At 61.1% G+C, this 47,828-nt stretch carries 35 protein-coding genes; 13 read left to right on the top strand and 22 right to left on the bottom strand.

Going from position 1 to position 47,828, the window contains the following annotated elements; translation table 11 throughout:
* Positions 1-363 precede the first annotated feature (363 nt).
* Positions 364-4,323, top strand: coding sequence for a PAS domain-containing protein (locus RMO51_RS18390; RefSeq protein ID WP_310397124.1), 3,960 nt, complete (start codon positions 364-366; stop codon positions 4,321-4,323).
* A gap of 447 nt (positions 4,324-4,770) precedes the next feature.
* On the opposite strand, the gene RMO51_RS18385 is transcribed toward RMO51_RS18390, so the two are convergent.
* The 18 genes from RMO51_RS18385 to RMO51_RS18300 form a co-directional block, all read right to left on the bottom strand.
* Positions 4,771-8,643 (bottom strand): HAMP domain-containing sensor histidine kinase, encoded by a 3,873-nt coding sequence (locus RMO51_RS18385; protein ID WP_310397121.1) that lies wholly within the window; start codon positions 8,641-8,643, stop codon positions 4,771-4,773.
* A gap of 273 nt (positions 8,644-8,916) precedes the next feature.
* Positions 8,917-9,279, bottom strand: a complete 363-nt coding sequence (locus RMO51_RS18380; protein ID WP_310397119.1) for a DUF983 domain-containing protein — start codon at positions 9,277-9,279, stop codon at positions 8,917-8,919.
* A 32-nt stretch (positions 9,280-9,311) separates the two neighbouring features.
* Positions 9,312-9,569, bottom strand: coding sequence for a hypothetical protein (locus RMO51_RS18375; protein WP_310397118.1), 258 nt, complete (start codon positions 9,567-9,569; stop codon positions 9,312-9,314).
* A gap of 52 nt (positions 9,570-9,621) precedes the next feature.
* A complete protein-coding gene (locus tag RMO51_RS18370) occupies positions 9,622-10,191 on the bottom strand; it encodes a DUF420 domain-containing protein (protein WP_310397116.1) in 570 nt (189 codons plus the stop codon).
* Positions 10,175-10,849: a hypothetical protein gene (locus tag RMO51_RS18365; RefSeq protein WP_310397113.1), complete on the bottom strand. Its 675-nt coding sequence runs from the start codon at positions 10,847-10,849 to the stop codon at positions 10,175-10,177. Before RMO51_RS18365 ends, RMO51_RS18370 begins: the two co-directional genes overlap by 17 nt.
* Positions 10,850-10,852: 3 nt before the next feature.
* Positions 10,853-11,194: a cytochrome C oxidase subunit IV family protein gene (locus RMO51_RS18360; protein WP_310397111.1), complete on the bottom strand. Its 342-nt coding sequence runs from the start codon at positions 11,192-11,194 to the stop codon at positions 10,853-10,855.
* 96 nt (positions 11,195-11,290) lie between these two features.
* Positions 11,291-12,064 (bottom strand): cytochrome c oxidase subunit 3, encoded by a 774-nt coding sequence (locus RMO51_RS18355; protein ID WP_310397109.1) that lies wholly within the window; start codon positions 12,062-12,064, stop codon positions 11,291-11,293.
* Positions 12,065-12,085: 21 nt separating this feature from the next.
* Complete coding sequence (locus tag RMO51_RS18350) at positions 12,086-12,580, bottom strand: cytochrome c oxidase subunit 3 (protein WP_310397107.1); 495 nt, start codon at positions 12,578-12,580, stop codon at positions 12,086-12,088.
* 186 nt (positions 12,581-12,766) lie between these two features.
* Entirely contained in the window at positions 12,767-13,618 is an 852-nt protein-coding gene (cyoE, locus tag RMO51_RS18345) for a heme o synthase (RefSeq protein ID WP_310397105.1), read from the bottom strand.
* A gap of 66 nt (positions 13,619-13,684) precedes the next feature.
* Positions 13,685-14,827 (bottom strand): COX15/CtaA family protein, encoded by a 1,143-nt coding sequence (locus tag RMO51_RS18340; RefSeq protein WP_310397103.1) that lies wholly within the window; start codon positions 14,825-14,827, stop codon positions 13,685-13,687.
* 124 nt (positions 14,828-14,951) lie between these two features.
* The gene (locus RMO51_RS18335; protein ID WP_310397101.1) at positions 14,952-16,826 is read right to left on the bottom strand and encodes a cbb3-type cytochrome c oxidase subunit I; all 1,875 of its coding nucleotides are present in this window, start codon (positions 16,824-16,826) and stop codon (positions 14,952-14,954) included.
* A 32-nt stretch (positions 16,827-16,858) separates the two neighbouring features.
* Positions 16,859-17,866 (bottom strand): cytochrome c oxidase subunit II, encoded by a 1,008-nt coding sequence (locus RMO51_RS18330; protein ID WP_310397099.1) that lies wholly within the window; start codon positions 17,864-17,866, stop codon positions 16,859-16,861.
* Between the two features lie 150 nt (positions 17,867-18,016).
* Entirely contained in the window at positions 18,017-19,351 is a 1,335-nt protein-coding gene (locus RMO51_RS18325; RefSeq protein WP_310397097.1) for a quinol:cytochrome C oxidoreductase, read from the bottom strand.
* 6 nt (positions 19,352-19,357) lie between these two features.
* On the bottom strand, positions 19,358-20,110 hold the full coding sequence (locus tag RMO51_RS18320) for a cytochrome c (protein ID WP_310397095.1): 753 nt from the start codon (positions 20,108-20,110) through the stop codon (positions 19,358-19,360).
* Positions 20,110-20,637 (bottom strand): DUF3341 domain-containing protein, encoded by a 528-nt coding sequence (locus RMO51_RS18315; protein WP_310397093.1) that lies wholly within the window; start codon positions 20,635-20,637, stop codon positions 20,110-20,112. Before RMO51_RS18315 ends, RMO51_RS18320 begins: the two co-directional genes overlap by 1 nt.
* Positions 20,630-22,087 carry an NrfD/PsrC family molybdoenzyme membrane anchor subunit gene (gene nrfD / locus RMO51_RS18310; protein ID WP_310397091.1) on the bottom strand — a complete coding sequence of 486 codons (1,458 nt, stop codon included), beginning with the start codon at positions 22,085-22,087 and terminating at the stop codon, positions 20,630-20,632. Before nrfD ends, RMO51_RS18315 begins: the two co-directional genes overlap by 8 nt.
* Before the next feature lie 11 nt (positions 22,088-22,098).
* A complete protein-coding gene (locus RMO51_RS18305; RefSeq protein WP_310397088.1) occupies positions 22,099-25,134 on the bottom strand; it encodes a TAT-variant-translocated molybdopterin oxidoreductase in 3,036 nt (1,011 codons plus the stop codon).
* A 146-nt stretch (positions 25,135-25,280) separates the two neighbouring features.
* Entirely contained in the window at positions 25,281-26,627 is a 1,347-nt protein-coding gene (locus tag RMO51_RS18300; protein ID WP_310397086.1) for a cytochrome c3 family protein, read from the bottom strand.
* Between the two features lie 481 nt (positions 26,628-27,108).
* Between RMO51_RS18300 and rpsF the strand changes: the two genes are divergently transcribed.
* The 6 genes from rpsF (at position 27,109) to priA (ending at position 35,956) form a co-directional block, all read left to right on the top strand.
* Positions 27,109-27,486 (top strand): 30S ribosomal protein S6, encoded by a 378-nt coding sequence (rpsF, locus tag RMO51_RS18295; protein ID WP_310397084.1) that lies wholly within the window; start codon positions 27,109-27,111, stop codon positions 27,484-27,486.
* Positions 27,487-27,540: 54 nt separating this feature from the next.
* Positions 27,541-27,774: a 30S ribosomal protein S18 gene (rpsR, locus tag RMO51_RS18290; RefSeq protein WP_035561439.1), complete on the top strand. Its 234-nt coding sequence runs from the start codon at positions 27,541-27,543 to the stop codon at positions 27,772-27,774.
* A 97-nt stretch (positions 27,775-27,871) separates the two neighbouring features.
* The gene (gene rplI, locus RMO51_RS18285) at positions 27,872-28,315 is read left to right on the top strand and encodes a 50S ribosomal protein L9 (protein WP_310397082.1); all 444 of its coding nucleotides are present in this window, start codon (positions 27,872-27,874) and stop codon (positions 28,313-28,315) included.
* Between the two features lie 99 nt (positions 28,316-28,414).
* The gene (locus RMO51_RS18280; RefSeq protein WP_310397080.1) at positions 28,415-31,042 is read left to right on the top strand and encodes a GSCFA domain-containing protein; all 2,628 of its coding nucleotides are present in this window, start codon (positions 28,415-28,417) and stop codon (positions 31,040-31,042) included.
* A 72-nt stretch (positions 31,043-31,114) separates the two neighbouring features.
* The gene (locus tag RMO51_RS18275; RefSeq protein ID WP_310397078.1) at positions 31,115-33,211 is read left to right on the top strand and encodes a thioredoxin domain-containing protein; all 2,097 of its coding nucleotides are present in this window, start codon (positions 31,115-31,117) and stop codon (positions 33,209-33,211) included.
* 201 nt (positions 33,212-33,412) lie between these two features.
* Positions 33,413-35,956, top strand: a complete 2,544-nt coding sequence (gene priA, locus RMO51_RS18270; RefSeq protein WP_310397075.1) for a primosomal protein N' — start codon at positions 33,413-33,415, stop codon at positions 35,954-35,956.
* A gap of 86 nt (positions 35,957-36,042) precedes the next feature.
* Here the strand turns inward: priA and RMO51_RS18265 are convergent, their stop codons facing one another.
* The gene (locus RMO51_RS18265; protein WP_310397072.1) at positions 36,043-36,672 is read right to left on the bottom strand and encodes a hypothetical protein; all 630 of its coding nucleotides are present in this window, start codon (positions 36,670-36,672) and stop codon (positions 36,043-36,045) included.
* 349 nt (positions 36,673-37,021) lie between these two features.
* Here RMO51_RS18265 and RMO51_RS18260 point away from each other — a divergent pair, with 349 nt between their 5' ends.
* The 3 genes from RMO51_RS18260 (at position 37,022) to RMO51_RS18250 (ending at position 39,632) form a co-directional block, all read left to right on the top strand.
* The gene (locus tag RMO51_RS18260; RefSeq protein ID WP_310397070.1) at positions 37,022-37,822 is read left to right on the top strand and encodes a class I SAM-dependent methyltransferase; all 801 of its coding nucleotides are present in this window, start codon (positions 37,022-37,024) and stop codon (positions 37,820-37,822) included.
* A 118-nt stretch (positions 37,823-37,940) separates the two neighbouring features.
* Complete coding sequence (locus RMO51_RS18255) at positions 37,941-39,233, top strand: S-adenosylmethionine:tRNA ribosyltransferase-isomerase (RefSeq protein WP_310397068.1); 1,293 nt, start codon at positions 37,941-37,943, stop codon at positions 39,231-39,233.
* A gap of 90 nt (positions 39,234-39,323) precedes the next feature.
* Positions 39,324-39,632 carry a hypothetical protein gene (locus RMO51_RS18250; RefSeq protein ID WP_310397066.1) on the top strand — a complete coding sequence of 103 codons (309 nt, stop codon included), beginning with the start codon at positions 39,324-39,326 and terminating at the stop codon, positions 39,630-39,632.
* Positions 39,633-39,790: 158 nt separating this feature from the next.
* Here RMO51_RS18250 and RMO51_RS18245 read toward each other — a convergent pair whose 3' ends face one another.
* Positions 39,791-40,021: a hypothetical protein gene (locus RMO51_RS18245; protein WP_310397065.1), complete on the bottom strand. Its 231-nt coding sequence runs from the start codon at positions 40,019-40,021 to the stop codon at positions 39,791-39,793.
* A gap of 145 nt (positions 40,022-40,166) precedes the next feature.
* On the opposite strand from RMO51_RS18245, the gene RMO51_RS18240 reads away from it, so the two are divergent.
* Both RMO51_RS18240 and RMO51_RS18235 read left to right on the top strand, forming a co-directional pair.
* The gene (locus tag RMO51_RS18240; RefSeq protein ID WP_310397062.1) at positions 40,167-40,631 is read left to right on the top strand and encodes a hypothetical protein; all 465 of its coding nucleotides are present in this window, start codon (positions 40,167-40,169) and stop codon (positions 40,629-40,631) included.
* Positions 40,632-40,726: 95 nt separating this feature from the next.
* Positions 40,727-41,638 (top strand): prohibitin family protein, encoded by a 912-nt coding sequence (locus tag RMO51_RS18235; protein ID WP_310397061.1) that lies wholly within the window; start codon positions 40,727-40,729, stop codon positions 41,636-41,638.
* A 91-nt stretch (positions 41,639-41,729) separates the two neighbouring features.
* On the opposite strand, the gene RMO51_RS18230 is transcribed toward RMO51_RS18235, so the two are convergent.
* Positions 41,730-43,055, bottom strand: coding sequence for a RagB/SusD family nutrient uptake outer membrane protein (locus RMO51_RS18230; protein WP_310397058.1), 1,326 nt, complete (start codon positions 43,053-43,055; stop codon positions 41,730-41,732).
* 54 nt (positions 43,056-43,109) lie between these two features.
* Positions 43,110-46,205: a TonB-dependent receptor gene (locus RMO51_RS18225; RefSeq protein WP_310397055.1), complete on the bottom strand. Its 3,096-nt coding sequence runs from the start codon at positions 46,203-46,205 to the stop codon at positions 43,110-43,112.
* 252 nt (positions 46,206-46,457) lie between these two features.
* Between RMO51_RS18225 and RMO51_RS18220 the strand changes: the two genes are divergently transcribed.
* Positions 46,458-47,627, top strand: a complete 1,170-nt coding sequence (locus RMO51_RS18220) for an HRDC domain-containing protein (RefSeq protein ID WP_310397053.1) — start codon at positions 46,458-46,460, stop codon at positions 47,625-47,627.
* Positions 47,628-47,828 lie beyond the last annotated feature (201 nt).

Raw genomic sequence — 47,828 nt, 5'->3', positions numbered from 1 at the left:
CGCATCGCTACCGCTTCATATGAGCCATTCAATAAAGCGGCAGCGATGCGTCGACTGCGCTCAGCAGGACATTCAATTTATTTTTTGGACAGGCTCGTAATAGTGATTCCTCAGTGGCCCAAGCTGCTGCCGACTTGAGATTAACTACCTGATTGGCAATAGTAATTTTTCAACCGCCTAAGTCCTTGTTTTAAAACTCATTCGATACCGGGGAATAACCGTATCTTAAGCAACTATCAGAGTAGCCCCGCGCCTACCGCGGGTCCGAGCGCGCCAACCATCCCGTTGGACGCTTCACCCGGGCCGGGCACTGGCGCCCCTCGCCACTTCAGGGCGTTCCTGTCGCTTTTTTGCGCTGATTTCATGCCCCCCGCCCCGTCCTCCCCCGACCTCGCACCACCCGACGAGCTGCTGCAAGCCGTGCTGGCCGTTTCGCTCACGGCCGTTCAGTTCTGGCACCCGCTCTACGCGGCGGAGGGCGCCGAACTGGTCGACTTTGCCCTCGACTACCTCAACCCCGCCGGCCAGCGGCTGCTCGGGCTGCCCGAGCGGCCGGGCGGCACCCTGCTGCGCACGCGCTACCCCCACACGGTGGCCACCGGCATCTTTGAATTTTACCGCGGCGTGTTCCTCAGCGGCGAGGCCGGGCGCTACGACGTCAACTACCAGGCCGACGGCCTCGATAATTATCACCAGTTGGCCGCCCAGCGCAGCGGCCCCCTGCTGGTGGTGAGCCTCACCGACACCGCCGACCACGGCCGCAGCACCGCGGAAGAGGCCCTGCGCGCGAGCCAGGCCCGCGAGCAGGCCGCCCGGGCGGAAGCGGAAGCCCAGCGCCAGCACCTGCACGAGGTGTTGATGCAACTCCCGGCACAGGTGGCCACCCACCGCGGGCCCGAGCACGCGTTCGAACTCGTCAACCCCAATTACCAGCACCTGTTTCCGACCCGTGTTATCCAGGGCCGGCCCGTGCGCGAAGCCCTTCCCGAACTGGCGGGCCAGCGTTTTTTTGAGCTGCTGGACCACGTGTACCAGACCGGCGAGCCGTTTTACGGCACGGAGATGGAAACCTGGGCGGACCTCACCCAAACGGAGCGGCTGGACCGGGGCTACGTCAACGTGTTTTTTCAAGCGCTGCACGACGCCCAGGGCCAGGTCAACGGCGTGCTGAGCTTTTCCTACGACGTGACGGAGCAGGTGGAAAGCCGCCGGCAGGTGCAGGCCCTGAACCAGCAACTGGCCACCGCCAACAAAATGCTGCTCGCCGCCAACGCGGAGCTGCGCGCCCAGAACACCGAGCAGCGGCACACCCAGCAGCGCTTGCAGCGGCTCAACCATACCCTGGACGCCCGGGTGGCCGAGCGCACCGCGGCCCTGCAGCGGGCCCAGGTCGAAGCCCAGCAGCAGCGCGCCGACCTGCAACGGGTGTTTGAGCAGGCCCCCGTGTCCATCGTCATCCTCCGGGGGCCCGGGTTCATGGTGGAGCTGGCCAACGACGCCACGGCCGCCCTGTGGGGCCGCCCGGCGGAGCAGGCGGTGGGCCGCCCGCTGTTTGAAGAGCTGCCCGACCTGGCGGGCCAGGGCCTGGAAGAAATTTTTGAAACCGTGCGGCGCACCGGGGAGCCGGCGTACCCGCAGGAGCTGCCGGTGGCCCGCGAACGCCCCGACGCGGCGGCCACCGGCTACTACAACCTTTCCTGCCAGCCCCTGCGCGATGCGCAAGGCCACACCACGGGCGTCATCGTCGTGGGCGTTGAGGTGACCGAGCAGGTGCTGGCCCGCCAGCACGTGCAGCAGCTCTACGAAGAGCTGACCGCCTTTGCCGAAGAGCAGCAGGCTACTAACGAGGAGCTGGAAATCCGGGTAGCCGAACGCACCCACGCGGTGCGGCAGGCCCAGGCCGAAACCGAGCGCCAGCGCCAGCGGCTGGAGCGGTTCTTCCAGCAGGCCCCGGCCGCCATCTGCGTGCTCGACGGCCCCGGCCTGGTCTTCGAGCTGGTGAACCCGGCCTACCAGCAGCTGTTTCCGAGCCGGGCGCTGCTGGGCCGGCCCCTGCTCGACGCATTGCCGGAAATTGTGGGCCCCGTCTACGAAACGTTTCGCACGGCCTACGCCACCGGCAACGCCCACGCGGAGCAGGCCCGGCTCGTGCCCTTTGCCCGGCCCGAAGACGGCGGGCTGGAAGACCGGTACTTTACTTTCCTGCAGCAGGCCCGCTTCAACGAGCAGTACCGCATCGACGGCCTGCTGGTCTGCGCCTTTGAAGTCACCGCCCAGGTGCTGGCCCAGCAGCGGGCCGCCGCCCTGCAGGCCGAAGTGCTGGCCGCCGCCCAACGCCTGGCCCAGGAGCGCGAAAATTTCCACCAGATATTCAAGAACACCCCGGCCGCCATCTGCATTCAGCGCGGCCCCGAGCACCGGTACGAGTACTACAACGCGGCCTACCAGCAGTTCTTCCCCAGCCGCGCCATGCTGGGCCACCCGGTGGCCGAGGCCCTGCCCGAAACCGTGGAGGCGGGCATCGTGGACTTGCTGGACAAGGTGTACCAAACGGGGGAAACCTACTTCGGGCACGAGCTACCGCTGCTGGTGGCCCAGCCCGACGGCCGCCCGCCCCGGCAGATGTACTTCACCTTCACCTACCAGGCCTACCGCGAAGACGACGTCATTGTCGGCATCTCCACCTTTGCCTACGACGTGACCGCCCAGGTGCTGGCCCGCCAGCAAGACGAGGCCCGGCAGCAGCAGCTGTACGAGCTGTTTGCGCAGGCCCCGGTGGCCATTGCGGTGCTCCGGGGCCCCCGGTACGTCATCGAGCTGGCCAACCCGGCCGTGTGCGCGCTGTGGGGGCGCAGCCAGGCGCAGGCACTGCACACGCCGTTGTTTGAGCTGCTGCCCGAAGTAGCGGGCCAGGGCTTCGAAGAACTGCTGGACGGCGTGCTGGCCACCGGCGAGCCCTACGTGGCCTACGAGCTGCCCTCGCTCATCGACCGCAACGGCCGCCAAGATACCGTGTACTGGAACTTCGTGTACCAGCCCCTGCGCGCCGCCGACGGCCAGATTACGGGCGTGACGGTGGTGGCAACCGAGGTGAGCGAGCTGCTGCGGGCCCGCCGGGAGCTGGCGAACCAGGAGCAGCTCCGCGCCGTGTTTGAGCAGGCCCCCGTGGCCGTGGGCGTGTTTTCCGGGCCCGAGTACTTCGTCGACGTGTGCAACCCGGGCCTGCAGGCCATTTGGGGGCGCACGGCGGCGCAGGCCCTGCACCGGCCCTTGTTCGAAGTGCTGCCCGAAGTCCGCGACCAAGGCTTCAAAGCGCTGCTGGACGAAGTAGGGCGCACGGGCGTGCCCCACGTGGCCCGCGAAATACCGGGCCAGCTGCTCGTGGATGGGCAGCAAGTCACGGTGCACCTCAACTTCGTCTACCACCCGCTGCGCGACGACAAGGGGCGCATCACGGCCATTGCCGCCGTGGCCACCGACGTGAGCGAGCAAGTGGCCACCCGCCAGCACGTGCAGGCCCTCAACCAGCAGCTGGCCGCCCTCAACGACAAGCTGTACGCCGCCAACGCGGCCCTGGGCGAAGCCAACGACGAGCTGGGCGACGCCAACGAGGCGCTGGGCGACACCAACCAGCAGCTCACCCGCACCAACGTCGACCTGGACACCTTCGTCTACACCGCCTCGCACGACCTCAAGGCCCCCATCAACAACATCGAGGGCCTGCTGCACACGCTGCTGGAGGAGCTGCCCCTGACCAGCCAGGTCGGCGACGTGGCCTACGTGATGGGCCTAATGCAGGGCGCGGTCGACCGGTTCAAGCAAACGCTCGGGCACCTGACCGACATTGCCCACCTGCAGCAGGAACTGGGCCAGCCCACGGCCCCGGTGCACCCGGCCGACGTCGTCCGCGACGTGCGCCTGGACCTGGCCCCCCTCATTGCGGAAACGGGCGCCGAGCTGGACGTGGACGTGGCCGATTGCCCGGTGCTGAACTTCTCGGAGAAAAACCTGCGCTCGGTGGTCTACAACCTGCTCAGCAACGCCCTCAAATACCGCCACCCCGACCGGCCCGCCCGCGTGCGCCTCCGCTGCCGCACCGAGGCCCTCTACTGGCTGCTGGAGGTGCAAGACAACGGCCTGGGCCTGGACATCACGCCCGAGCGGCCGCTGTTTGCCCTGTTTCAGCGCTACCATTCCCACGTGCCCGGCTCGGGTGTGGGCCTCTACATGGTGAAGAAAATGGTGGAGAACGCCGGCGGCAAAATTGAAGTCCAGAGCCAACTGGGCGTAGGCTCCACGTTCACCGTTTATTTTAAGAGCTGATGTTACGCGGGGCTTGCGCCGGCGCTCTGCGACGCGTAACAGCAGTAGGACCGCAGTTGAACCAGCCGCAAAGCGGCGACACGTTGGTAGAGTCGATTAGCAAGGCGGTCTGAGCCGCAAAGCGGCGGCACCTCGTTCATGCCGGGAGTACCGCCGCTTTGCGGCTCGCCTGTCTTGCAGCACTTTACTACCAACGTATCGCCGCTTGGCGGCTGGTTTGGCGAACTAACTGCGTAAGTCCTAATCAGTATTAAGAACTAGGGCGGTTCTGCGTACAGCGTTAAAAGTTGAGAGTTAGAAAGCTGGACGAACAGCACCTTAACTTTTAACCGCGGAGCTGTTCAGGAACGGGTTGGTGGCGTGCTGGCGCGGCCGACGAGACAGGCGCAAGGATGCCCCGCTACATCGTTCGGGTAGCCCGGAAAATTGATTTGGATAGCCCGACGCCTACCCCGCCAGCGGCAGCTCAATGAAGAACGCCGTCCCCTCCCCCACCGTCGTTTCGAACCAAATTCGGCCCCCGGCGCTCTCAATTCCGCGCTTGGCCACCGCCAGGCCAATGCCCGAGCCGCTGGCCTTGGTGGTAAAGTTGGGCACGAACACCTTGTCGCGCACGTCCTCGGGAATGCCCGCGCCGTTGTCGCGGATGGCCACCCGGACACTTCCGGCCCCGGCCGCTTCGAGGGCGACGGCGAGGTGCGGCTCACGGCCCTCGGGCACCGCCTGGCGGGCGTTTATGAGCAGGTTGTTGAAGGTGCGGACCAGCAGGTTTTCGTCGGCGTACACCACGTAGCGGCCGGTTTCGGCATCGGGGGGCAGGTGCAGCTCCAGGGCGCCGTCGGCATCGTCGGGCTGGTGCAGGGCGGCGCAGCGGCGCAAAATGGCCGCCACGTTCAGCCGCTCGGGCCGCATGGCCGGCAGGTTGGTGAACGTGCTGAAAGACGTGGCGATGTCGCTCAGCACGTCAATCTGGGTGATGAGCGTTTGGGCAATGCGGCCGATGAGCTCCTCGGCATTGGCCCGGCGCTCGGCAATGGCCTTTTGCAGAAACTGCAGGCTCAGCTTCATGGGCGTGAGCGGGTTCTTGATTTCGTGGGCCACCTGGCGGGCCATTTCGCGCCAGGCCGCCTCCTTTTCCTGCGCGGCCAGCTCCCGCTTGCTGGCCTCCAGCTTGGTGAGCATGGCGTTGTACTCGCGCACGAGCAGCCCAATCTCGTCGTCGGAGCTGCGGTAGTCCAGCAGCTCGTTCTCGCCGGTGAGCGTGGTTTGGGTCAGCTTCTCGGTGATGAGCTTGAGCGGGGCCGTCAGCTGCCGCGTGGCCACGAAAGCCAGCCCCAAAAACAGCAGAAACAGCAGCGTGAAAATGTTGAGAATGGTGGTAAACAGCTCCGTGAGCTTGGTATTCAGCTCCTTCTCCGAATCGAAAAACGGAATGCCCACGTAGCCCAGGATGGGGCCGGTGGGCAGCGCCGTCTCGTCGGGCCCCAGCGCATCGCTCGTTCCCGCCGCCCCGGCGCGGGCCGCAAACGGCTGGCTTGCCCCGCTCGGGTGGCTGCCGGCCACGGCGTGCCCGGCCAAATCGGCCACCACCGCCTCCCCCTCCCCGGCCCGCACCGGCAGGTACAAAGCATTGAACGACAGCGACCCCGCCCGCTCCGTGAGCAGGGCCCGCGGCCGGTTCTGCTCGCGCAGGGTCACCACGGCGTGCGGGTTGAGCAGGGGCCCCAGCAGGCCGGCATCGAAAATCAGCGGCTGGCTGCTGGCCAGGAGCTCGCCGTGGGCGTCGTAGAGGTTGAGGTCGGTTTCGGTGAGGGAGGCCACGGTTTTGGCCAGCGCGGCCAGCGTGGGGCGCGCCGTGCTGTCGGCCAGCAGGTGGCGTTGGCGGCGCAGGCTCTCCAGGGCCAGCTGGCCGCGCCGCTCGTAGGTGCGGGTCAGGTCGCGCTGGTACGAGGCAATGAGCTGGCTGGCCGTGGCCACGCTCACCACCAGCAGCGGCACCACAATGCCCACGTTGAGCAGCAGTTGCACGCGGGTGCTGAAGTTGAGCCGCGGCACCGCCCGGCCGCGTACCAGCAGCCCCGCCCCGCTCAGCAGCAGCCACACCACCGCCGAGAACAGAAACTGAAACGAGAAATTGGCCAGCCAGTCGCCAGCTGAGTACGTGGCCGTGGTCACCACCACGGTGCGGCCCAGCGAGCCGCGCACGGCAAACTGGTGGTAGCCGTCGTGGCTCAGGCCGCCGGCGTAGAGGCGCGGCGCGGCCAGCAGAGTCACGGGCAAGCGGTTGGCGTAGTCGAAATCGCCCTCGCTGTACACCAGCCGGCCGTGGTCGTAGCCGGCGTAGCTGAGCTCGGTGGCCAGGGCCGGCTGAAAAAACTTCTGGTCCACCAGCAGCTCGGGCAAGACGCTGTAAGTGGTGAGCTTTTTCAGCGTCAGCTCGACGCGTACCGCGCCCAGCGGCAGGACGAAGCCGTTGGCCCGGGTGCCGGGCACGACGATGTGCGCCACGTAGCGCCGCGAACTGAACGGGTTGCCCGAGTGCACCAGGTACACCCCGGCCTGGTCGGTGGGCGTGGCCAGGCGCTCGGTTTCGGCCCGCGAGGCCCGCAGGTTGGGCGTGCCCGGCACGGCGCCCAGCGCGTCGCCGGCTTCGTCGTAGAGGGTGATGGCGCTCTCGTACTTGTCAAAGTAGTCGCCCAGGTACTGCCGGGCAATGCGCTGCCGCACCGCTTCGGGCCGCCCAAACGCCGCGGACAAGGACCGCCGCACAAACGGGTCGGCGGCAATGGCCCGCATCTGCACCGCCAGCAAGTATTCCCCCTGCAAGTCGTTATCGACAAGTAAATTGCCCGCCAAGCGCTGCTTGTCCACCAGCAGCTGCTTCTCGAAGTGCGAATACAGCGCCAGCGCCCCGGTGGCCGAGGCCAGGGCCAGCAGCAGCACCACCAGCACCGACCCCTGGTAGCTGCCCGGCGTGGGCACGGCCCGCATGCCCACCGCCGGCACCAACGACGCAAACAGCAGCAGCACCCCCACCAGCAGCACCCACGGCAGCCCGAGCACCAGGCCCGCGCCCAGCACCGGCAGCGCGGCCAGCCCCGGCCCCAGCAGCAAGGCCCGGCGCGGCGCGTGCCGCAGCAGCGCCCCGGCCAGCTGCGTCAGCCCGAAGAAGCCCACCAACCACGCGGCCGTGTGCAGCAGCACCGTCCCCGCCAGCAGGACCCAGAACTCGGTTATTTGCAAGTTGCGGGTCACGTCCAGGCTCAGTTGGGCGCTGCCAAAAGCGGTGGTGTAGTAGGCAAACAGCAGCGCCAGCCAGCCGCCGAAGGCCCCCCCCACGCCGGCCGCCGCCAGCGCCTGCCCTGCGGGCGAGCGCGGCACCCGCACCCGCGCCGGCACGGCCCAGTGCCGCCACAGCGCCACCGCCCCGCCCGCCGCCAGCAGCGCTAACAACGCATTCAGCAGCAAGTCGCCCAACGACGGCGCCCACCACGAAGCCGCGTAGGCGCGCGGGTCGAACAGCGGCAGTTCGATGAATGAGTAGGGCAGCCCCAGGTACAGCAGCCCCGCGCGCAGCCCGGCCAGGGGCAGCACCAGCGCGGCCACCGCGGCGGCGGCCCGCCCGGCCCGCCACCAACGGCCCGCCAGCAGCAGCCAGCCCGCCGCGAACAGCAGGCTGCCCAGGCTCAGCAGCGCCAGCGGCACGTACTGCCCCGTGAGGGAATTGGGCCGCAGCCGCCGGATGGAAAACAAGTACCGCCCGTCGGCTCCTTCGAAACGAACCGGGCCGCGCGCGGTGCTGTCGGCCAACACCTGCAGCTCCATGCCCCAAAACAAGGCCTGCTCGCCCCCTTCGCGCAGGTAACGGTTGCTGATGCCGTAGTGCCGCTCCAGCGGGAGGTAGGTGAGGATTAAAAACCGACCGGCGGGCCGGCGCAGCAGCAGAAAGCGGCCTACCGGCGTTTCCACCAGCCGCTCGGGAGCGGCCGGATTAGCGGTTTCGGCTTCGGGCCGCACCGTGGCATCGGACCAGTAGCGCAGCGTGCCGTTTTCCAGTACGCAGGTGGGGTAAGTGGTTTGGGCCAGCAGGGCCCAAAAGCTGTAGCCACCGCGCGGCAACCGCGCCGCAATGGTGTCGGCCTCACGGCGGGCCTTGGTTTCGGCGTCCCGCACCAGCTGCCGCAAACGCCCCACGTCGGTGCGCTGCACCACCCCAGGCGTTTGGGCGTAGCGACTGGCCAAGTACCCGCCCGCGAAACACAGCGCCGCCGCCAGCAGCAGCAACCAGGGCAACCGCTGCCGCGCCGCAGGTTCAGCCACCGGTTTCGCCGGGTCTGGGGGGGTGTGCAGGAAGGAAAGAATCAAGCTTGAAAATTGACTGACGCCAGTTATTCGCCTAAAAGTAAGCCGGCCAGGCTTTCGCCGATGCACGTGTTGCCGGCCATGCGCAAGCCGGTGAAGCTTTGTTCGTGAATTTTCCCAGTGCTTGCGCTAGTGGCTCGGCCGGGGCGTACTTGCAAAATCCACGCCTAACAAAAAATGCCGCTCGGCGGCGGCATTTTGTTATCAAGACGAGCGGATTGAACGCCAGTCTTACCCTACTGCTTTTGCGTATCGCGGGTCAAAATGCGTACCGCCAAAAGCGTAGAGCATCACCGCCCGTGCGTACCGGAACATGAGCGGCGTGAATACCAGCACGGCCGCCGCCACGGCCGATACGTAAACCCACACCTCCGGGTCGTGCCCCAAAAAATACAGCAACACCCCCACCAAGGCCACAATGACCGTCGAAAACCCGTAGCTGATGTACATGGCTCCCCAGTAAAACCCCACCTCCGGCTCAAATGCCTGGCCGCACACGGGGCACGCCACCGGCATCTCGTCGAACTGACGCAGGTTTAGGGCCGAGTGGGAAAACAGTTTGCCCTCGTGGCAGCGCGGACAGCGCAACGCCACGAGGGCAAGCCACGACGACCGGGGGGCCGCCACTATTTCTTGGCCGCCGCCTTGGGGTGCGTGCGCCGGTACCAGAAGTAGCCCACCGCGCCCATCAGGATGTACGGCACGGTCATCATGTACACAATGCCTTTGTTGAGGCCGGCCACGTCGTAGTCGTCGCGCTCCTGCCGGGCGGCTTCCACTTGTGACTTACACATGACGCACTGCGCCCGCGCCGCCAACGGCGCCAGGCCCAGCAACACACCCAGCAAAAGGACCAAAGCGGAAGCAAAAAGAGTCTTTTTCATACTAGCTAAACACCATAATCCGGGTAAGGTTCTCGTTGAGCGACGCTTGAAGTCAAGTGTAGTACGGCGAAATCATAAAGTAAACGATGACGCCCGTTACCGACACGTAGAGCCAGACCGGAAACGTCCACCGCGCAATGGCTTTGTGCTTGGTATACTGGCCGGTAAGCGCAAAGTACAGGGTAAACAGCACCAGGCCCACCGTAACTATTGCCAAGCTGATGTGAGTCAGCAGTAGGAAAAAATACACGGCGCGGGCCACGCCCGCCCCACCAAATTTTGTGCTGTCGACCTGCGAATGGTAAGCCACGTACGAAAGCAAAAACAGCCCACCCAATGCGAACGCCGTGCCCATCATGGCGCGGTGGCGCAGCACCTGCTTTGTGCGAATGAAATAGTACCCAGCCACTAAACACGCAGCCGTTAGGGAATTGAGTACGGCGTTCACAGCCGGCAGAAACTTTACCTCTACGCCCGGAATGCGGAATAGCTGCGGGAAGGAAAACAAGACGGCCACCAGTAATGGCACGACCACCCCCAGCGTGCCGAGGATGATTTTGTAACGCGTGTAGTCGCCCGGGGCCAGCACTGGCGGGTGCAATTGTTCAATGGGGGTGTTCATAGTCGTAAAGCTGCACGGTGATTTCCGTGAGTAAGCGGTCAATTTCACGCCCGTCGGTGCCGTCGTAGATGCCCCGCACCCGGCGTTGGTTGTCAACCAATAACAACCGGCCGGCGGGTAAGTTGGCCGTGTACACGGCACCGGGCAGGCGTTTGGGGTCCGAAGTGAGGCGGAACTCACGCTCGGTGAGGTGCCTGAGCGTATCGACTGGGCCGGTGAGGAAGAACCATTTGCCGGCAATGGTGCCGTACTGCTCGGCCAGGCGCGTCAGCGAGGCGGCCTGCTTGGGGTCGGCATTCATTACGAACGTGACCAGGCGCACCCGCGGCTCGTGCCGGAATTTTTCCTGCACCCGCAGCAAGGCGCGGGCCACCCGGGGGCTGGCTTCGTCCTCGCCGTAGAACTGGGCGACGTAGAGTCCCTGGCCCAATTCCTGGCTACTTACTTCGCGGCCCGTGGAGGCAGGCAACCGGAATGGCGCGATTTGGTGGAAAACAGTATCGCGCCGCCACCCCCCGCCAACCTGCGCGGAGTCCACGCGGTCGGGCAGGTAGGTGGGCAGCGCGTAACGGTTGGTGCCGAAGCGAAACAGGAACAGAAAGGCCAGTACCGGCACCAATAGCAACAGCCCCAGCAACAAGGTTTGGCGGGGCCGCATTCCCTATTTAAACATGTTTTGCAGCACTTCGCCGACGTAGGAACCCTCGGTTACCAGGGCCACCAGCAGCCACACCAGCAGGGCAACGGGCACCATGATGGTCCAAATCAACCCTTTCGTTTCGTGCTTCAAGTGCATGAATTCCGCCACAATGAAGAAGGCCTTCATGATGGTGAGGACAATAAAGATGCTGTTGCGCAACGTGCCCGCGTTCATGAAAAACACGAACACGAACTCGACGGCCGTGATGCCGACCAGCACAAAGAAAACTTTCCAAATCCAAGCGGTATTCGGCTTGGCGATTTCACCCATGGGGGTTTCATCGGTTGATGCGTGAGCGTCCATAATATCAATGAGTAAGATAACGAAGACAGGGTGATGAGGGGAAAGGCTAAGGGCTGAAAATGCAAGCTCTTCCCTTCACTGCTTCATCTTGTGAGATTAAACCAAGTAGAAGAACGTGAATACGAACACCCACACCAAGTCCACGAAGTGCCAGTACAGACCGATTTTTTCAATCATCTCGTAGTGACCGCGCTTCTGGAACGTACCGTTGGTGGTAGCGATGAAACACCAAATCAGCAAGCAGACGCCGGAGAAGACGTGGGTGCCATGAAAACCGGTGATGAAGAAGAAAAGGTCGGCAAACAGCACCGGCCCGTACTGGTTCATGGCGAGGTTGGCGCCGTGAAACACGGCTCCGTCGGCCATTACGGTGCCTTCCTCGGTGCCGTGAATGAAGTGGCCCCACTCCCAGGCCTGGCTGGCCAGAAAGGTGCTGCCAAACAGAATCGTCCACAACAGCCATTTCTGCACGTCGGCCTTGTCCATGCGGTGGCCCGCTTCGACGGCCAGCACCATCGTCACGGAGCTCAAAATCAGAATCATGGTCATCAAGGCCACGAAGCCCAGCGGCACGGCCACGCCGTGCAAACCAGGGAAGGCGTTGAACACTTGGTCCGGAATTGGCCACCAGCGTGAGCTGAACACAAAGTCCTTGGCGGCGCCCGTAAATACCTCGTGCTTGTGGCGGATGAGACCGTAAGTAGTCAGAAAAGCCGCAAAGGTGAAAGCATCCGAAAGCAGGAAAAACCACATCATCAGCTTGCCGTAGCTCGCCTTGAAAGGTTCGTTGCCGCCGTCCCAGTTGCCGGTGCGTGGAGCGTCCTGGGTAGCGGTAGCAGTGGGCGGCTGCAAGGTGGTGGGTTGGGCCATAGCGGACAGCGTATCGTCGATTTAGTGGTTCAAAAGTAAGAACAAATACAGGTACAGCCAAAGTCCGCCCAGGAAGTGCCAGTACAGCGTGACGTTGCCGATGGAGAGCAAAGCGCGCGAATGCACCTGATAATTGAGGGCCCGCCGCAGCACTACTGCCAGAAAAACCAGGCCCGTAACCAGGTGAAAAGCGTGCACGCCCATCAGGACGTATACGAACGAACCGGACGGATTGGCGTCGGCGCCCCCGAAATAGGTATTGCCGGCCACCAGGTCGCCAAAGCTGATGTACTGACCAACCAAAAACGCGAGGCCTAACGCCAGGGTGATGGCCATGCCGATTTTAACGCGGCCAAGCTCGTCCTTACGGGCCGAAAACAAGGACCACTGCATGGTGGCACTGCTCAGGGCAATGAGGATGGAGTTTATCAGCAGCGAAGCCGGCAGGTCGAACTCGCGCCAGTTGCCTTCGTCGCGCCGCACGATGTAGCCGCTGGTGAAAGCTGCAAACATCATCACAATGCTAAAAATCAGCAGAATAAGCAGTACGCGCTTAGGGTGCCAACCAAGACCTATTTCCTTTTCGGATATAACTTCAGAAGGATTCATAATCGGAAAAGCGCCGACGGGGGCCAACGCCATTTGGTAATAAAAACGGTGAAACGCCTGCTACTGCACACGCTCATCTACAACAACCAACGGCTAGATTTTGTCCAGTACCAACGCAATTTGTACGATGGGTAAGTAAAGAAAAGAGGCGAACATGATGCGTAAGGCGGCCTTGCGCGACTGGGTGCGCATGAGCTGCACGGTGAGCAACAGAAACAGCACCCCGCACACCACCGCGACCAGCGCGGAGATGCGCCCGGAGATGTTGAACTCCAGCGGCAGCAGACTCAGCGGAATCAGCAGCAACGTGTAGGTCATTATCTGGAAGGCCGTGCGCACGTCGCGGTTGCCGGGCGAAGGCAGCATTTTGAAACCGGCCCGCTTGTAGTCCTCATCCGCCACCCAGGCAATGGCCCAGAAGTGCGGAAACTGCCACATGAACTGAATGCCGAACAGCACCCAGGCCTCCACCCCAATGTAGCCGGTGGCGGCCACCCACCCAATGAGCGGCGGCAACCCGCCCGGAATGGCCCCTACCGCTACGCAAATCGGCGAAATGGTTTTGAGCGGCGTATAGATGAAGCCATAAAGAATGAGCGAAAGCAACGACAGCGCGGCAGTCAGCGGGTTAAAAACCACGGTGAGCAGCCCCAATCCCACCACGCCCAACAGCACGCAGAACGTCCAGCCCTCGGCCGGCGAAATGATGCCCAACGGCAACGGACGTTGGGCCGTGCGGGTCATCAGCTTGTCCAAGTCCCGCTCGTGAATCTGGTTGATGATGTTGGCCGAGCCGGTAACCAGCAAGCCACCCAGCATCACGAGCAGCGCCCGGGTCCAGCCAAAGTCCCGCGTTCCGAGCATGTACCCAATTGCGCTGGAAAACGCTACCGTGAGGGAAAGCCGAAACTTGAGCAGCTGAAAATAGGCGCGGGCCTTAACCATCAATACCTGGAATAATTTCTTCGTTCGGTTCAGCTTCCTGAGCCCGGTCCAAACGGGGCCGCAAAGTTACGCAACAACCCGCCGGGCAACATCCGTGGCCGTAATAGTTTCCGAAGCTCTCCGGGCCTGGCCCACTGACAGCAGCGCGAGGAACTGCACCCCAAAAAGAACGGTGGCCAAGGTGAGATGCACCGGCTGCACCGATGCGGGCAGCGCAAACGACGCCAAGGTGACGCCCGCCAGTATTTCCAGCCCAATAACCCCGAGGATGGCCGCGCCCAGGCGGCGCAGGCGTGGCTGGGCCAATTGCCACAGCTCGTAGCATATGTAGACATTGAGCAGTACGACCATTGCCGACACAGTGCGGTGTACGCTGAAAACACCGCTCAGCTTGGCCACCCAGGTTTCCCGACCCAGGTAGTTCGAAGCAGCCGCCACCACGTCAATCTCTTCACGAACCTGCGTTCCCAACATTATCTGCCAGAACGTGAGGGCCAGTGAAACCCAAAGTCCCAACTGCAATCCCAGGCTGGGCGCTTTGACAATTTCAGCGGGGCCTGTCGCCCGACCAGCGCTTCCAGCCAAATCTGTTTCTTCTCTGGCCAAGCGGGCACGGTCTACCGCATAAAGCAACAGGGCCACAATAACCAACGCCAGAGCCATGTGAATGGTAACCATCACCGGCAATAGATTGGTGGAAACCACCAAAGACCCTAAGTAGCCTTGCACACCCGTGAGCAGAAACGAAGCCAACGCCAACCAAAATACGGCCCGGTCGCGTCGCCAGTAGGGAAAGGCAAAAACCACGGTCAGAAACACAAAAACCCCAATCAGTGCGCCCAACAACCGGTTCAGGTATTCAATCCAAGTTTTCACCGGGTTAAAATCCGTCTCAATGTATTGCGTTGGATGCGCGAAGATGCTACCGGCGACTTGAGCAAAACCCATGCGCTGCAGCGTACGAGCCAGCTTTTGGTTCTTGGCCACGCGCTGGGCGGTGTAAATTTCCTTGTATTCGGCGGGAAGCTGGCTGGCCTCGGTGGGCGGTATCCACTGGCCGAAGCATTTTGGCCAATCGGGGCAACCCATGCCACTGCCGGTACTTCGCACAATACCACCAACGAGGATAAGTAAGTAAACGGAAACAACTGTCAGTATTCCGACGAAGCGGAACCGACGAACTGCGGGGCTTATCTGTGAGCTAATCATCTGGTTAAAAACAAACTTTCGGGCCTAGTTGTCTCCAAAAATTTACGAAAACTCCGTTTTTTGTTGACGCAAAAACGGGCCGCCGGTGGGGCGGCCCGCTTCAGGGCTTTCAGGCTGGGCCAAACTAGTCGGCCATTTCCTGTTCGTATGGCAAATTTGAAGATTGCGTCTTCGAGTACGGCACGTTCTGCGGAATAAAGTCCGCTTCAGCCCCGGGCTTGCTGTAGTCATAAGGCCAACGGTACACGGCCGGAATCTCTCCAGGCCAGTTGCCATGGCCAGGGTTAACCGGCGTAGTCCACTCCAGCGTGGTCGAATTCCAAGGGTTCTGGGTGGCGCGACGGCCGCGGAAGATGCTGTAGAAAAAGTTGAAGATGAAAATGAACTGCCCCAGAAAAGCGATGATGGCCGCAATCGAGATGAACTTGTTCATGTCGGCAAATTGCGAGAAGGCATCAAATCCAGTCCAGGCGTAGTAGCGACGGGGAAAGCCGGCGATACCCACGTAGTGCATTGGCATGAACACCAGATACACTCCGGCAAAAGTCAACCAGAAGTGGATGTAGCCCAGCTTCTCGTCCATCATGCGGCCAAACATCTTTGGGAACCAGTGGTAAACCCCGGCAAAGAGACCGAAAAAGGCCGAGCTACCCATCACCAGGTGAAAGTGAGCGACCACGAAATAGGTGTTGTGCATCTGAATGTCCAGCGTAGCATTACCAAGAATGATACCCGTCAGACCACCCGAAATGAACAGCGATACGAAGCCAATGGAGAACAACATGGCGGCCGTGAAGCGGATGTTACCGCGCCACAGCGTGGCCAGCCAATTGAATACTTTAACGCCCGAGGGCACTGCGATTATCAGTGTCAGGAACATGAACACCGAACCGAGGAAAGGATTCATACCCGTGACGAACATGTGGTGAGCCCACACGACGAAGGAAAGCATCGAAATACCAATCAGCGAGCCAATCATGGCGCGGTAGCCAAAAATGGGCTTACGAGCATTCGTGGCCAATACTTCTGATACCATGCCCATAGCAGGCATGATTACAATGTATACCTCGGGGTGACCCAGGAACCAGAACAAGTGCTGAAACAGCACCGGCGAACCGCCCTGATTGCTCAGCGCCTGCCCAGCAATGTAGATATCCGATAAGAAGAAAGAGGTACCGAACGAACGGTCAAAAATCAGCAGTAGGGCAGCCGAAAACAGCACCGGGAACGAGAGAATACCCAGAATGGCCGTCAGGAAAAAAGCCCAGATAGTAAGCGGCAGCTTGCTCATGCTCATGCCCCGGGTCCGCAGATTGATGACGGTAGTCACGTAGTTCACGCCACCCAACAACTGCGAAACAATGAAGAGCGCCATACTCACCAACCACATGGTCATGCCGGCACCCGAGCCCGGAATGGCCTGTGGCAGCGCGCTCAGCGGCGGATAGATTGTCCAGCCCGCAGCGGCCGGGCCCGTTTCAATAAACAGCGACGCGAACATCACCACGCTCGACAGGAAGAAAAACCAGTACGAGAGCATGTTCATGAAGCCCGAAGCCATGTCACGGGCACCCACTTGCAGCGGAATCAGGAAGTTCGAGAATGTGCCGCTCAGACCTGCCGTCAGCACGAAGAATACCATGATGGTACCGTGCATGGTCACCAAAGCCAGGTAGAACTCGGGGTTCAGTTTGCCGGCTTGAATCCAGTTGCCCAGGAAAGGCTTGAGCCATTCCATGGTACCCTCAGGCCAGCCAAGCTGCAAACGGAAGAGGCTGGAAAGCGTGCCACCTAGGATGGCCCACAGCATGCCCGTAATCAGGAACTGCTTGGCAATTTGCTTATGGTCCTGGCTGAATACGTACTTCCACAGCCAGTGCTGGTTGTGTTCTTCGTGGTGCTCGTGAATATGCTCATCGTGCTCGGTAGCGGGCACTGCGCTGGTACCAATGCCGCCCTGCGTTTGCACGCCCGGGGAAAGATTGGGTTTGGCTGCCATGTCTGACATAGGGAGGTATTGTTAGTATTTTGTTAGTAAGAAGCGGCCAAAGGTGCGGAGGCCTCTTCTTTAGCTTCAGCGGGAGCGACTACCTGAGAAACCGTCGTCTTGGCTTTCTGTTTGAGGGCGGCCAGTACTTCCGGGTTTTTCTGCGAGAAAGATTGCTGGGCCGCGTACCAGTTCTGGTAATCGTCCGGCTCGTCCACAATAACGGAGGCTTTCATGGCGAAGTGGCTACCGCCGCACACCTGGTTGCAAGCCAACTCATAGTTAAACTTCGGATTGCCCAAGCGGGCGCGCATTTCGTCAGTCGTCGTCGTTGGCGTGAACCAGAACCGCGTCGGCATACCGGGCACGGCGTACATCTGCACGCGGAAATGCGGCATGTATACGGCGTGCAGCACGTCCCGCGAACGAATCTTAATCAACACGGGAACACCCTTGGGCACGTGGATTTCATTGGTGGTAAAATCATCCAGCGAAGATTTGTCGCTCAAGTCGAAGCCCCACTCATTCACCGCGTCAATCATGCGGTAATTCACCACGCCCAGCTTCATGTCGCGCCCGGGGTAGCGCACCAGCCAGTTGAACTGCTTGCCCATCACCTCCACCACCACCGAGTCTTTAGGAGCCGGACCGGTAATGCGGGTCCAGGCTTTCCATCCGGCAAAAATCAGGGCTGCCATCACAATAGCCGGGATGATGGTCCAGATAACCTCGATTTTGTTGTTGTGCGCAAAGAAGTAAGCCCGGCGGCCCTCCTTGTGTTGGTATTTGTAGGAATAAACGAACAGCAAGGACTGGGTTATGGCGAAGGCTATGCCAATCACGAGCATGGTAATCCAAAACATCCGCTCCATGGCAAAGCCGTGGACGGAAGCAATGGGCGGGTTCATTTTGCCGTAATTCTCCACAAAAGAATAAGCAAACCATCCACCGCCGCCAACCAAGAACACCAGCATCAAGATAGCATTTACGCTATTGCTCATACCAATGTCCCGGGTGAAAGTGCCCGAGAAAATAGAAGTCAGAATCTGCAAGCGAAACAGCAGGCCGAAAACGACCAACAGCAATCCTAACACCAGCAAAATGGCAAGAGCAGTCATTAATTTGAGCTTAAATAGGTAATAGCGAGAAGTAAGACGCCGATTCTCAGGGTATTCAAAACCGGGCTTCTGCTTAAATCCAAATCAGGTAGTGTGGTGAATGCTCTCCTCCAGGAAGGGGTGATGAACCGGAACAAGCGGTGCAGCAGCCAAACGGCGGGTGAACAGAATCAGGAACGCGCCGAGGAAAATAGCAGCGATGCCAATCTCAATTAAGAACCCATTTTCCCCCTTCAAAGTGCCCGGCATCAGCATTAGGTAGAAGTCGGACCAGTGCCCGGCGAGGATGGCAATGGCAACGATTTTCATGATAATCATCTGACGCTTGGCATCTCTGGTCATCAGACCCAAAAAGGGAAACACGAAGTTGATAACCAAGTTGAAAAAGAACATCCACGTGTAGCGGCCTTCAAACCCACCGAGGCGCTGGTTGAAATAAACCGCTTCTTCGGGCAGGTTAGCGTACCAAATCAGCATGAATTGGGAAAACCAAACGTAAGTCCAGAAAATGCTGAAGCCGAACATCAGCTTGCCCAGGTCGTGCAAGTGATTGGACGTTAAAGCGCGCAGATAGCCTGCTTGTTTCAGGAAAATTGCCGTTAGCGCAATAGCTGCGAGGCCTGACACCCACCACGACGCAAAGACGTACCAGCCAAACATAGTGCTAAACCAGTGGGTGTCAACCGACATCACCCAGTCCCAGGCGGCCATGGAAGACGTCACGGCGTACAGCACCAGAAACAAGGCCGAAGCCGTGATGCTTTTGTGGAACCAGTAAGTGCCGCCTACCAGGTCCTCCTGCAACGAGAGTTGCCGAAGCTTCCAGCTCAACACACCCCAGATGGCCAAGTAGCTCACCATGCGGATGAGGTAAAAGGGCATGTTCAGAAAACCGCTCTTGCCGGCAATAATGGCGTCGTAGTTGGCATTGCCCTTGTCCATAATGCCTTCGTGGGTCCAGTGAAAAATATCGTGGCGACCCAAAAAGAACACAACCACCATAATCACCCCGCCGGGGATAATCCAAGCGCTGAGGGCTTCGGCAATGCGCTTAACCAGCACCGACCAACCCGCGTACGCAACGTAGTTGATAGCCATAAACACCGTGCCGATGGCTGATACGCCCAGGAAGAATACATTGCTGTGCCACAGGCTCACCAGCACGCGCTTGAGCCAGATAGAACTGCCTTCGTGATGCAACGAAGCACCCGCGCCGTGACCAGCCGAGGCCCCGAGGTGCTCCGCGGCTTCCCCGGCAGCCGGGGCGTGCTCCTCGCCCCAGCCCATTATGGACGCCAAAATGCCGAAAGCTAGGAGCACCACTCCGGCAACGATGATGGTAAGAAATGTTTTACGGGCGCCATCCGTAACGACGAGCTGTTCAGCCGTGGCGCTTTCTTGTTGCGTCAGAGTTGCCATGGTGCGTTACTGAGGGGTGGCAGTGCCGTTGGTTGCTTGAGTGTTACCCTGACCGGGCGTTTCGGAGCCGGTGCTGGCCTGGGCTTGGCCCACCGGGGCTTGGTTCGTCCGGTCGGTCATCTCGGTGGAGTCGCTGGCAGTGCTTTTGGGTCCCACAGCAACCAGCTTGCTCAGGGCATCGGGGCCTTCACCGCGCTGCAACACGCGGACGTACATGGCAATCTTCCACCGTTCCTCCGGGTTCACGATGGAGCCGTGAGGCATCATGCGGTTGCGTCCCCACTGAATGACGTGGTAGATATGGCCGTCGTTCATGGTTTTGTAGGCGCCGGCCGTATAATTGGGCACCCCCTTGAACTTAGCGCCCACGGGGCCGTCACCGGCCCCGGCTTCGCCGTGGCAGTGCGAGCAGATGCGCGTGTACAGCACCTTGCCTTCTTCCAGGTTCGCCTTGGTGTAGGGAAATGGGTTGCGCAACGTCCGCTCGGCAATGCCCACGCTGTCCTTGGGAATGTGCGTGTAGTAGCTCGTCTTGCCCCGCGGCACGGTGCCATTGGCCGGGGTGCGCTCGTTGATGCCAAACGCATTCACCGAGTTGAAGCTGGTTTGACGCAGCGGCTCATAGGCAAGCGGCTCGTACATCTCCGGTGCATACTGGACGCCGGTATCGTTCCCATTGGTCGTGCAAGCTGTGGTGGCCAGCCCCAGGGACAGCAGCAGCGCCGCGGCGCGCAGGCTTATATTCAGCGGATGCATCATTATTTGTTAGTCATTTCTTTCTGGTTGACTTCCGAAGCGCCGTTCTCGCGCAGCAGCTTGGTCAGCCGGGGTAGTTGCGAGCTATTCTCGTCCAACTCAATCGCTAAAACGAACTTGTCGTCGGTGGCCCGAACATCCATCACCGGCACCTTGAAGCGCGGGTACAGCCCCGTGATGGTGAAGAAGGTGATGGCCATGCCGTGGCAGGTGAAGAATACCGTCAGTTCGAAAGCAACCGGCACGAAGGCGGGCAGCGAGATGTGCGGCTTACCCCCAACAATCATGGGCCAGTCGAAACCCATCATGTAAATCTGCAGCCACAGCGCGAAGGCCAAACCCGTCATGCCAAAGAAAAACGCAGCGATGGGCAGACGCGACCGCTCAATGCCAAGGGCATCGTCGATGCCGTGCACGGGACAAGGCGAGAATACGTCGTGAATTTTAACGCCCGCGGCGCGTACGTTTTCCACGGCGTGCAGCAGCACGTCCTCGTCTTCGAAAATGCCAAGGGCAAAGCGCTTAGTCATGCTTGTTGTAGGTTACGGGAGCCGAAGCCGGCACTCCGACGGTGGTGGGTTGGGCGGCAGGAGCCGCGTGCGCTTTCTGCGGGTTGTAGGTGGGGCCGTTGTCCACGGTGTATTTCAGGATGGTCTTTACCTCGGCCATGTTAATCACGGGGAAGAACTTGGCGAAGAGCAGAAACAGCGTGAAAAACAAGCCCAGGGTGCCTACGTACAGGCCAATGTCGATGATGGAGGGCGAGAACATGGCCCAGCTCGAAGGCAGGTAGTCACGGTGCAGCGAGGTCACGATAATCACGAAACGCTCGAACCACATGCCGATGTTGACAATAATGGACAGCACGAAGGTCAGCGGAATGCTGTAGCGCACCCGGCGGAACCACACGAGCTGCGGCGTAATCACGTTGCAGGTCATCATGGCTGCGTACGCCCACCAGTAGGGCCCGGTGGCGCGGTTGATGAAGGCATACTGCTCAAATTCCACCTGCGAATACCAGGCAATGAAGAACTCCGTGATGTAGGCCACGCCCACAATGGAGCCGGTCACCATCATGATTTTGTTCATCAGCGCGATGTGCTCCAGCGTGATGTAATCTTCCAGCTTAAACACCACCCGGGTAATCAGCATCAGAGTCAGCACCATGGCAAAGCCCGAGAAGATAGCTCCGGCCACGAAGTAGGGCGGGAAAATGGTGGTGTGCCAGCCCGGCACCACCGAGGTGGCAAAGTCCATCGACACAATAGTGTGCACCGACAACACGAGCGGAGTGGAGACACCCGCCAGAATCAGCGACACGGTCTCGTAGCGCGACCAGGCTTTGGCCGAGCCTTTCCAGCCGAAGCTCAGCATGGAGTAGCTAAACTTGGCAATGGTGCCTTTGGCGCGGTCGCGGATGGAAGCGAAGTCAGGAATCAGGCCGATGTACCAAAACACCAGCGACACGGTAAAATAAGTCGAGATGGCGAACACGTCCCAAAGCAGCGGCGAGTTGAAGTTCACCCACAGCGAGCCGAACGTGTTTTGGAACGGAAACACCCAGAACGCCAGCCAAGGCCGACCCATGTGCAGCACCGGAAACATGGCCGCGCAGATTACCGCAAAGATGGTCATGGCCTCTGCCGCCCGGTTGATGGACGACCGCCACTTCTGGCGGAACAGCAGCAGCACGGCCGAAATCAGGGTGCCGGCGTGGCCAATGCCCACCCACCATACGAAGTTGGTAATGTCCCAGGCCCAGTTCACGGTCTTGTTTAGGCCCCACTCGCCAATGCCAAACCAAACGGTGCGGTAGACGGAGTAGAAGAACACCCCCAAGAAGAACAGGGCCACGCTCAAAGCAGCCATCCACCGGATGTTGGGCTTGGCTTCGACCTGGTAGCAGATGTCCTGCGTTACGTCGTGTAACGTCTTACCGCCAGTGACGAGCGGTTCGCGTACGGCTGATACGTGCTGCATAATGGTATGTATTAAGCGTTTTCTTTAGCAAAAAACTCCGATTCCGAATTCCGAATCTTGGTCAGGTACGTGACGTTGGGCTGCACGTTGATGGACTCCAGCGAGTGGAAGGCCCGCTCGCCATCCTCACGACGCAGCAACTGACTAATGCGGCTCTTGGGGTCGCGCATGTCGCCAAACACGATGGCTTCGGTGGGGCACGACTGGGCGCAGGCCGTCACAATCTCACCGTCCTGCGGGCGGCGCTTCTGCTTTTTGGCTTCGAGCTTGCCCAGCTGGATGCGCTGGATGCAGAACGTACATTTCTCCATCACGCCGCGGGCGCGCACCGTCACATCCGGGTTCAGCACCATGCGGCCCAGGTCGGTGAACATGTGGCCGTTAACAGTCTCAAACTTTTCGTTGGAATAATACGAGAACCAATTGAAGCGGCGGACTTTGTACGGGCAGTTATTGGCGCAGTAGCGGGTGCCGATGCAACGGTTGTAAGTCATCTGATTGATGCCCTCCGAGCTGTGCGTGGTAGCTAGCACCGGGCACACCGTTTCGCAGGGCGCGTGGTTGCACTGCTGGCACATCATCGGCTGGAAAATCACCTGCGGATTCTCCGAAGGGTCTTCCATGGCGGCGTAGGTGCTCACCTTGCCTTTGGTTTCAAACTCGTCCTTGTGATGGTCTGAGCTGTAGTAGCGGTCAATGCGCATCCAGTGCATCTCGCGGCGGTTGATAACCTGCTGCTTGCCCACCACGGCAATGTTGTTTTCGGTCTGGCACCCAATCACGCACGAGCCACAGCCGATGCAGGAGTTGAGGTCCACGGCCATGCCCCAGTGGTGGTTGTTATACTGGTAGTCCTGCCACAGCGAAACCTTGTTGGGCTTTTCCAAACCGTCGGGTGTCGCCACCTTCTCGTATTCGGTTACTTCCTTGGGGTTCTTCTTGTAGTTGACCAGCGAGTTTTCCTGCACCACCGGCTTGCGGTCCATGATGGTGTGGTGGGTCTGCGTCTGGGCGATGGGTGAGGTTGCCTCGGTCTTGGCCAAGGTCACCACGTTCATGTACTGAATGCCGCTGGCCCCGACCAGGGCCAGGGGGGCGGCATTTTCGCCCACTTTGTCGCCCGCCTTGCCGGCCAGCGTGCGGCCATAGCCCAGGGCCACGCTCACCGTACCATTTGCTTGCCCGGGCTGAATCAGCACCGGCAATTCAACGCTGCGGCCGTTGGCCGAAATTTTGACGACGTCGCCCTGCTCCCACTTGTTGTCGATGGCCATCTTGCGCGGCACGGCGAGGTAGTTGCCCCAGGTAGCTTTCGAAACCGGGTCGGGCAATTCTTGCAGGAAGGGGTTGTTGGCTTCGCAGCCGCTGGCACTCAGGCCAACCTTCTCATACAGAGCCAACTCGATGCCGTTGAGCTTGGCGGCGCTGCTGATTTGACTCGCCGCCGCCGTCGGGCTCAGGGCAGCCGTCAGCATGGCTGGCGCGGCGGGTAGCACTGTCCCCGTGGCCACACCGTCGTGTACCACCTTGTCCCAGGCAGCGTCAGTCGGCGTTAGTCCACGCCAGTTGGCGCGCAGGTATTTATAGTAGGTCGTATTGTTGCCAGCCCACCGCAATAGGCTTTCCTGGGCTTGCCGGGTAGCGAAGAGGGGCGTAATGACCGGCTGCGCAAGGCTCAAGAAGCCGCGCTTCGGCTCGTAGTCGTTCCACGACTCCAACCAATGGCTGTCAGGGGCCGCGTACTGGCAGAGGCTGCCCGTTTCATCCAACCGGTCGTTCAGTGAAATGGTCAGCCGCACTTTAGCGATGCCGGATTTCACTCTCTCGGCCAGCGGGTGGTTGTACACCGGGTTGGCGTTGTAGAAGATGACCGCTCCAACGCTACCGTTGTTCATGTCATTCACCAGCGCGGCCATACGGGCGTCGTCGCCCTGCCGAACGTTGCTTGGCGAAGTCAGATTGACGGTCGTGCCCACGTTGCCCAGCGCCTGGTTGATGCCGGCCACCAGGGCCTGCACCGCCGGGTCGTTTGAACCCGACACCACCAAGCCGGCGCCGCGGTTGGCCGTCAATTCAGCCGCCGCTTTGGGCACTTGCGGATTGGTGTACGACGAGGTGCCGCCAGTGCCAGTCACGGCATTGTACAATGCCAGCGCCACCGCGCCCATTTCCGAAGGCTTCACTGCCACCCGTACATCGGCGTTGGAGCCGGTAAGCGACATGCTGGTTTCAAACTGAAAGTGGCGCGACATTGTGCGTTTGTCGCTGCTCACCTTGCGATTGACCACGTACTGCTTGGCGTATTCCACCGGCGAAATCCAAGTGCCGAGGAAGTCGGCACCAAGGCTCACAATGACATTGGCGCGGCTGAAGTCGTAGCCGGGCAGCACGCCGTTGTTGGCTTGCAGCAAGCCGGTAGCCGACTGCGCGTCATACATGACGTGGGTGGTATTGGGATACCGGGCGGCAAATTCAGCGATGGCCTTCTTCGTGCTGGGGCTGATGATAGTTGGCGATACGATGGCGATGCGGCCGGTCGTGGCGGCCAGCTTCTCGCGCACGGCCCGGTCAAACGCGGGCACGTCGGCTTTGCTGTGGGTATTGCCCGACTTGATGGAAAAGTGCTGCAAACGGCCGCCGTCGTACAGGCTCAACACCGCGGCTTGGGCACGGGCGGAGAGGCCACCACGCGTAATGGGCGATTCGGGGTTGCCTTCCAGCTTAATGGGCCGGCCATCCCGGGCTTTCACCAAAACGGCGTTGTAGTCGGAGCCGGTGAAATAAGTAGATGCGTAGAAGTTGGAGATGGAGGGGTCTATTTCCTCGGGCTTGTTCAGGTACGGAATGGCCTTCCGCACCGGGGTTTCGCAAGAGGCCAACGTGGCCGCGGCCACCCCGAAACCCATCAGTTTGAGGAAGTCGCGGCGGGGAGCCGAGGTAGCATCGCTGCTCTCGTGGCTTTCCTTGACCGGCATGAACTCGGCGAAAGCCGACTGCATGAACTCCGGAGCGCTTTCTAGTTCCTCAATTCCTTTCCAGTACTTCATTTTTGGGGACTTAGGGACTTGGGGCTTTGGGGATTTGGCAATCCGCTGACGGCCGCAAGGCACTTGAATTTATAAGCGGGGGCTTTTTTTGGGATGAAGGGCTACTTAGGCGTGGGGAGCCAAGTTCTCAAGCCCCCATCGTTCAATTAGTAGTGGCACTTCGAGCACTCGGTGCCACCGTTCGACGACACGGTGAAAGGTGCGCCGGCGTTCTTGGTGTCGTGCAGCTTCACGAGGTTGTCGTAATACTTGTTATCCTTCGCGTTGATGGGCATCTCGCGGTGGCAATTGATACACCAACCCATGGTGAGGGCCGAATACTGGTACACCACTTCCATGTTCTGGATGGGGCCGTGGCAGGTCTGACACTGCAAGCCACCCACCTGGGTGTGCTGCGAGTGATTGAAATAAGCCAAGTCGGGCAGGTTGTGAATGCGCACCCACTGAATGGGCTGCTTGCGCTCAATGGCCCGGTATATCTTTTTAATCTCTGGCGACTCCGTTTTAATCTGCGAGTGGCAGTTCATGCAGATGTTGGCCGAAGGAATGTTGGCCGACTTGCCCTTGTATACCGACGTGTGGCAGTAGGCGCAGTTAATCTGGTGCTCACCGGCGTGGAGCTTGTGCGAGAAGGCAATGGGCTGCGTGGGCTGGTAGCCCTGCGTCAGGCCCACGGCCATCACGCTTTGTACGCCTTCGTAAAGTAAAACCAGGGCAAATACGACTCCCACAATGCCACGCATCACGGGCGAACGATACAGCTTGCTCCAGTCAAAGCGCTGGTCCAGAATTTCTACATCACGACCATCGAGGTCCTTGCGGCCCTTCAACACGTCCTTCATCAGGTTACCGATGATAACGAGCGTTACGACCAGCACAATCAGCACCACTACCAATACAATGAGGAGTACGTCCACGTACTTGCCGGCGCCGGCTTCGGCTGCTCCACCGCCGTCCGTCTTTCCATCAGCCGCCGCCGCGTTTCCGGCGGTGACACCCGCCGCCGCGACGTTGGCCGACTTGCCTTCTTCAGCCGTGACGTAAGCGAAAATAGAGGTAATCTCCTTGTCCGAAAGGGCGAAGGAGGGCATTTGCTGCTTGTTGTACTTGTTGTAAATAGCCACGGCGTACTCATCGCCGCTGGCCACCACTTTGCTCGAATTCTTAATCCAGGGAATCAGCCAGGCAATGGTCCGGCGTTTGGTGATGCCGGAGAGGGCCGGACCCACCACCTGTTCGTTGATGGCGTGACACTGGGTACAGTTGGCCTTAAAGAGGGCGTCGCCAGCGGCAACGGCCGCGGCATCTCCGCCGGCATCGCCTGGAGCGACGGCGGTAGCCGGCGTGGCCGCGGCCGTGGCACCGGGGACAACCCCTTCTTTTTTCACATCGGCAGCCGTGCTGGCCTGGGCCGAAACCTGTTGGGCGCCGGCAAACGTGAGCAGAAGGGCCAGCAACAGATGAGGTAACGAACGAAGTCGATTGCTATTCATAAGAAAATAGACGGTAAAACGAAACGCTAGGGGCATTTCAAGGCCACAAAGGTAGTTCAGGAATCGTCGGTGGCAAAAAAAGGAATGTGATTTCCGGGCGTGCGCAACCAGCCATACTGGTCCGTTTATATGCTTTTACCGGGGGTAAAACCGGCTGGCACGCTACTCCCTTAATTGACAGCCCTGCTTACGACCAACTGCCTAAAAACATGTGTATGGTGGGTATAAAACTCTAGCTCACAACTCTTATTTGCCCGCTTTTGTTACCCCGAATTCGAATAAATTATCAGTAACAAGTGCCCGCTTGGCTTCCCTGGCCTGCTGGTCTTCTTCGCGCACCGTGAAGCCGCATTGGCCAGTGGTCTTTCCTTCCGACGTGTTCCCCCGCAGGGGCTTCGTTTCCGCTTGGCAATCTGCCGGAAAGTCAGTACCTTTGCGCCCCAATCAAATTTTTTCACCCCCATATTTTCACCCCGTCGTAATGGAAGCAAGAAATTACGAGACGGTCTTCATCGTAACTCCCGTGTTGAACGAGAGCCAGGTGCAAGAGACGGTCGAGAAGTTCACCCAGGTGCTTAAGGAAAATAGCGCCGCCCTTTTGTCCACTGAAGCCTGGGGCCTGCGCAAGCTGGCGTACCCGATTCAGAAGAAAACCACAGGCTACTACTTCTGCCTGTCGTACACTGGTCAAGGTAACATCGTTGACGTGCTCGAACTGGCCTTTCGCCGCGACGAGCGCATCATCCGGTTCTTGTCCACGGTGCTTGACAAGCACGCCGTGGACTACAACAGCCGCCGCCGCAATGGCGAGATGAACCTGCAGAAGGCTGCGAAAGAAACCGAAGCCGTCGCCCAATAACCAGCACTGAACATGGCATCTCCCGCATACAACCGGAACAACGACCGGTCGGCTATGAACAAGCCGCAGGACACCCGCAAGAAATACTGCCGTTTCAAGAAGAACGGCATTAAGTACGTGGACTACAAAGACCCGAACTTCCTGCTAAAGTTCGTGAACGAGCAGGGCCGCGTGCTGCCCCGCCGCCTCACCGGCACCAGCCTCAAGTTCCAGCGCAAAGTGACCCAGGCCATCGCCAAGGCCCGCCACCTGGCCCTGATGCCGTACGTAGCTGACGCCCTTAAATAAATTAAGAATGAGGAATCGAGAATGAGGAATTGAGTTGAAGCGGCATTTCGTGCCAATTCCTTATTCCCCATTCTTCATTCGTAATTCCCTTCAAGACATGGAAATCATCCTCAAAGACGACGTTAAGGGCCTGGGGTACAAGAACGACATCGTGACCGTGAAATCGGGCTACGGTCGCAACTTCTTGCTGCCGCAGGGCCTGGCCATGCTGGCCGACAAGACGAACAAGAAAATCACGGCCGAGAACGTGCGCCAGGCGGCCCACAAGGCCGACAAGGTGAAGGGCGACGCCCAAGCCATTGCCGACCAAATCGGCGACATGGTGCTGGACTTGCCCGCCAAAGTGGGCGAGAGCGGCAAAATCTTCGGCCGCGTCACCACCCTGCAACTAGCCGAAGCGCTGAAGGCTAAAGGCATCGACGTGGACCGCAAGCGGTTGTCGTTCGACCAGGAGCCTTCGGTGGCCGGCGACTACACCGCCACGGCCAACTTCCACAAGGAAGTGAAGCACACGGTGAAGTTCCGCGTGGTAGCCGAGTAGGCTCGCGCAGCAACACTTCAGGAAAAGCCCTGCCATCCGGCGGGGCTTTTTTATTTCCGCTTCCGGGCCAGATGCCGGTTACGGGCTATTTTTGCTTTGATGTTTAGAACCGAACTACCCGTTGCCCCGGCCACGGACCAGATGCCCCGCACGGCGCGGGTCCTCACCATGGGCTCCTGCTTTGCCGACAGCATCGGCTCCCGCCTCGCGGCCCACAAAGTGGATGCGTTGGTTAATCCTTTCGGCACCGTGTTCCAACCACTGGCACTGGGGCGGCTGCTGCGCGCCGCGGCGGGCGAGGATGTGGACTGGCAGCAGCACCTCGTGGAAGCGCGCGGCCGCTGGCAGAGCTACGACCTGCACGGCAGCATTGGGGCCGACTCGCCGGTGGAGCTGCTGCAAATCATTCAGGAATTGGTGCGGCGCACGGGCGAATTCTTGCGCAGCGCCGACGTGGTGCTCCTAACGCTGGGCACGGCCTGGGCCTACCGCCTGCGCGAAACCGGCGAGCTGGTGAACAACTGCCACAAGCAGCCGGCCGACTTATTCGTGCGGGAACTGCTCACGCCCGACGAAATCATCAACGGCTTGGCTGAAACGCACGCTTTCCTGCGGCGCCTAAACCCCGAAATTCGTTTTGTGCTGACGGTGAGCCCCGTCCGGCATTTGAAGGACACGTTGCCTCTGAACTCGGTGAGCAAGTCGGTGCTGCGGGTGGCCACCCATTTCGTGAGCGACTTGCTGCCGGGAGTGGCTTATTTTCCGGCGTACGAGCTGCTGGTGGATGATTTGCGCGACTACCGTTTCTACGCGGCGGACATGCTGCACCCCTCGGCGGTGGCGGAAGAGTATGTCTGGGACAAGTTTGCCCGGACGTATTTCGACGCGGAATTTGGGCGGTTTCGCAAGGACTGGGCGGCGGTGCAGCAGTCGCTGGGGCACCGGCCGCTGCACGCGGGCGCACCAGAGCACCGTCATTTTCTGGAAAATACGCTGCACAAGCTGGAAGAATTCAGCTTACGCAAGGTAGAAGTCGCGGCCGAATTGATGGAGGTGCGGACGCGGCTTGCGGCGTTACCCCTGCCCAAGCAAGCGGAACCGGCCGCGGCTGCGGAAGACGGTGAAGAGCAAATTGCCAGCGGAAACAGCCCAGCGGCTGTGGATGCGCCCATGATTGTGCCGGCCAGCGAGGCGGTGCCGGCGCCCACCGGGGGCCGGCCGCCGCGCCTATCGCCGGAGGAGTTCCGGGCTCAACGGGCCGCCCGCTCGGGCCGGCCGGAGCGCGGCCGCGGCAAGAGACCGCGGGCAACCGAAACCGAAAATGAGCAGTTCCAGGCTGCTGGCGCTTCGGTTGGCAATGAATCAGCTGTGTTGGAAGATGTTGAGTTGGCCGCCGAGCCGTTGGCTTCTATTGAGCCGGTGCAAAGCGCCCGCCCGGTTGCGGCCCCCGAAAGCGCGGAATCAGCGGGGGATGCGCTCGATGGAGAAACCGCTAAGAAAAAGAAGCGTCGCTCGCGGGGCGGCGCCAAGCGCACGGCGCGTAAAAACGCCTTGCGGCTGGCAGGGAGTGAGGTATCACCGGAGGCTGAGGCTAGTGCGGCTGCCCTCGTCGGAATGAGTGGAATGGCTCCGGCAGCTGACGAACAGCTTGCGCCCGCACCAGAGGACAGGAAATCCACGGTCATAGCTAAATCAGTGCCCGTGAAGCGGGGCGGGCGGGGCCAAGAGGCTGGCCGGGTCCCGCGGGCAGAGCTGTTTGCTGCTCCCACGACGCCGACCATCGAGGCCGTTTCTCCCGTCTCGAAGGCTACGCTGGCTCCGGTGCCAGCACCCGCGGCGGCTCTTGAAAACGTGACGCCTCCTGCTGGAGCGGGAGCAGCCCGGACTAATTCGCGCAATAACCGCGGCCGCAATAACCGGGGAACGGGAAGGCCAGACGTAGGTCCGACCACCGCCGCTGCATCTGCTGCTCAGTCCGGTGAGGTGCCACCGCGGGCGAATACGGGTACCGCTGCCGAGGCGCTTTCGTCAAAGGCCGAACCAGCTACTCCCGCCCTTGCGACCCGCGACCGCCCAGAGGCGCAGCGGCCTGCTGCTCCGGCAGCCGTTGTATCGGGCGTTTCTGGTGAAGCCTCCGCTCCAGCAACGACGCCCGCCCCGGCCGTCCCGCGCAAGCCGAACCGTTCTAAGCGGGCCGTCAGCGGGGCCCGTCCTGAAAAGCCTGCCTTCGATACTCCGGTGGTGCCCGTGCCCGATGCTTTGCAAGTGCGCACCCAAGTGGCGGCGGGCCGGATGACGGGTTCTTCAGCAACGCTGGTGGAGCTCGCTGCGCCGCTGACGAAAGCGGCATCGACAAAAAAGGCAGCGGTGACTACTAAGGTTGCCTCAAATAAAAGCAAAGGCAAGACCGCCGGTACACCAGCAACTGCAACTTCGGCAAAAGAGGATGCTCCGCTCTCACGGCTCGCGGCCGTAACCAAGGTAAAGCCGGCAGCTAAGCCCACAGGCACCGTGGCTGAGCCCACGGCGGCGCCGACCCCGACGGCCACAGCCAAACCGAAACCTGCGGCAAAAACCAAGGCTGCCGCTGCCAAGCCGGTTGTACCAAAAGCAGCAGCAAAGAAACCGGCCGCGAAAGCTGCAACCCCACCAACAGCTAAAGCCGTTAATTCAAATCCAACCGGTTCTGAGCTGAAACCGCCGAAAAAACCCGCCAAACCGGCCTGATTATTTTCCAAACCCGGCTTTTGTTGCCGGGTTTGGTGTTTCAATACCTCGCTTGCTTTTCTTCAGACCGCAATGGCCCACGCTCCGCACCCGACCAACCGCCTCGCTCAGGAAACCAGTCCCTACCTGCAACAGCACGCCCGCAATCCGGTGGACTGGTACCCGTGGGGTCCCGAGGCGCTGGGCCGCGCCCGGGCCGAGCAGAAGCCCATTCTGGTGAGCATTGGGTACGCGGCCTGCCACTGGTGCCACGTGATGGAGCGTGAATCGTTCGAGAATGACGCGGTGGCGGCGGTGATGAATGCGCATTTCGTGTGCATCAAGGTAGACCGGGAGGAGCGGCCCGACGTGGACCAGGTTTACATGGCGGCCGTGCACGCCATGGGCCTGCAGGGCGGCTGGCCCCTCAATGTGTTCCTGACTTCGGAAGCCAAGCCGTTCTACGGCGGCACGTATTTCCCCAAGGACAATTGGGTGAAGCTGCTCGAAAACATTGGCCAGGCCTACGCCGGCGAGCACCGGGGCGAGTTGGAGCAGTCGGCGGAGCGGTTTATGGAGGTAATTGGCGCCAGCGAGTTGCAGAAATACGGCGCGCAGAACCAACCGGCGGCCCAGGAAGCGGACCACCCGGCCCTGCAAACCGCCGGTATCGCCCCGGAAGCCGGCCCGGCGGGAGTGTCTGACGAAGAGTTTAAGCTGCTGGTGTACAACCTGAGCACAAGTTTTGACCGGGAGCACGGCGGCATGAACCGCGCGCCCAAGTTCCCGATGCCCAGCATCTGGCGCTTCCTGCTGCGGGCGCACGTCATCAGCGGCAGCCGGGCCGTGCTGGCGCAGGCGGTCCTGACGTTGCGTGAGATGGCCTGGGGCGGTATTTACGACCAGGCGCACGGCGGCTTCGCCCGCTACTCGGTGGACGGCGAATGGCGGGCCCCGCACTTCGAGAAAATGCTGTACGACAACGGGCAGCTGGTGAGCCTGTACAGCGAAGCCTTCCAGCTGACGCAGGACGAGCTGTTCCGGGAAGTGGTGTACGACACGGTGGAGTTCATCCGGCTGGAGCTGACCAACGCGGAAGGCGGTTTCTATTCGTCGCTGGATGCGGACAGCGAGGGCGAAGAGGGCAAGTTCTACGTCTTTACCAAGGACGAGCTGCGCGACATTCTGGGCGACGAGGAGCCATTGTTTTCCGACTACTACAACTGCACGGCGGCCGGCAACTGGGAACACGGGCGCAACATCTTACACCGCCGCGAAACCGACGCCGCGTTTGCCGAAGCGCACCAGTTGGCCCCCGGCGTGGTGGCCGAGCTGGTGGCGGGCTGGAAGCAAAAGATTATGGCCGTGCGCGCCGTGCGCGTCCGCCCCGGCCTCGACGACAAAATCCTCACCGGCTGGAATGCCCTCATGCTCCAGGGCCTCACCGATGCCTACCGCGCGTTCGGGGAGCCCGAGTTTCTGGTCGTCGCCGAGCGCAACGCCCGCTTTATCGAAGCCAACCTGCGCGACGGCCCCCGCCTCTACCGCACCTGTAAGGACGGCCGGGCCAGCATCAGCGGCTTTCTGGAAGACTACGCGCTCCTCATTCAGGCGTACCTCAGTCTCTACGAAGTCAGCTTCGTGGAAACCTGGCTGCGCGAGGCGGAAACACTTACGGCCTACGTGCTAAGTAACTTCTTCGACCCCACCGAAACGCAGTTTTTCTACACCGACAGCAGCGCCGAGCCGTTGATTGCGCGCCAGAAAGAGCTGTTTGATAACGTCATTCCCGCCTCTAACTCCGTGATGGCGCACAACCTGCGCCGCCTGGGCCGCCACCTCGAAAGGGCTGATTACGTGGCGTTGGCCGCGGCCATGCTGGCCCAGGTGCGGCACCTAGTGGTGAAGGAGCCGCAGCACCTCACCAACTGGGCGTCGCTGTACGCGGCCTTGCTGCGGCCGGGCGCGGAAGTATCCATCATCGGACCAGAAGCCGAGCCGTTTCGGGAAGAACTTAACCGCCGGTTCTTGTTTGATGCGGTGCTGGCGGGTACGGAAGCGGCTTCGGAGCTGCCGCTGCTCAAGCTGCTCAAGCCCGCCGGTGAAGCCCGGACGGCTGTGCACATCTGCCGAAACCAGGCCTGTTTGGCGCCGGTGCACAGCATAGCCGAGGCGCTGGCGGCGCTTTAAACGTTCGGCGGAGCACCTCACCCCCCGGCCCCCTCCCCCGCGGAGAGGGGGAGCCGGACGATTTTTCAGGGCAAGACTGCCGGGCGCAGGGCCGGTGCTTCCCCTCCGAAGAAGAGGGGGCCGGGGGTGAGGCTTCCCGGTGGGCGAGCTGCTCCGCAGGCTGCGCTATCTTTACTATTCGCCCCTTTGCCATTCGTTGCTTTGAGTCTCGCTCTTGATTTTACTTCCCCCGCCGCCGCCCCGGCGGCCGACCGGGTCACGCTGTTTGCCGACGTTATTCTGCCCCTGCCCCTGCCCCGGCTCTACACCTACCGGGTGCCGTACGAGCTGAACGACAACGTGGTGATTGGGGGCCGGGTCATTGTGCAGTTTGGCGCCAAAAAGACGCTCAGTTGCATTGTGGCGGCCGTGCACGAGCACGCGCCGAAGGAGTACCAGGCCAAGTACATCCTCGAATTCATCGACGACGCCCCGGTGGTGACCCAGCCGCAGCTCAAGCTGTTCCGCTGGATGGCCGACTACTACCTCTGCACCCTCGGCGAGGTCATCAACGCGGCCCTGCCCTCGGCGCTCAAGCTGAGCTCGGAGTCGCGCATTCAACTGCACCCCGGCTTTTCGCGGGAAGAAAACCAGTACCCGCTTTCGGCCCAGGAAGCGTTAATTGTGGAAGCATTGGGTGCTCCCGAAGAAAGCAAAGCACTGACTTTCACTGAAGTGGGCGACCTGCTGGGCATTACCTCCTTCCACAAGGTGATAAAGTCCCTGATGCACAAGGACGTCATCTTCCTTTTTGAGCACACGGCCGATAAGTACGCGCCCAAGGTGGTGAAGAAAGTGCGGCTGGCCCACCTGTTCATTGCCGAAGCTTCCATCGAGCAACTGTTTGGCAACCTGGCCAGCAAACCCAAACAGCTCGACGTGCTGCTGAAGTACCTCCAGCGCGTACCGGTGCACCAGAACGAGCACGCCAACCAACAGGGCATCGAGAAAGCGGCCCTCACCAGCAGCCCGCACCTGTCGGCTTCGGCGGTGAACACGCTCATCAAAAACGGCGTGCTGGAGCAGTTTGACGTGATTGTGTCGCGTTTCCCGCTGGAGAACGAGCCCACGGCCCAGCTCCACTTCGCGCTCACCGAGGCCCAGACGGCGGCGCGCGATGAAATCATGGCCCACTTCGGGGAGCGGGAAATTGTGCTGCTCCACGGCGTGACGGGTGCCGGCAAGACGGAAATCTACATCGACTTGATTCGCAAGGCGCTGGAAAGCGGCGGGCAGGTGCTGTACCTGCTGCCCGAAATTGCCCTCACGGCCCAGATTGTGACCCGGCTGCTGCGCGTATTCGGCTCGCGGCTGGGCGTGTACCACTCCAAGTTCTCGGATAACGAGCGGGTGGAGGTGTGGAATGGGGTGCTCTCGGGCCGGTTTCAGGTGGTAGTGGGCGTGCGCTCGGCGGTGTTTTTGCCGTTTGATAACCTCTCCCTCATCATCGTGGACGAGGAGCACGAGTCGAGCTACAAGCAGTACGAGCCCGCCCCGCGCTACAACGCCCGCGAAGTGGCCCTGATGATGGCCAACTTTCAGGGCGCGAAAACCTTGCTCGGCTCGGCCACTCCGGCCGTGGAAACTTACTACCAGGCCAAGCAGGGCCGCTACGAGCTGGTGTCGCTCACCAAGCGCTTCGGCGAGGCCGGCATGCCCGACATTGAGCTGGTGGACACCCGCAAGGCCCGCGAAAAGAAGACCATGCACAACCACTTCACGGCCGACCTGCTGGGCGAAGTGGAGCGCACCCTGGGCCGGCAGGAGCAGGTGATTCTGTTCCAGAACCGGCGCGGCTACGCGCCCGTGGTGGCCTGCCAGGACTGCGGCTGGATACCCAAGTGCACCAACTGCGCCGTGAGCCTGAGCTACCACAAGCACAGCCACGAGCTGCGCTGCCACTACTGCGGCTACCACGACCCGATGGTGAGCAAGTGCCCCGCCTGCGGCTCGCGGGCCGTGAAAACCCAGGGCTTCGGCACCGAGAAAATTGAGGACGACCTCAAAATCATGCTGCCCCAGGCCAACATCCAGCGCATGGACCTGGACACGACCCGCGCCAAAAACAGCTACCAGCAAATCATCGGCGACTTCGAGCAGCAAACCACCAACGTGCTGGTGGGCACCCAGATGGTCACCAAAGGCCTCGACTTCGCCAACGTGAGCCTGGTGGGCATCATCAACGCCGACAGCATCATCCACTACCCCGATTTCCGGGCCCACGAGCGGGCTTACCAGATGTTCGTGCAGGTGAGCGGCCGGGCCGGGCGCAAGGGCAAGAAGGGCAAGGTCATTATCCAAACCGCCGACCCCACCCAGGTGATTTTCGACAAGGTGATTCGCAACGACTACGCGGAGTTCTACAACTACGAAATCATGCAGCGCCAGGAGCACGGCTACCCGCCCTTCATGCGCATCATCAAGATGACGGTGAAGCACGTGGAGCAGGGCCTGGGCGAGCAGGCCGCCATTATGCTGACGCAGGAACTGGTGGAACGGCTGGGCCGGGCGGCCGTGCTCGGGCCCGAGGCGCCGTACATCTTTCGCATCCGCAACTTTTACCTTCAGGAAATCACCATCAAGCTCGACCGCGCCCACACGGCGCTGAAATGGGCCAAGGAGCAGGTGTGCGCCGCCATGGACGTGGTGAAGGACCAGAAGGAGTTCAAGCAGGCCCGCCTGGTCGCCGATGTGGACCCGATGTAGCGTTGCTGCTTGAAATGGCAGCAATGCAAAAGCTCTGACCGATGGCTGCATCGGGTCAGGGCTTTTGTTTGGCGGAGGGGCAATTCCTACAGCTCGTCGAGCAAATAGAGGACAATTACTATTAGGCCGATGAGTATCAGAATGGCGCCCAGCAAGTAGACCAATCCTGAGCCGATGGCGGCGGCCAGTATCTCGACTACAAGTCCAATCAATACGAGGATGATGCCCTGACGCAACCGGCCCTCCAGTTTCTGCGTGGCGGCGGTATTGCCGTGCTGGCGGGCCGAGCCTGATTTTTGCGTGGCCTTTTCCAGCTTCTTGGTCAGCTTAGCCAAAGCCAGGCGCTGCACGAGGCTCGGCTTGCGGGCCGGGGCGGTCTGGCTGGGGGTAGCGGCGGCACCCAGGGCCGAGGCAGCGGGCGCGGGGGCCGGCGCCGGCGTGACGGCAATGGGCTGGGGCTTTTCAAGGGCCGCCGGAGCCTGCTTGGCCGGTGCGGCTGGCAACGCGGTGGCGGGCGCGGTAACGGCGGGCGCGGGGGCCGCTGCCACGGTGGGCACCGGGCGGCGGGCGGGCACCGGCGTAGCCACGCGGGTTACGCCGTGGTAGGAGCTGCCCTTGGGCAGCATGGCGTACTCGGCCCGGTTGCAGCTGCCCAGGGTCAGGGCGCAAGCGGCCATTGCCACTAATTTGGACCAGGAGGGGGAAAAGTTATTCATGAGTAAGCGGGATGGTGGTAAATTAAAATGCTCGTTCTACGGCCAAAGCTACAACCAGACAAGTATTCGCCATACTTTGACCAGTGCCTTCCAAAAATATCGTGGCACGCGGTGCCCCTGGCTCCGGCCAGCGCACCCGGCCGGACCCCGCTGAACGCGCCGCCCGACCTCGCTGTTAGAGCGGTTTCGGGGTTGGTGTACCGGTCGTCTAACTCCCCACTCTTTTGGCTTTGCGCCTCAAGCGAACCGGGGCCTGCCCCGCAGGGGTCTCGTGAGGTGGGCCCGGCCGGAGCATGTACACCGATTCCGAAACCGCTCTAACCACGCAAATGTGCTTACTTGCAAACCCATGAATTACTGTTTTTCAACCTGGCAGCGGGCAGTGGCCACCGCGAGCGCGGCCAGCGGCATCGGGCTGCTGGTGCTGGGCTGCACCCAGCTACCCGCCGAAACCCGGCCCTCCAGCCGTTCTGAGCAGCGCCTGCAGGCCGTGGTGCGCGCCGATACCAGCGGCTACGTGATTGCCCCGCCGCGCGACCCCAACGGCATTGGCACCTATTACATGGGCCGCCAGATTGCCCACGTCATGGGCCACGAAGGCGCCGACTGGCTGGAACGCAGCGGCCGGCAGCAGGAGGAAGGCACCGACTTATTGATTAAGGTTCTGAAGCTGAAGCCCACCGATGTGGTGGCCGATATTGGGGCCGGCACGGGCTTTTTCTCGTTTCAGCTGGCCAAGAAAGTGCCCAAAGGCCAAGTGTTGGCCGTCGATATCCAACCGGAAATGATTGCGGCGCTGCGGGCCAACCGGCGCAAGCTGAACGCGCCCAACGTGCGCCCCGTGTTGAGCACCACCACCAACCCGGCCCTGCCCGCCGACAGCGTGGACCTGGTGCTGATTGTGGACGCCTACCACGAGTTTGACCACCCGCGCGAGATGGGCCGGGCCATCCGCCGGGCGCTGCGGCCCGGCACCGGCCGCCTGGCGCTGGTCGAGTACCGGGCCGAAGACCCCAATGTGCCCATCAAGCGCATCCACAAGATGAGCGTGGAGCAGGCCCGCAAGGAAATGGCCGCCGTGGGCCTGGAGTTTGTTGAAACCATCGAGACGCTCCCCCAGCAGCACCTGCTGCTGTTCCGGCGGAAGTAGTGCCTGCTTGGGCTTGTGCGAAATCTGGCTGGCCGCCTATTTCCGCCGGGTAGCCACGCGCTGTGCCCCGCTCGGCGCAAGCTGAAGCGTGCGCGACTTGTCCGACCTTTGCGGCTGTATGAGCCCTATCGACCCGCGCGCCCTCTCCATCCAAGATTTCACCTACCCCCTGCCGGCTGGCCGCATTGCGCCCGAGCCCCTGCCCGACCGCGCCGCCAGCCGCCTGCTGGTGAGCCGGGAGGGGCAGCTTTCCGACCAGCATTTTCGGGACCTGCCCGCCGAGTTGCCGCCCGGCGCGCTGCTGGTATTCAACGATACCCGCGTGGTGCGGGCGCGGCTGCTGGCCCGGCGGCCCACCGGCGGGCGGGTGGAGTTGTTTTGCCTGGAGCCCGTGGCCCCGCACCGCAGCCTGGAACTCGCGCTACAGCAAACCGCCGCCTGCACCTGGCGCTGCCTGGTGGGCAATGGCCGCCGCTGGAAGGAAGGACCCGTGACGGTGGACTTTGAAACCGCCGACGGCCAGCCCGCCACGCTGTGGGCCGAGCGCCAGGCGGCGGAAGCTGGCACGGCACTCATTGATTTCCGCTGGGAGCCGGCCGCACTGCCCTTTGCCGAAGTGCTGCGGACGAGCGGCCACCTGCCGCTGCCGCCCTACCTCGACCGGCCCGATACCGCCACCGATGCCGTGCGCTACCAAACCGTGTACGCTGCCGCCGAAGGTGCCGTAGCCGCCCCCACCGCCGGCCTGCACTTCACCCCCGAACTGCTGGCGGAGCTGCAGCAGCGGGGCTTTTCCTCGGGCCACATCACCTTGCACGTGGGGGCCGGCACGTTCCAGCCGGTGAAGGCCGACCGCATGGCCGACCACCCCATGCACACCGAGCCCATTTTGGTCACGGCCGCGTTGCTGCGCCAGTTGCTGGCCCATCGGCCCCGACCCGTGCTGGCCGTGGGCACCACCAGCCTGCGCACCCTCGAAAGCCTCTACTGGCTGGGCGTGGGGCTACTGCTTGTTCCGCCCAAAACGGCCGAAGCGGCTGTGGCCAACCGACCGGAGCTGCTAGTTACCCAATGGCAACCGTACGACTTGGCGGAGCCCGCCGCCCGCATCAGCCCCGAAGCGGCCCTGCGGGCGCTGCTCCAGCACCTCGAAGCCACCGGCACCGACACCCTGCAGGCCAGCACGCGCCTGCTGATTGCGCCGGGCTACCGGTTTCGAATAGTCAACGGTCTCATTACCAACTTCCACCAGCCCGAAAGCACGCTGCTGCTGCTGGTGGCCGCACTGCTGGGGCCGCGGTGGCGCGCCGTGTACGACCATGCCCTGGCCCACGGCTACCGGTTCTTGAGTTACGGCGACAGCTCGCTGCTAATGCCTGCGGCCACCGATGCCCCGGACGCGGAGTGTTGAGCCAATATTTTCGGGGAAGCGGCTGCAAAAACCTTTAAAAATGGGACCCGTACAAGTCCCCACAGTATCCTTCCCCTAGAATCACGCCCCATGAAAAAGCTCATCTTATTGCTCGCCCTTTTTGCTTTCGCCACCACTGCTTTTGCCCAAACCACCCCGACTACTGAAGTTAAGGTACGGGATAACGGCACGGAAAAAGTAGTAACCAAAACCGGCAAAACCAACGTCGGCCAAGCCCTCGACAACACCAAAGATGCAACCGGCAACGTAGCCCGCAAGGCCGGCAGCGCCGTGGAGCGCGGCGCAAAGAAAACCGGCAGCGCCGTGAAAAGCGGCACTCAAAAGGCTGGCCGCGCCGTGAAGCGCAGCACCCAGAAAGCAGAAGCCAAGACCGAATAGCTCGTCGTATCCACCCCGTTCGGGCACCAGACCACTCGGCGTCCACTGGCTGGTCTTCCAATTGTTTCCTTTTCCATTTCCCCTGAAAAAGGCCCCGCTGGTAATCGCGGGGCCTTTTTTGTTCCGGCCAGCAGCCCGCCAGGCAATCGGCGGTGCCTTCACTGCCCGTTCTCGTGCAGCTCGTGGCGCATTTTTTCAAGTATGCTTCGCCCAAACAGGCTAAGCCCGGCATTAAGCACGACCAGCGCCGCAGTGCCGGCGCCCACCCACTCGGCGGTGGGAACCCTCTGGTCTTTGAGGGAACCGGCCCAGTGCACCATGCTCGCGCCAGCGCCAACGGTGGCCAAGCCGAGCGGAGCAAACAGCAGCCATTTGGATTTGTGAGTCATTAGATGAGATGGCGTAAAAAAGTGTGGGTGTAATGAAGCCGTCAATGGTGCGATGAACCGCACAGGTTGGCTCGGACGCGTACCTTTCGGCCTTCATCTACGCGCCACACCCGGCCGTGTTGCGGCTTTTACGCCCGCCCCTTTCATGACGCCTTACGAACAGCTGCTTCACCTCGCCTTCACGGTGCCCAACGACGAGCAGTACTACCTCACTCCCACCGCCCTGCGGGCCTACGACCAACTGCAGGCCGCCGCGCCCACCGAGCGCCCCTTTCGCTTCGAGCAGGTGCGGCTGGGCTTGGCCATGGGCTTACTCAAGCTGGTGTCGGAGCTCGGCGACCACGACGAAAGCCGGCAGGTGCTCGACGTGCTGCACCGCGCCCTGCACGAAGCCCACTCGCCGGAGGGCATTGACCGCATCGTGGGCCGCGAGGCCCGCCTTTTCGACCGGCTCTACGAGAATCTGTACGTGAATGAGCAGGGCGAAGAGTTGCTCAACCTCTTCGGCCGCACCCTCGCCGCCGACGCGCCGGAGCTGCTCGCTGCCGTGGCCCAGGAGGCCGTGGCCCTCGCCCGTACCCTCGATTTCGACGCCGGCGAAAGCGAATGAATCATTGGGTTTATTTGTTGAAAACTAGCCGCTTGACGGATTGACACCCGTTTGCCTTTGTTCATTTTTTCTTTTTGCCTACCCAGGTAATTTCCATGGCTCTTACCATTTTTGGTTTTATTATTTTGATTGTCGGCCTGAACGCCGGGCGGTTCTCCGAGCGGCTGGAAAGCCTGCGCGGCGGCCTTATTTTCCTCGGCATCTCGCTGCTGGTGCTGGGCTTGGCCCTGAGCACCGTGGTGCAGATTGGGGTGGGCCAAGTAGGCGTTCAGACGCTGTTTGGGCAAGTGCAGCCCCGCGTGCTTCAGCCCGGCCTGAGCGTGGTCAACCCGCTGGTGGACGTGACCCGCTTCGACACCCGCACCCAGAACTACACGATGTCGGCGGTGCACGGCGAGGGCCAGCAGGCCGGCGACGACGCCATTCGCGTGCTCTCGGCCGACGGCCTGGAAGTCGTCATCGACCTCACGGTGCTCTACCACGTGGTGCCCGCCCAGGCGCCCAAAATCCTGGCCACCATTGGCGAGGATTACCAGGACAAAATCGTGCGGGCCATTTCCCGCACCCGCATCCGCGACGGCGCGGTGTTCTACGACGCCGTGGCGCTGTACTCGACGCGCCGCGAGGAGTTTCAAACGCGCATCCTGGCCGCCATCGAGAAAGATTTCCGCACCAACGGCTTGCAACTCGACCAGCTCCTCATCCGCAACATCCAACTGCCGCAGTCGGTGAAGACCAGCATCGAAAGCAAGATTTCAGCCGAGCAGGACGCCCAAAAAATGCAGTTCGTGGTCCAGAAAGAGCGCCAGGAAGCCGACCGCAAGCGCGTCGAAGCCCAGGGCATTGCCGACTACCAGCGCATCATCAACACCCAGCTCAGCGACAAGCTGTTGCAGTACGAAACCATCAAAGCCAACCAGGCCATCGCCACCTCGCCCAACGCCAAGGTCATCATCATGGGCGGCGCCCGTGGCGCGGCCCCGCAGCTGTTGATTGGGGATAGGTAATTATCGGACTGACAAGTATGATGAGTAATAAAAGAGGGCCGTGACATGTGTCACGGCCCTCTTTTATTACCTTCTTGTTAGCGCTGGCGACTTACAAATAGAAGTCATTTTGAACCAAGTTGGGGTTGACGTCTCGTTCACGCTGGGGAATAGGTAGGATAAGTCGCGGCGCGTTGAAGGGCAGCGAGCCTACGTTCTGCTTCAAGCGCCTGAGGTCGTGCAAGCGGAAGCCCTCGAAGGCCAGTTCCAACCGGCGCTCGTTAAGTACGCTATCGATGCTGGCAACCGCAAGGGGCGTAGCACCCGCTCGGTCCCGAACACGGTTGATGTCAGATAAGGGAGTAGCACCCACGGCCGTGCCCTGCCGCAGGTTGCCTTCGGCCCGAATCAGGTACATTTCGGCTGAACGAATGACTTTCACGTTGCCGTACTGCTTGTCGAACTTGAGGGTGTAAACGTCGTCGAAGAAACTCCCCCGCTCGTCATTGGCGTCGTACAAATCGATAAAATCTTCGCTGACTTCGATATCGCCGCGCTGGCTACCCGAGAAATATGTATTCAAGTCATTTAAGCCATCCTGCACGGTAATTTGGATGGCAAAAACATCCTCTGGTGTGTTAGTAGTTACCTCGAATTCCTCGGCAAACGTGCCAATGAGTGGGTAGCGACCCGACGCGATGACGCGGTTGGCAGCAGCAGCAGCTTCGGCGTAGCGACCCTGCTGCAAGTACACGCGCGCCAGCATGGCGGCGGCGGCACCTTTGGTAGCAAAGAAACCATTGGTAACCGGCAGCTTGGCTTCGGCTGTATCAAGGTCCATAATCACCCTGGCATATACTTCGGCCACGGTACTGCGCGCAACCCGCGACGCTTCATTTATCGCGGCGGTAGGAGCAAGCACTAGCGGCACCCCCGGGTTACTTTGCGGATTACCGTCGCCCCAATCGCGGGCATACAGGCGGACCAACTCAAAGTAGAGGGCTGCACGAATAAACCTCGCTTCGCCATCCACCCTTTTTTTACGCACTGCTACCACTTTGTCGGTGTTAGCCAGCACGTTGTTGGTGATGTTGATGGCTTCGTAAGCATCGGTCCAAGTGCCGGCCGCGAAGGTATTATTAACCAGGATGGTTTTTTGGATGAACTCCCGGGGCTGGGTGAATGTGCCAACGAAGTCGATATCGCCGTTATCGCCCAGCAATTCAGCGTAGAACTGAAGGTACCCGCCGTAGAGGCGGTTGCTACCCAGGGCGTTGTAGGAGCCCACCAGGGCCGCTTCCACGTCGGCGGAAGTGAGCAAGGCTTTTTCGGCGCGCACCTGGTCGATGGGCTCCACGTCGAGCTTGCTGTTGCAGCTTGCCAGGGCTCCGGTGACCAGCGCCGCGGCCAGGGCAAAATAATGCAGATTCTTTTTCATGAGTGTAAAATCAAAGGGGGAGGAAAACCAACACTAGTGCGGGAGGGCCCGGGCTTACAGCCCGATGTTCACCCCAAACGTGAAGGTTTTGGCTTGCGGAGCCGAGTAAAAGTCGTTGCCTTGGGCGATGTTGCCCGTGCCCGTATTGGCGCCACTGGCCAGGTAGTCGGCGTTCACCTCCGGGTCCCACCCTTTGTAGTCCGTAAAAGTCAGCAAGTTAACCGCGCTGAAATACAGGCGAGCAGACTGCAGACGGGCCGATTTCACGAGGGACAAAGGGATGTTGTAGCCCAACGTCACCGTTTTCAGGCGCACGTAGGAGGCATCCGAGATGAAGCGCGACGACTCGCCCGACCCGCCGGTGCCGTACACGTCGAAGAGCACGGCGCGCGGGATATTGGTGATGTCACCCAACTTCTGCCAGCGGCCCAACTGGTCGCGGGTCACGTTGTCGAACCCGCCGCCGGCGTTGGCCGACTGGAACTTGCCCCCGCCGTCGTATACCTCGTTGCCGAACACGCCCTGGAAAGTAAAACCAAAGTCGATACCCTTGTAGCTGAAGGTATTGGTAACGCCGCCGGTCCACTTGGGGTTGGGGTTGCCGATGAGCACCCGCTCGGCGGCAGCGTAGCTGCTGGTCGTGTCGCGGTTGACGCTGCCATCGGCTCCTGCTGTGTTCAGGTAATACACCGCAGACCCGTTATTGGGGTTAACACCGGCGTATTCCTTGCCGTAGAACGAGCCCAGGGGCTGGCCTTCGATGGCGCGGTTCAAGAAGCCGCCTTCAATCACCTGCCCGTCCAGGTTGGTCACCTTATTACGGTTGATGGACGCGTTGAAACTGGTAGCCCAAGTGAAGTCGCCGATGAGGTTGCGCGTATTCAGCACGAACTCAACGCCCCGGTTCTCCAGCTTGCCCACGTTGCGAAACTGCCGAGTAAAACCTGAAGTGCCGGGTACGTTCACGTTGAGGGCCAAATCTTTCGTTTTCTTTTGGTACACATCTACCTCGCCGCTCAAGCGGTTATCTAGGAAGCCAAACTCCAACCCGACATCTACTTGAGCCGTCGACTCCCATTTAAGGTCTTTATTTTCTAATTGACTCGGGCGCTGACCGCCGATGCCGGCATAACCGGCATTACCGGCAAACAGGGCCAACGAGGGAAAATCAATAAACTCTTGGTTGCCAGTCAATCCGTAGCTCACACGCGGCTTTAGAAAGCTCAACACGTTTTGGTCTTGCAGAAACGACTCCTCGGTGAGCACCCAGCCCACTGAAGCGGCCGGAAAATAGCCGTACTTCTGATTGGCCCCGAAACGCGAAGAGCCATCGACCCGCAAGCTGGCACTCACTAGATACTTGTTGGCGAAAGCGTAGTTGGTACGGCCAAAGTAAGACAGCAGGGTATTGCGCGATTCGTTCGACAAGCCGCTGTTGATGCTGGCCGAACTAACAATGGTTTTGAACAATTCGCTGGGGAATTGCTGGCCCGAAACGCTATTGGACTTGAAACGGCGTTCTTCAAAAGCCATACCGGCCACCACTTCCAAGGTGCTGTTCTCGCTGAACGTCTTGCGGTACGTTAGAAAGTTGTTGGTCGTATAGCGGGCCACGGTCACGCGGCGGTTGAAGCCGTCGCCGTTGTTTGGGCCATTATTGCGAGCGGTGATGCGGCCGGAAAACTGGTTTTCCTCCTGGTTCAGCAAGTCCAGGCCAATTTCGCTGCGGAAGGTCAGGCCCGGCACAAACTCGTACTGCGCAAATACGTTGCCCAGGTTGCGGTACACCGTGGCTACGTAGCTCGACCCAATGCGGCTCAGCACGGGGTTATAGTAGGTGGGAAAGTTGGTGTTGGGGTTGCCGGTGGCTAAGTCCAGCGCGCCGCTCGCCAAGCCCGTGCGGGGGTCGATGGTAGGCGTGATGGGCGCCAGGGCCACAATCTGCATGGGCGTGCTGAAGGCGTTGTCGTTCGAAATGCGGTTGTTGCGCGTCCGGCTCAGGCCTACGTTGATGCCGAAGGACAGCTTATCGCTGGCCTTCTGGTCGAGGTTGAAGCGGGTGCCAATTTTTTCGAACTTGTTGCCAATCAGAATGCCGCTTTGGTTGCTGTAGAGGCCCGAAATGAAGTAGCGGGTTTTGTCGTTGCCGCCGCTCGCGTTCAGGTCGTACTGGCTGAACGGGGCGCGTTGAAACGCTTCGTCTTGCCAATCGGTGTTCACGGCGCCCGTTTTGTAGTCGTCATTGCCAGCGGAGTAGCGCTGCAGGCGCCCTTCGGTGAAAGCCTCCAAACCGGCGTTTCTACCGGCTTCGCGGAAGTAATCCACGTATTCCGTGGCGTTAAGAAACTCCTTTTTATTGGTGGGCTCACTCAGACCGGTTTGGTAGCCCAGGGTAAAGCGTGAGTCGCCGGCCTTGCCGCGCTTGGTGGTGATGAGCACCACGCCGTTGGTGGCCCGCGAGCCGTAAATGGCCGAGGCCGAGGCATCTTTCAGGATGCTGATGCTTTCGATGTCGTTCGGGTTCAGGTCGGCAATGGGGTTGGTGGCCGCGTCGGTGCCCGAGAGGTTTTCCGAGATGAGCGGAATGCCGTCGATTACATACAGCGGCTGGTTGCCGCCGCTCACCGAGCTGGTGCCGCGCACCCGCACCTTAATGCCCTGGCCCAGCTTGCCGCTGGTATTCTCGATAAACACGCCGGCCGCTTTGCCCTGGATGGCCTGCTCGAAGCTGGGCACCGGGGCATTCTGCACCTCACGCCCCGAAAGCTGGGTCACCGAACCCGTCAGGTCCGCTTTCGACTGAGTGCCGTAGCCCACCACAATGGCTTCGTTAAGTTCAGTAGCCGCGGCGGCCAGCGTCACGTTGATGCTGGTTTGGCTGCCCACGGCAATGGTTTGAGCCGTGTAGCCCACCGAGCTGATGACCAGGCTGGCGCCGGGCTGCACGCTTAGGCTGAAGGTACCGTCGGCGCTGGTGCTCACCCCGTTGGTGGTGCCCCGCTCCAGTACGGTAGCCCCGGGAATGGGTCCTGCGTCGGACCCCGACACCCGGCCGCTGATGGCCGTGGCTTGTCCCCACGCCAAGGCAGGGCACAGGCACGCCGCAAAGAGCAGCAGAACACTGAGATGGGTAAGTAGTTTGTGCTTCATGGGAGTGGGGGTTGGTGAGTTGAATCAGTGGGAAAATCAAGAGTCAGTCCTGCAAACTAACGCAATGGTAACGGTGAAATAATTAACTACTCGCACTCATTGCTTACCAATGCAAGCTTGAAGATACTCACACACGCCTAATTTATTGTTTTACCCGTTATTCTCCCATCGCCTTCCCTGCACCCCTACCTTTACTGCCCCAAGCCCCCGCCGCGCCTCCCACCGGCTTTGCCGTTCTCCTTTCCATCCCTGATGCCAGTAATTCATTACCTCACCACGGTCGACGCTGTTGCTGACGCCGCCGCGCACTTTGCTACCCTGCCGCGCATTGCCATCGACCTGGAGTTTGATGACATGCGTCACCGCTACGGCCGCCACCTAGCGCTGATTCAGGTGTTCGACGGTCGGGAAGCCTACCTGATTGACCCGCTGCCGCTGTCCGACATGGCGGCCGACCTGGAGCCCCTCTTTACCGTACTGCGTGACCCCAGCGTTGCCAAAGTATTTCACTCTTGCAAATCAGATATCCTGCTGCTGGACGAAGTGTTCGGCGTAAACTGCCGCAACATCGTCGATACCAGTGTGCAGTTCACTTTGCTGGCTGCTGAAGACAACAACATTTCGCTCGGCCGCCTCATTCAGGTGGAGCTGGGCTTTGAGGTGGACAAAGGGGAGCAAAAATCCAACTGGCTGAAACGCCCGCTCACCGAGGGCCAGAAAGAATACGCCGCCAACGACGTGCTCTACTTATTCGAACTCACCGACCGCCTCAGCGCCCGCCTCGCCGAGCTGGGGCGCGACGAGTGGGCGGCCCAGGAAAACCTGGCTTTGGAGGCCGTCCGCTACGGCCGCGACGACCCGCGCCCGTGGTCGCGCAACGCCGCCAAATACAAGATTTCGGCCCAGGAAATGCCCATCTTCCGGGAGCTGTACATGCTGCGCGACGCGGTGGCCCGGCAGCTGGACCGCCCGCCCTACCACGTGCTCAGCAACGACCGGCTGGCCGAGCTGGCCCGCCAGCCCATCGAAACCGCCGCCCAGCTGCGCGGCGCCAACGGCCTGCACCCAGAGCTGAAACGCTCGCCCTACGCCGAGCAACTGCTGGCCATCGGCACCACCGACCTGGCCCCCGAGGCCCCCCTGGCGCCCGAGCAGCGCAAGTTTCCGTTCCGCCGCCGGCTCAACGGCCCCGCTGCCAACCGCGCCGAGGCCCGCGAGACCCTGCTCAATACCCTCAAAAACCACCTCTCGACCGACCACGGTGGCACCATGGCCAACATGGTGCTCAGCAACCGCCTCATCGCTGAAATCATTGAGTTGGGCGCCACGGCGGCCCTGCGGCCCTGGCAGCAGCAACTGCTGCGCGAATCGGCCGAGCGCCACGGCGAAGACTACGGGCAGATTTCCCAGCCGTTTGCCTGAGAGTTCTGCTTAGAGTCTATCCTAATAGGCAGGTGATAGCAGTGGGCGGTCATGCAGAGCGGAGCGAAGCATCTCGCGTGTGGCAGTAATCACGCTTTTCTGCCGATTCACGCGAGATGCTTTGCTCCGCTCTGCATGACCGCCCACTGCTATCACCTGCCTATGAGGATAGACTCTAAGCAGAACTCTCAGGCAATCGGC

It is taken from the genome of Hymenobacter sp., assembly GCF_031398885.1.
GTDB lineage: Bacteria > Bacteroidota > Bacteroidia > Cytophagales > Hymenobacteraceae > Hymenobacter.
This window is presented reverse-complemented; position numbering and strand designations above follow the sequence as displayed.

Excerpts from the sequence above, each read along its gene's own strand:
- RMO51_RS18390 (WP_310397124.1), top strand. The coding sequence starts at position 364 with ATGCCCCCCGCCCCGTCCTCCCCCGACCTCGCACCACCCGACGAGCTG.
- RMO51_RS18375 (WP_310397118.1), bottom strand. The coding sequence starts at position 9,569 with ATGAAAAAGACTCTTTTTGCTTCCGCTTTGGTCCTTTTGCTGGGTGTG.
- RMO51_RS18370 (WP_310397116.1), bottom strand. The coding sequence starts at position 10,191 with ATGAACACCCCCATTGAACAATTGCACCCGCCAGTGCTGGCCCCGGGC.
- RMO51_RS18365 (WP_310397113.1), bottom strand. The coding sequence starts at position 10,849 with ATGCGGCCCCGCCAAACCTTGTTGCTGGGGCTGTTGCTATTGGTGCCG.
- RMO51_RS18360 (WP_310397111.1), bottom strand. The coding sequence starts at position 11,194 with ATGGACGCTCACGCATCAACCGATGAAACCCCCATGGGTGAAATCGCC.
- RMO51_RS18355 (WP_310397109.1), bottom strand. The coding sequence starts at position 12,064 with ATGGCCCAACCCACCACCTTGCAGCCGCCCACTGCTACCGCTACCCAG.
- RMO51_RS18350 (WP_310397107.1), bottom strand. The coding sequence starts at position 12,580 with ATGATGTTTGCAGCTTTCACCAGCGGCTACATCGTGCGGCGCGACGAA.
- cyoE (WP_310397105.1), bottom strand. The coding sequence starts at position 13,618 with ATGGTTAAGGCCCGCGCCTATTTTCAGCTGCTCAAGTTTCGGCTTTCC.
- RMO51_RS18340 (WP_310397103.1), bottom strand. The coding sequence starts at position 14,827 with ATGATTAGCTCACAGATAAGCCCCGCAGTTCGTCGGTTCCGCTTCGTC.
- RMO51_RS18335 (WP_310397101.1), bottom strand. The coding sequence starts at position 16,826 with ATGGCAGCCAAACCCAATCTTTCCCCGGGCGTGCAAACGCAGGGCGGC.
- RMO51_RS18325 (WP_310397097.1), bottom strand. The coding sequence starts at position 19,351 with ATGGCAACTCTGACGCAACAAGAAAGCGCCACGGCTGAACAGCTCGTC.
- RMO51_RS18320 (WP_310397095.1), bottom strand. The coding sequence starts at position 20,110 with ATGATGCATCCGCTGAATATAAGCCTGCGCGCCGCGGCGCTGCTGCTG.
- RMO51_RS18315 (WP_310397093.1), bottom strand. The coding sequence starts at position 20,637 with ATGACTAAGCGCTTTGCCCTTGGCATTTTCGAAGACGAGGACGTGCTG.
- nrfD (WP_310397091.1), bottom strand. The coding sequence starts at position 22,087 with ATGCAGCACGTATCAGCCGTACGCGAACCGCTCGTCACTGGCGGTAAG.
- RMO51_RS18305 (WP_310397088.1), bottom strand. The coding sequence starts at position 25,134 with ATGAAGTACTGGAAAGGAATTGAGGAACTAGAAAGCGCTCCGGAGTTC.
- RMO51_RS18300 (WP_310397086.1), bottom strand. The coding sequence starts at position 26,627 with ATGAATAGCAATCGACTTCGTTCGTTACCTCATCTGTTGCTGGCCCTT.
- rpsF (WP_310397084.1), top strand. The coding sequence starts at position 27,109 with ATGGAAGCAAGAAATTACGAGACGGTCTTCATCGTAACTCCCGTGTTG.
- rpsR (WP_035561439.1), top strand. The coding sequence starts at position 27,541 with ATGAACAAGCCGCAGGACACCCGCAAGAAATACTGCCGTTTCAAGAAG.
- rplI (WP_310397082.1), top strand. The coding sequence starts at position 27,872 with ATGGAAATCATCCTCAAAGACGACGTTAAGGGCCTGGGGTACAAGAAC.
- RMO51_RS18280 (WP_310397080.1), top strand. The coding sequence starts at position 28,415 with ATGTTTAGAACCGAACTACCCGTTGCCCCGGCCACGGACCAGATGCCC.
- RMO51_RS18275 (WP_310397078.1), top strand. The coding sequence starts at position 31,115 with ATGGCCCACGCTCCGCACCCGACCAACCGCCTCGCTCAGGAAACCAGT.
- RMO51_RS18265 (WP_310397072.1), bottom strand. The coding sequence starts at position 36,672 with ATGAATAACTTTTCCCCCTCCTGGTCCAAATTAGTGGCAATGGCCGCT.
- RMO51_RS18260 (WP_310397070.1), top strand. The coding sequence starts at position 37,022 with ATGAATTACTGTTTTTCAACCTGGCAGCGGGCAGTGGCCACCGCGAGC.
- RMO51_RS18255 (WP_310397068.1), top strand. The coding sequence starts at position 37,941 with ATGAGCCCTATCGACCCGCGCGCCCTCTCCATCCAAGATTTCACCTAC.
- RMO51_RS18250 (WP_310397066.1), top strand. The coding sequence starts at position 39,324 with ATGAAAAAGCTCATCTTATTGCTCGCCCTTTTTGCTTTCGCCACCACT.
- RMO51_RS18245 (WP_310397065.1), bottom strand. The coding sequence starts at position 40,021 with ATGACTCACAAATCCAAATGGCTGCTGTTTGCTCCGCTCGGCTTGGCC.
- RMO51_RS18240 (WP_310397062.1), top strand. The coding sequence starts at position 40,167 with ATGACGCCTTACGAACAGCTGCTTCACCTCGCCTTCACGGTGCCCAAC.
- RMO51_RS18235 (WP_310397061.1), top strand. The coding sequence starts at position 40,727 with ATGGCTCTTACCATTTTTGGTTTTATTATTTTGATTGTCGGCCTGAAC.
- RMO51_RS18230 (WP_310397058.1), bottom strand. The coding sequence starts at position 43,055 with ATGAAAAAGAATCTGCATTATTTTGCCCTGGCCGCGGCGCTGGTCACC.
- RMO51_RS18225 (WP_310397055.1), bottom strand. The coding sequence starts at position 46,205 with ATGAAGCACAAACTACTTACCCATCTCAGTGTTCTGCTGCTCTTTGCG.
- RMO51_RS18220 (WP_310397053.1), top strand. The coding sequence starts at position 46,458 with ATGCCAGTAATTCATTACCTCACCACGGTCGACGCTGTTGCTGACGCC.